We start from the raw sequence: 42,052 nt of genomic DNA on the forward strand, positions 1-42,052 counted from the left end.
CTAACATTTACGTCGCTGGGATGGATATAAAGACTAATTCACAGTTTTGGCTAAATTAAAGCCGTCCTATAAGGACGCGGCTTTAGACCCAGTTTTTCGGTAACAAACCACATTATATCTGTGCTGACACGAGATCTGTGGGGACATGGCAATGCCCTGTCCTTAGCCACTCGGAACCAGCTTGCCCAAATCTCCAATCCGTCCCCCCAATCCCCCACACCGTTGAGGCGCGCTACAATCAAAAATCGATCAACTTAGCACTCAGACTCAGAGAGTGCTAAATTTGCTAATGTAAGCGATTGGAGACAAACATGACCAAAATAGTTGCATTTAGCGACAAATCTCGCCGGGCACTAGAACGCGGCGTCAATCAACTCGCCGATGCTGTCCGCATCACCTTGGGCCCGAAAGGCCGGAATGTCCTATTGGAAAAGAAATACGGCGCTCCACAAATCGTTAACGACGGTATCACCGTTGCTAGGGAGATCGAACTCGAAGACCCCCTGGAAAATGCCGGCGCTCGCTTAATTCAAGAAGTCGCCTCCAAAACTAAAGATATCGCAGGCGACGGTACTACAACCGCAACGGTTCTAGCTCAATCCCTCATTCGCGAAGGTTTGAAGAATGTAGCCGCGGGCGCGAACCCAGTCGCGCTGCGCCGGGGTATTGAAAAAACGATCGCCCACTTGGTGCTGGAAATCGAGAAATTGGCGAAACCCGTGGAAGGGGCTGCAATTGCTCAAGTCGCCACTGTCTCCGCCGGTAACGACGAAGAAGTCGGCGCCATGATTGCCCAAGCAATGGAAAAAGTCACCAAAGACGGCGTAATTACTGTAGAAGAGTCGAAATCTCTGACAACAGAATTGGAAGTTGTCGAAGGGATGCAGTACGATCGCGGATATCTTTCTCCGTATTTCGTCACCAACACCGATCGCATGGAAGTTGAGTACGAAAACGCTCGCATCCTGATTACCGACAAAAAAATTAGCTCGATTCAAGAACTAATTCCAGTTCTCGAAAAAATCGCCCGCACAGGTCAACCGCTGCTAATTATCGCCGAAGATATTGAAGGCGAAGCTTTGGCAACTCTGGTAGTCAACAAAGCCCGCGGCGTATTGAACATCGCAGCAACGAAATCTCCTGGTTTTGGCGAGCGGCGCAAAGCTATGCTTCAAGATATCGCCGTGCTTACTGGCGGTCAACTGATTTCTGAAGAAGTCGGACTCAGCATCGATACCGCAACCCTAGAAATGCTCGGTACCGCCCGCAAAATTACGATCGACAAAGAAAACACCATCATTGTCGCTGGCGAAGAACACAAAGCTGACGTGCAAAAACGGATCGAGCAAATCCGCAAGCAGCTAGAAGCGACCGATTCCGACTACGACCAGGAAAAGCTAACCGAACGCATCGCCAAACTCGCCGGCGGCATCGCTGTAATTAAAGTCGGCGCAGCTACCGAAACCGAGCTCAAAGACCGTAAACTGCGTATTGAAGACGCTTTGAACGCTACTAAAGCTGCTGTGGAAGAAGGTATCGTTGCCGGAGGTGGCACGACGCTAATTCACCTGATTACAAAAATAGATGCGATCGCACATACTTTAGACGCCGAAGAACAAGTAGGCGCTGACTTGGTGAAGAAAGCTTTGGAAGCACCATTGCGTCAAATCGCAGATAATGCCGGTGTTGAAGGTTCCATCGTCATCGAGCGAGTGCGGGCGAGCGAGTTCAACATTGGCTACAACGCACTCACCGACGTGTACGAAGATATGATTGCCGCCGGGATTATTGACCCGGCTAAGGTGGTGCGATCGGCTTTGCAAAATGCCGGTTCCATTGCTGGTATGGTTTTGACCACTGAAGCTGTGATTGTCGAAAAACCCGAGAAGAAAAAAGCCGGCGGCGGCGACATGGGCGACATGGGCGGCATGGGCGGCATGGGCGGCATGGGCGGCATGGGTGGCATGGGCGGCATGGGCGGCATGGGCGGCATGGGCATGATGTAGTCTTCAGCCATTAGTCAGCAGTCATGAGTCTGTAGTCTGTAGGGTGCGCCATAATCACCATTGGTGTCAACAAGCGCATCTTCTGTAGTACCCGTCTGTTTGACGATTAGCGCAGCTTATCCCCCCGGCGCCCCCCTGATAGTCCGGGGGGACTTGAAGCTATCAAAGTCCCCCTTCTTAAGGGAGATGCAATGGGGATCGGGACTAAGCTAGAAGCGAGAGTTCTCATGGATTTTAAGCTTAAGTTGACACCTATGCAGTGGGCGCCTTACCCGATCGATAAACTAAGATTCTTCCAGGAAACCGCCTCTGGCCCCTCTCCCGTTCTCTTTTAAGACGAGGGAGTTACATTGTTGCTGTGCAAGTCTTGAGGAGATTGAAAAAGAGTTTCGAGATAAACTCTCGCAGCCTGGCGATAGCTGCGCGAAAGTTCAGGCGTACCGCTATCGGCATTCTGCAACAAAAACAGCGACAGCGCTGCGGAAAATACTCGGTCTAGATCCCATTCAGGATGGGTTTCCAGGTAAGTTTTGAGTGAATCGTGCAGCGTTTCGGGAATTTCGGCAAAAATACTGACTGTTGGGTTCATCATTTTTTTTAGTCTCGCTAATAAATTGAAAACAGAACCCCCCTTCGGCCGGATACAGGTGCAGGCACAGCCGAAATCAGAGCGCTTTTTTTTAGGTCGGTCGCATCATTGTGCGCTATCAGGGGGTGGGTTTGTCAATGTTGCGAAATATTACAAACTCCTTTATATAAAAAAAAGGTTTACCAAATAATAAGCTTTTCAGGACATTTTTTGTTACATATCTTTATATTTTGGGAGCTTTATGAAAGATTGGGCAGCAAGTTAACGAAATCCCCAATTCCGCAGCAAGATGCTACCGTGCCGTTAATTTCTGTGGAAAACTTTGTCTAATCTGTGGAAAAGCTCAGACTTGCCTGTGGAAACGCTGTGGAATGTTTAGGGAAAAGTCAGGGAAAAAATAAGAATTGCAAAGGGTATGGGGCATGGGGTATGGGGCATGGGGCATGGGGCATGGGGCATTGTTGACTGTTGACTGTTGAAGGTTGATTAATGTTATTGGTTATTTGTTATTAGCCACTGCAAAGGATTAACAACTGACAACTGACAACAGTCAACAGTCAACTGACTAAGTGCCACTCTGCTGCTTTTTGGCGGATGGTTGCCAATTCTTCCGGTGGCATTTTGTCGAGATTGGCTAAGATAAAGCTCATGCGACCGATCGACTGAAGTTTGTCCCGGTGGCGCGCGAGGAAATCCCAGTAGAAGAAGTTGAACGGACAGGCATTTTCGCCCGATCGCACTGTGCGATCGAATTTGCACCCCCGACAATAATCGCTCATTTTATTGATGTAATTGGCAGAAGCAGCATAGGGCTTCGACGCCAACACACCGCCGTCAGCAAACAAACCCATGCCCAGCACATTAGTCTGCATTACCCAGTCGTAGGCATCAATAAACGCACTGTGGAACCACTTTTCTAGCTGCTGGGGCGAGATTCCCGCAATTAGACCAAAATTGCTCACAATCATTAAGCGCTGGATATGGTGCGCGTAACCGCTGACTTCGACTTGAGTTAAAACTTGGCGCAAACAGTTCATATCTGTTTTGCTAGCGTCCCAAAAAAACTCCGGCAGCGGCTGAGTGTGGTTGAACCAATTCTTCTCAAAATAATCAGCATCCACGTAAAAATACATACCGCGAATGTATTCTCGCCAGCCCAGAATTTGGCGGATAAAACCTTCGACGCCGTTTAAATTTAAGTTTTTTTCTAAGTAGGCTGTTTCGGCCGCTTGAATAACTTCTAAAGGATGCAGCAAGCCAATATTGAGATACGGAGAAATTAGGGAATGCCACATTGTTTCCTCCCCCGTTACCATCGCATCTTGATAAGGGCCAAAAGCAGGGAGACACTGTTCGATGAAATGCTCTAATACTTGCAGTGCTTGCTCTCGCGTAACTGCCCAGCGAAAAGGTTCAATCTTTCCGTAAGTTGGGAAAGATAGAGATTTAACTTGTGCAATAACTTCTTGAGTTATGCCGTCCGGTTCAAACCATAGAGGTTTCGGTGTATCCAGTTTTCCTTTGGGTGGCTGACGATTTTCTTTGTCAAAATTCCACTGCCCTCCGACAGGCTTATTGCCATCCATTAAAACTTGGAAACGCTGGCGGCTGGCTCGATAGAAGTCTTCCATTAACAAACGTTTGCGGCTTGACGCCCAATCTTTGAATTCTGTTTCTGTCCAGAAAAAGTGATTGTTGGGAATTAGGGTAATTTTGCAGGGGAGTTGCAAGTTTTGAAGGATCTGTAAAAAAGGTCTCTCGTTCGGAGCCATCACCAGCACTTCGGTGATATTGTGAGCTTGTATCCAAGCTTTGAGAGGTGTTTCAAAGTCGCCCGATGTTTTGTAAGTGACTTGGCAGCCGCTGCCGCGCAATTCTTCAGCAAAGTGCCGCATTGCCGACCAAATTAATACTAATTTTTGTCGGTGGTAGCGACGCTGTTGAACGTGCTGCCAAGATTCAATTAAAATTACGGGTAGGGAAGATTTATCATCTGTGCGGTTGAGAGCAGCTTGGTTCTGCCAAAGTTGATCGCCTAATATCCAAACGCCAACAGTCATTTTACTTGTTTTACCCTAAAAGTTCTATTTTACTTTTTATGAGCGCTGGTTGTCTATTCACAAAAATTAATTGGGTGAAAAATCACCACCCAAAACTCATAATTTATCCGCTTGTGGCGAGAACGTACTAGAGCATAACATTGATTTCCAAAGATAGGGCCAGCGACCAGCAAATTTAAATTTTATGTCGGTGTATCCTTCAGATGTTAATAACTTGGTCAGCGTCTCTACTGAAAAAAATTTAATGTGACCGTTATCCCAAAGGACGGTAAAATGTTTGTCTAGTTTACCAGAAACCGCTAAAGCCAGATTTTTTAAATACCCGTGATAGGGTGTGGAAATAATTAGTCTTCCTCCGGGATTGAGGCATCTTTTGGCAGTTTTTGCTAGTTCTTTAGGATAAAGCAAGTGTTCGATTACTTCAATAGCTAAAACAACATCAAATGAGTTCAGAATATCGGTATCTGGGAGGTCGTAAATATCTGCTTGGATAAACTGACACTCGGGGAAACTTTGACTGGAGATGGCAATTCCGGGCGCAGAAGTGTCAACGCCGACAACTTCGCAGCCCTGCTCTGCGATAACGTGACTGAGGCTGCCATTGCCGCAGCCGAGATCCAAAACTCGGAGTTTTGTCTTGCTGGTGTGCTGAAGTGTCGCCAGCATTTCTAAAAGGGGAGATATCAAATAAGCGTGATGATATCTCGGACGGTTGTTTGTGTAATAATACGTATAATTGCTAAAGTTTTTTTTCATCGATGAAGCTATGGAGATTATTGCCGAGACCGCGAATTTATGGAGCGTGGGTGCACTGTTTGGGCCAAGGTTCCCCACATTAGGGTTGTCAGAGTCGATCGGCAGCTCGATCGTCTCATTCTTTTTGTTTGACAGGTGAATTATTGTCACCGAATCAACCGGATGCCAAAAGAAATCTTTCACAGGGTGCAAAATCTTGCATCGCCCATCTCTGGCCCATCTCTCGAAGGCATTCGGAAAGAAAAAGTCCGATCAAGCAAGAATTCTCTCTGTACACTAGCCGGAAACCGAACTTTTTGCTTGTTAATTGGGGGCGAGTGCATCCATGCGATTCTAGCTTCAAGCAACTGCGGTATGTCCACCCGATGCTTTTTCCAGCCTGAAAAATTGGCTCCTGGGCGATGAGGTGCCAGTCCCTCCGAGAATTGAGAAGGGAAGTGTGACCGAAATCACAGGCAGTGGCGAAACAAATTGCTGAGCATCTTTGGGTCTACAGACTTAGAATCGAGATTACTACAGTGGCTTCTATAATTGTGTTTAAATGTTGTTCTGAAGCGGTGTTCTCCAGTCAGCAGAGTCCCCTAGACAGATTCATGCTTTCGGTCTGGTTTATTTCACTTTAATGGTCGCTGTTGGGTGTTGCACCTTAATTTAGATATTTCCTATGGTTAAGTTAGGTCAATCCTCCTTTCGCCGTATTTTACTGTCGCGGATTTTGTTGCTCAGCGTACCTGTTCTACTGGTGGGGGAGTATGTTACCTATCGCAAGGCACGCTCGACGCTTCTGGAAACTGCTCGTCAAAACTTGACAGAAAGTGCAGTCAGAAAAGCAGACACTATTGAACAGTGGGCGAAATCGCTGAAGTCGAATCTGATCGGCGCTTCGGAAAGCTCGATGTTGCAGTCGGTAGATCCGAAGGATTATCAAAAGTTTATCGCCCAATTAGGGCAGCGGTTGCCAGCGCAGGTTGATTGCTTGCAATTGACTAATTTAAAGACAAATCAAGTGATAGCAAGCACTTGCGGGCAGCAGCCGATTCAGTCGTTGCCGGCAAAATTTTGGCCACCCGTACAGCAGCAGCAAACGCTGCTGGACGACAAGAGCGTTTACATCAGTCTGTCCTTACCTAAGCAACGACAGGGGACAGCAAACGATCAGAAGGTGGCTTTGGGGGCTGAGGATTTTCCTGGTGCGGGTAAAGAAGGCTCCGATAGCCAAGCGAGTTTGGTGTTGAGCGCTCCTGTTTACATTCGTCGGGGCAATACCCTGCAGTTGAGTTATGCTTTGAGTTTGCAGTCGGCTTTGCCTGTCCAAACCAGCGCTCCCAAGGGTTCTTTGGCCGGCTATACGGTGGCTATCGACCAAGATGGGACGATTTTGGCCCACCCGAATATCAACCGCGTCGGCCGCAATATCGCCCAAGAGGCAGATGCCGATCGACTAAAAAGTATTGTCAAAAGGGCGATCGCAGGCGGAACAGCTTTTCTCCACCTATTTTCCTTTGAAAGAAATGGTGTAGAGTTGCTAGCAGGATACGCTGCTATCCCGAGTCCTTCAACTAAACAGGAGAACAGCAAGTGGATTATTTTAGCTGTTTCTCGTTTAGATTACGCTCTGTCAGGTTTGGAAGAAATTCAGCAAGTTTTATTTAATTTAATTGTAGGTTTGGTTGCTGCTAGTATCATCGCGACTTTATATCTGTCTCGGGACTTGGCGCGTCCTGTGGAAAAACTCAGAGACTACGCGATGAAAGTAGATACGGAAGCGTCGCAGAAAGTCCCCCAAGATTTCCAAATTAGGGAATTCAATCAACTATCAGAAGCACTAAACAGCATGGTGCAGGGCCTCAGATCCCGGGCAAAAGCATTGGAAGTCGCAACCGAGGAAGCGCAAGTTGCCAATCAATTAAAAAATGAATTTTTGGGAAATATTTCTCACGAATTGAGAACGCCGCTCAACGGGATTATTGGTTTTATTCAAATTGTGCGGGACGGCTACTGCGATGACCGAGATGAAGAAATGGAATTTTTACAGCGGGCCCACGACTCGTCCATGCAATTGCTCAATATTATTAATGATATTTTGGACATTGCTAAAATAGAATCCGGCACCTTCTCCATGATGTTAGAAGTAGTTGATATTATTCAGGTACTTGAAGATGCGATTGATTTGCAAGCGACTCCAATCGAGGAAAAAGGCTTGAAGTTACGGTTGCCAGATCCTCATGATCCGATTATTGTTCATGCCGATCCAGAGAAGCTAAAACAGGTGTTTTTAAATGTTTTGAGCAATGCCGTTAAGTTTACAGAGTCGGGCAGCATTAATATATCTGTGCGGCTAGAGTCGAGGACTAATTCTGGTAGTTTTAACGGCAGTGGGGAAACTACGACTGGCACCAGCGGTCAAAGCGATTGGGTGGTGGTGACAATTAAAGATACGGGAATTGGTATTGAGCCCGAGAACCAGCAGAAATTGTTTCAACCTTTTGTGATGGCTGATGGTTCTACAACTCGCAGGTTTGGCGGTAACGGTTTGGGCTTGGCTATCTCGCGAAGGATAATGGAATCTATGATCGGAAGCATTACCCTGCACAGCGCGGGCGTGAATCAAGGTACTACGGTGATGATTTCTTTGCCTGTTAATCAGCAGTCAAGTTTTTATTTTCACAGCCCGGACTTAGTAACGGAAAAGGGAAATTTCAAAAGTTGAGGAGTGATTTTCTCAATCTAAAATCTAAAATCTAAAATCTAAAATCTAAAATCTAAAATCTAAAATCTAAAATGGTATTAGTGGCTGTCCGCCGAGTTCGAGGGATTTGCTCAAAGTGCTGAGAATGCGGATTAATTCAACGGAGGCGGAGCCGGAAGAGGTAGGACAGGAGGTATTAGTGTAGACGCAGTTGAGGAAGCGATCGCACACTCTCCTCAGCGGTTCTACTTGTTCTAAACTCAACACTTCGCGGTGTTTAAGGCTTGTTGGCTGCGGTGCGAGCGCACTTTCAAAAGAGTTATTCTCTTCGCCTCCCCAATCTGGATTGCCACGCTGCACAATCAGGGGAGTTTCTGGCGACATTTCGTCAAAAATCAAGGTTCCCAAACTGCCAACAACTGTTAAGCGCCGTTGTTTGTCGGGATTTAGCCAGCACAGGTGAATAAATGCTTGAAATCCGTCGGGATAGGTAAGCGTTACCCAAACTAAATCTGCTAGTCCTTCAGCAGGATTAGTAGTCAGCAGTGAAGGAGCCAATTGATTTTCAATTTCTGCTGTTTCTTGATTTATTCCTTTTTCCTTGTTCCCTTTTCGTGATTCCTTCGGAAAAACAGTGCCGATTGCCCTTACTTCAATTGGCGTTTGTTCCAACCAAGTATTGAAAATCGCGATATCGTGAATAGCTAAGTCCCAAAGGGCATCAACGTCATGGCGAACAGGTTCAAAATGGGTGCGCTGGGCGTAACCGTAGCGCAATTTTCCCAGTTGATGCTGTTTAATAATTCTTTGGCCTCGATCAACTGCTGGATGAAACAGATAAGTGTGGTCAACGAAGAGTTGCCGCTGCTGTTTTTCGGCTAATTGGCAGAGTTCTATGGCTTCCGTGAGGTTGAGGGCGAGAGGTTTTTCTGCTAAGACGTGGTAGCCTTGTTTCAGCGCTGCTGCTGCGAGGGTGTAGTGTGTGGAAGCTGGAGTGGCGATCGCCACAGCTTCCAGTCCCGGCAAGGCTTGCACTTGAGACCAATCGGTAGCTAGAATCACCGAGGCATCCAGATTAAACTGTTTTTGAACGGCCGCCAATGAATCTCGATTCGGGTCTACCACCGCTAAAACTTGGCTATTGGGATGTTCGAGAAAGTTGCGAATTAGGTTAACTCCCCAGCGACCTGCACCCCATACAGCTATTCCGATTTTCATTAATTATAATTTCAAAAATAGCACCGGAATTCTAGCATATTTTGTTATTATCTATGTTTTAATTAAAAAAAATCACGGTTGACTCTTGACTGTTGGGAGTAGTTATTGGTTATTGGTAGCAGCTAACAAATAACAAATCACTGCTAACACCAGTCAACTGTCAACTGACTAATGACTACCAACTAATTTATTGAAAGCTACCTGAGCCGCTGCTTGTTCGGCCGCTTTGATCGATCGACCTTTTCCCTCTGCTACCAACTTTCCCTGAATGAGAACTTCTGCTGTAAAACGATCTTCCCCGCCCTGCACTGTCCCGGTTTCTTGCACGCTATATTTGGGCAAAGTTTTGTATTTGCCTTGAGTCAACTCTTGGAGAGCAGCTTTGTAGTTTTGGCGGGCAGGATCGCTGCGGATTTCTGTCGCTAAGCGTTGAAAGTGAGAATCTAGCCAAGGGCGAATTAATTCTAAGCTCTGGGTACTCAAATAAAGCGCAGCCAGTACCGCTTCCAAAGCGTCGGCCAGTCGGGGTTCAGCGCCTGTTTTGTCCGAGGCGGCGCTGCTGGAAACAATTAAATAGCGATCGAACCCATAACTTTCAGCGATTTTAGCAAGAATGCGATCGCTCACCAAGATCGATCGAATAGCCGCAAATTCCCCCACTGTACAGTCGGGATAAATCTCAAACAACAATTCCGACGCAGCCAGTCGCACAACTGCATCCCCGACAAACTCTAGTTGCTCGTAATTTGCCTTAGCTGACGCGCTCGCATGAGTCAAAGCTAAATCGAGGAGATGCCATTTTATCGCATCATTTTTTTGCAGTCCCAATTTTTGAATTAATGTTTCAAGTTGCTTTTGGCGACCCGGATAAATCATACCATTTTAGATTTTAGATTTTAGATTTTAGATTTTATAATTGCGAATCACGGATGACTATCCTGGCTTGGAGCTTGTCTAAAGTTGCATTATTTTTTGAAAATGGTATCAGATTCATCTCGCCAAAAAGCTTTTCATTAAAAAACGAAATAGTCCTCCTGGTGCTTATGGTGAACCTTACCCAAAAGCAGTGCACACCTTTGCCAACATAAAACAGGTCGAAAGGATTTGTTGACCTTATTCCCAAGCGGTAATTTTAATTAAATGGGGGGGGAAAAAGTCGGACATAAGCCGGGTTCTGTTCTCTCAACTGCAAGCAGTTTTCGAGGGCAGTTATCTATCTGGGACGCCTGTTACCAGACGCCTCAAGCGGTACCAAAAAACGGAACTGGTAAAAAACCAACCATAGTTCCTCCGACCTTGCTCCCAACTGGGGTTTACCGAGCCAGCACCTCTCGATGCTGCTGGTGCGCTCTTACCGCACCTTTGCACCCTTACCCCCTCACACTTTGCGATGTTCGATGCTTGATTTTTGATTCAATCTCAAATCTCAAATCTTAAATCTCAAATCGGGGGGCGGTATCTTTCTGTGGCACTATCCTCACGATCGCTCGCACTGGGCGTTACCCAGCAAGTTTGGTTTTTCGGGAGCCCGGACTTTCCTCAGACAAGCTTTCGCTAATCCGCAACCGCCTGCGCCTACTTTTTCCCCAGATTTATTGTACGCGATCGTTCGTCAATCAATTTAAGATTTGAGATTGAAGATTTTAACTTGTCGCCCACTTAATTTAGGGATTTGTGTTTATTCAAACTCTTGTACGGTAGGCCCGAAAGCCCGCCCAACAATTGAATTTCCCTGCAACTCCCCTTAAATTCACTCACGGATGAATCAGGGGGCACAAAAGTTGGCAATTATCATACAAGGATTTAGGACACGGATTCAACTAGGGGCAGGAAACCTTTTTACCTAACAGGATTTAGAATTCTTCAATCTTGAATCCTAAATCTAAAATCTTCACTTCGGTTACTTTCTTGAGTCATCTTTCACAGTAGAAAAGTTTTCAAACCAGCCGCGCCGCCAAAAGAAGTAAACTAAAGCAGAGGCTATCGCTAGCATCAGCGTCCAACAAAGCGGATAGCCAAAATACCAATTCAGTTCTGGCATATTCAAGGGCGATTTCTCTGTATTGAAATTCATCCCGTATACTCCCGCCACAAAAGTCAGAGGAATAAAGATACTAGAAATCACTGTCAGCAGTTTCATAATTTCATTCATTTTATTGCCAACCGAGGACAGATAAACATCCATTAAACCCGAAGACAACTCTCGATAGGTTTCCACCATATCCATTACCTGCACCGTGTGATCGTAACAGTCGCGCAGGTAAATTCGGACCTCGGGACTAATCAAATCACTGCTATCTCGAATCAAAACATTAATTGCATCCCGCTGCGGCCAAATGGCACGGCGCAGAGTCAGCAATTCTCGCCGGATTTTATAGATTTTTTCCAGGGTTTTGCGGGTGGGGTTCACCACCACTTCATCCTCTAATTCTTCAATGCGCTCTCCGTAAATTTCTAATACTGGGAAAAATCCATCTATAATCGAATCTAACAAAGTATAAGCCAAATAATCTGCTCCGTGTTTGCGAATAATTCCTTGTCCTTTACGAATGCGATCGCGCACAGGTTCAAAGCAATCATAGTCCGGTTCTTCCTGAACAGTTAACAGGTAGTGCTTGCCCAAAATGAAACTTACTTGTTCTTTATGAAAAGTATCTAATTCGGGATGGAGCATCACCATCCAAGCAATGATTAAAATGTGTTCTTCATAGTCTACTACTTTCGGTCGCTGGGGAACATTAACTACATCTTCCTGAGCCATTAGGTGTAAATTAAACACTTCGCCCATTTGTCGCCAAGTTTCTTGGTTTCCCAATCCCAACATATCAACCCAAGAAACAGATTCTGTATCTAAATAAGGAGCAGCTATTCGAGGATTTGCCAATTTAGCGCGAGTTGCGGATGTTTCGCAATAGTCAATTAATACAATCTCCGGAGGCGGCGCATCTGGTTCTAAGTCGAGAGTTCCCGGCGGAGCCCCCGGATCATCATAAAAATAGTCAACATAGGAATCATCATCATCATCATCTTCTTCTTTAATTTGTTTGGCAACGGCACTAGAAGTATGTATGCTTTTGTATACCATGCTAATATTCCTGACTTTTAGAACCTTTAATTAGATTATCATTTTTCTGGTGCAACTACCAATTACCAATGAGTCATTACCTCTGCCGAATTGGAATCTCGATCGCGAATTCAGTTCCCTCTCCCGGCGCGGAAATGCACCGCAGCGTTCCCCCGTGTCTTTCCACCACAATCTGATAGGATATAGACAATCCCAAACCTGTACCTTTACCTACGGGTTTAGTAGTAAAAAACGGGTCAAATACCCGAGATTTAACAGACTCTGCCATTCCCGACCCATTATCTGAAATTGCGATCGCAACCCGATTGTTCTCCAACACCTCCGTGCGAATCCGAATCCAAGGCAATGCGTCGCAACTTAAAGGTAAAGTCGGAAAATCTTGCCCTCCCTCTTCCGAATAAGTCGCCAAGTCCAACTTCCTATGCCTGACATCCGCTAAAGCATCAATAGCATTATTTAAAATATTCATAAAAACTTGATTTAACTGTCCAACGTAGCACTGTATCGGCGGCAATTTTCCATATTTTTTAACTATTTCAATCGGGCGATTTCTGCCATTTTCTTTAATTTTGTGTTGCAAAATTAACAGAGCGCTGTCTATGCCTTCGTGGATATCAACACGCTTGATATCTGATTCTTCCAGGCGGGAAAAGTTGCGTAAAGACAGAACAATTTGCCGAATGCGCTCTGCTCCCGTTTTAATTGAATTCAGGAGGTGCGGGAAATCCTCTTTCATAAATCCCAAGTCTATTTCTTCAGCCAACTCTGCTATAATAGCAACAGGTTCCGGGTAATGTGTTTGGTACAAACTGCACAGTTCCAGCAAGTTTTTGGCATACTCACTAGCGTACATAATATTACCGTAAATAAAACTGACAGGATTATTAATTTCGTGAGCAATTCCCGCCACTAGCTGGCCCAAACCCGACATTTTTTCCGCTTGAATTAGTTGAGCTTGAGTCCTGCCTAATTGTTTCAATGTTTGCTCAAGTTGGCGATTTTTATGTTGTAATTGAGATTCGGCTTGTTTGCGTTTGGTGATATTGCGCGCGATCGCGATCGCTTGATTCGAGTTAAAAGGCAGCAATCTCGCTTCATAAGTTTCTTCTCCTGCGGGCATAGCTAGCGAATACTCTATATTAATTGGAGTTCGTTTTTCGGAAACTTCAAGCATTGCCATCTCGAATTCGCGGGCGGCGGTTGCGGGCAATATATCGGTCATTCGTTTGCCCAGAAAATACTCGGGGCTGAGGTAAAAATCCGAGGAATTTCCTGACAAGTAGTCCAAAATAAGGCCGTCAGCATTGAGCCGGAAATACAAATCTGGCAAGGCCAGGAAAACTGCTTCCAACTCGGAAGTTTTTTGGCGCAATGCTTCTTGAGCGCAGTAGCGATCGCTAATATCAAAAATCACCCCGTCCAAACAGCAAACGTTTCCATCTGCGTCGAACACAGGAGAACCTTTATCCCACACCCATTTAACCGTGCCGTCTGCTGCTAGCAAGCGGTATTCCAAATTATAAGACTGTTTGTTTTCTATTGCTTGCCGAATAGTGACTTCTACTTTTGCCAAATCTTCCGGGTAAATAATGCTAGCAAAAGTCCTACCTCCCCTGTCCAAAGACAAAATAAAATTCGCAGCAGGGTAGCCCGTTAGTAAGTAAACGGCATTGCTAATAAAACTTGTTGAAAAATCGCATTGCCAGCGATAAACTACTCCGGGAATATTCGCTACCAAAGACCTAAATCTAGTTTCGCTCCGGCGCAAAGCTGCTTCCGATTCATGGCGTTCTGTAATATCGTGAGCGAAAGCTAGCACTGCAAATATATTGCCCTCAGCGTCGCGCAGGGGCAGTTTTTGGGTGTCAAAAATATGTACAGAACCGTCTGCAACCGTGGCCACATCGCAGGGATTATGGACGATTTCACCTGCCAGTACAGCAGAGTCGTCAGTGCGAAAGCCTCGGATATTTTTTGCTGAGTTTCCAAATACTATATCTTCGGAAAATCCTAACTCTACATCTAATTTTCCAATAATTTCTTCGACTGTTTTACCGAGCGCTTGAGCGAAACTTTTGTTTGCCAAAATACAGCGAAAATTGTTGTCCTTGGCAAAAATCCAATCGCTGGTTTTGTCTATTACTGTACGCAGGAGTTGTTCGGAACGTTCGGTTTTTTCCAAAGAGGCTTGCAGTTGTAATTCCAGGCACTTGCGAGCAGTAATGTTTTCAAAAGCAACACCGACGCAGTTATTCGGTAATGGAAAAGCTTTAATAGAAAAAGCGCGAGTTATTCTGCCCGCTTCATCGCAGTCAATATCTTCAAGTTCTACGGCTTTCTGGCTGCGAATTACCGAAGCAAATGCTTGGGGAATGTTTTTCGATCGCAGGTGGGGAAAAATCTCGTCGATTGTCATTCCCAAAACATCCGCCATTTCTAATCCGGTAAACAGGGTAGCAGCGGGATTCGAGGCGATCGCCCTGAGGGTGCTGTCATCGTCTATGTTTTCTAAATGGTAGACGTATAAACCAATTTGCATATTCTCGACAATTTGGTCGTAGAGGCGCACGCTTTCGTCTACCTGTCTGCGTTCGGTGATATCTTCAGTAATACCTAAAACGTACTGAGGGCGGCCTGCAGCGTCGAGAATTGGCACTTTGCGGGTGTGCAGTATTCTCATACCTTTGTGGCGAGTTTGGATCGGCTCTTCGGCTATGTCTTTAACAGTAGATTGGTTATGATCGCCGGTCAATATTTCCCTGTCTTGAGCAGTGAAAACATCAGCTTGTTCTTTGGGGTAAATATCGTAGTCATTTTTGCCGATCGCCTCTTGAGAGGTAACACCTGCGATCGTTTCTCCCGCTTTATTCCACAGCACAAATTTCAGCGAAGAAGCATCTTTAGCAAAAACTCCCACCGGCAGGTTTTCTACTACGGAATTTAGAAACCCTCTAGCTGATTTTAATTCAGCTTCTGCACGCTTGCGTTCGATGCCTAAAGCGATGACATCTGCCACCGACGCTAAAGTTTCCTGAAAAGGTGCTGTCAGCGGCTGGCGGCTGATAATTACCATGACTCCCACCAGCCGTTCTTCGACTATCAAAGGGTAGCCTGCGAAGGTGAGAATTAGCTTGGGAATTGGGCAATTTGTCGGCTTTTGATTGGTGTTGATAATTGCTACTTCGGAACTTTGCGCCTCAGTTGCTTTCGCGGATTCTTCCTCTGCGAGTCCAAAATTATTCAGTTCAAATCCGCAGTCAAATTCTGGTTTTTGCTGTTTAGCGATCGAGTTAACCTTACTTTCAATAAAGCTAGCCCGATCGTCTGTGCGGCTGTATATTCCCGAGGCTGCTTCCAATTCCCAAACATTATGTTGAGAGTTGAAAGTCCAAATTTCGGCCGAAGCGACATCGAGATTCCGCACCATTGCCTCGCAGCAGGGAAGCAGGATATCTTGAGGGTGTTTCGTGAGGGCAATACCCACATCGGCTACCATTGCTGTGAGGCGAGAAGCTTGGGCTTTTTCTGCTTCCAACCGTTTGCGATCGGTGATATCTTCCACCAAAGAAAGCACGGTAAAAGTGTCGCCACTACGAATAATTGAATTGAACCAGCGACACCAAATTACCTGTCCGCTTTTAGTATAGTTGCGGTTAATTGAAGTATTGCCGTTGCCCGTGGCTAGTTCAAGCTCGATCGCGCTTACAGCCTCTCTATCTTCCTCGCAAACCAAAGCCAAATCGCCGAACTGCTTGCCCATCATATCATCGGATGTCCAGCCAAAGATTTCCTCGGCGCGTTTCGACCACTGAACGATCCGAAAATCTTCATCCCAGCCCACCATTGCCAAGGGACTGTTAGCTGCATTCAACCACAATAAATGGTTCGATCGGCGTAACTGTTGAGTTTTCTGCTGCTGCCAGCGGTAGTGCCTGGTGATATCTCTACCGACGCCCAAAACCCGCATCTGGTTGCTAGAAGCATCCACCACTGGCGTGTAAGCAGTTTCGTAAATTTTAATCCCGCCGTCTGCCGCCGTCACCTCATGAATAGCCAGCCGTTTTTCCCCGGTTATAAATACTTGTTGCAGGCAAGAATCAATCTGCGAGATTATATTTTTTATCCAGAAATTATTTGGGTATAATTTCAATAATTCCTGATTAGTTTTATTGACTATTTCAGCAGGCTCCAATCCCATCCAAGCAGCAGCAATAGGATTGATCGATAGGTAATTTTGCTGTCGATCGCACTCTAGGAAAGCATCAACAGAGTTAGAGAAAAAAGACTGAAACGAGTTGATAACTTCCTGCATGGGTATTTTTTCATGAGAAAAGCTTAGTATTATGGAAACCTCGTGTCTTTAGACTCATATATTGCACCATTTTCAATAAGCTTTTATGGGCCGGCAAGATGCCCACCCCACAAGAAATTAACTCTTTGTGGAACAGGCCGGAAAGCCTGTTCTTGAGAATTGTGCAAGATGTGAGTAGAGTGATCGAGGTAGCACGCATCAGGCAGTTTTCACCGCCTTGAATATTGATTATTGCTACACAGGGCTACTTGGTCGCTTGGTACTTTTGTGATCTACTTTCAACGGAACAATTACCGTTTCAAACATTTCACCCGCGATCGCATAGCAGCTTGGGCTTACACCCATATTTTTGATAACGTAATCAGTTAAGACGATAGCTGGTCAACTCTCTCTTTTGATTAGGACATAAAGCCCCATCTCTTCCGAGGGGGGTGCTGACTTGGTTAAGCTGTAAAATTTTCCTAAAGTTAGTTTAACCCACTCAAATCTTTTTGGGCACTGTACTGCTGCGTTTCCCGGTGCAATTTTCGGCGCTGTTGCCTAGAGTACAAAAATTTTCAAGAAATAGTATTTTGGGCAATAGAGCTTAATTACAGCAGATGCTCTTTTTTTAAACCAGACCCAGCGGATACAAAAGTGCGATCGAGAGACGGGGAGACGGGGAGGTGCGGAAAGGTTAATCCACAACCTGCAAGAAAAATACTTCAGAAATGCCGGACAGCTTACCGATTCCCAATTCCCAATTCCCGATTCCCAATTCCCAATTCGGTAATCTGAAAGCGGTTTGGCAGTACGCGAAGCAAAGAACGCAACCCGTGCAAAGCCATGTAACATAAAGATTGCGATATTTTTAATATGTAATATGGAACTATTAGATACCTTGATTGTGGGTGCGGGTATTAGCGGTTTGAGTTTGGCGCACGCACTTCACAAGGAAGCAACGAGTGCATCGCCGCTGAAGATTTTAGTCGCTGAGAGTCAGGGACGTGTGGGCGGGAACATCACCACTGTGACAGGAGAGGGCTTTCTCTGGGAGGAGGGCCCCAACAGTTTTTCGCCGACGCCGGAATTGATGAAGTTGGCTGTGGATGTCGGATTGAAGCAGGAGTTGATTTTTGCCGATCGCAAATTGCCTCGTTATGTTTATTGGCAAAAAAAGCTGCAACCGGTGCCGATGACTCCACCGGCGATGATTCAGTCTCAGTTGCTGAGTTTTCCGGGGAAACTGCGGGCGTTGTTCGGCGCTTTGGGGTTTGTCGCGCCGGCAATGGGCGCTGGACTTTCGCAGCAGCGTGACGAGGAAACTGTTTCTCAATTTTTCCGCCGTCATCTGGGGACGGAAGTGATGCAGCGGTTGGTGGAACCTTTTGTTTCTGGGGTTTATGCCGGCGATCCGCAACAACTTAGCGCGGCGGCGGCTTTTGGCCGGGTAGCCAAGATGGCTGATATGGGTGGCGGGCTGGTGGCGGGGGCGCTGCTTTCTGCTAAAAACAGACCGAAGAAAATCTCTGCAGACCCGAATGTTCCTAAAACTAGGCCGGGGGAGTTGGGTTCGTTCAAACAGGGGTTGAAGGCTCTGCCAGAGGCGATCGCTGCTCAATTGGGCGATCGAGTCAAACTCAACTGGCACTTGACTCGCCTTGAACGTACAGAACGCGAAACTTACATTGCTGTATTCTCGACGCCCGACGGACAGCAGGAAGTTGAGGCGCGCACCGTGGTTTTGACAACGCCCGCTTACGTTACAGCGGATTTGTTGCAGCCTCTGCAACCGAAAGTTAGCAGTGCTTTACAAGCTTTTACTTATCCTACGGTTGCCTGTGTTGTCTTAGCATATCCGCAGTCGGATGTCAAGGGAAAATTAGTAGGTTTTGGAAATTTAATTCCGAGGGGGCAGGGAATTCGCACTTTGGGGACGATTTGGACATCGAGTTTATTTGCCGATCGCGCGCCTGCAGGGTGGCAGACTCTCAGCAGTTACATCGGCGGGGCTACTGATTCGGAAATTGGCAATCTCGACTCAGAACAAATCGTTCGGGAGGTGCACCGAGATTTGTCTCGGATTTTGCTGAAACCAGATGTGCCACAGCCCAAAGTTTTAGCGGTGAATGTGTGGAAGCGGGCGATTCCTCAGTACAATTTGGGTCATTTCGATCGCCTGCAACAAATCGATGAGGGTTTAAAATCTTTGCCTGGGGTGTTTTTGTGCAGCAACTACGTTGGCGGCGTGGCTTTGGGAGATTGCGTGCGAAGGGGTTTTGATCGTGCACGAGAAGTGGGCGAGTATTTGCAGAACAAACAATCAGATACTCGATCGATCTGAATGATTGTGTGGGGAGGGCGGGTTTACAAATATCGAGTATGTTAATCCGAGATATTGGTGAACCCGCACCTACAGCCTTCTGCCTTCATATCCGCTGCCCAATGTTACTAGGTTGTGGGTTCAAACTTGTAACCCACGCCTCGGACGGTTTGAATCATCGGCATTTGATTGGGATCTAGTTCAATTTTGCGGCGAATTTGACCTATATGGACATCCACCACGCGATCGGCTCCTACATACTCGTAGTCCCACACTTCATGCAGCAATTCCGATCGCCTCCACACGCGACCTGGTTTGCTGGCCAAACAGTACAGCAGGTCGAATTCTAAAGCAGTCAAAGCAACTATCTGACTGCCGAGAATTACCTCGCGGCGAACCGGATCTATTAGTAGCTCTCCAAAAGTAAGAGTTTGTTGTTCGGCGGGAGTAACAATGCGTTTGCGCTTCAAAATTGCTGCAACGCGAGCTCCAATCTCTACAAGACTAAAAGGTTTAGTAATGTAGTCGTCAGCACCTTCGGCAAACCCTTTCATTTTGTCAGCTTCATCGGTTCGGGCAGTCAGCATCAACACAAACACGCCCGTGCGTCTTTGCATTTCTTGACACAGTTTGTAGCCAGTTGTATCAGGTAAATTTACATCTAGAACTACTAAGTCAGGATTGAGTTGCTCAAATAATTCCAGACCAGTCTGACCGTCCTCGCCAGACTCAACTTGATAACCTTGCTGGCTCAAAAAACGGTGAATTAAATTTCGGATTGCCGGGTCGTCATCAACCACAAGGATTTTTACAGGGGCCATGACCACAAGTTTGCTTGAAGAATTAGGCAAGAATATTCAGCCATAATAATAGAAAACTGGATACAAATCTCGAAAAAATTGAGCTTTTAATAGTTATAGCCATATTTATAACCTACGCAAAATTTCAGGCAATAAATCTCCGGGAATTTTGGATAAGGCTAAATTTTGGCCTGGCAGCCCACATTCACTATAGAAAGCTCTAATCGTTTTGACAATATAGCTCAATGCTGTTTGCCGGGAATCAGCAGCTTGGGAGTTTGCCGCGGCTTGCAGGTTGAGTTTATCCCCATATGTTAACCCTTTGTCATTGAGATATTGCCCCCATTCGGCACACACTTGCAACTGGTGGTGCAGTGCTGCTTCTAGATGGCTTGTCTGTGCGACTTTGTTAGCGGCGAAATTTGGGTCGGTGGCTAGTTGATAGTGGGCTAGTCCGAGATTGTTGCGGGCGGCCAAGGCGTCAAAGGTGAGTTGGGTTCGATCGAGCTTTCCGGCGATATCCAAGGCGGCTTCGTAGGCGGTAATCGCCTGCTGCAATGATTCCGTCCGCGCCTGTTTCTGCTGAAACTGGTTCGCCAAATGCCAATAAGCGGTACCGAGATTATTGTAGGTGGCGGCGGCTGCTGCAGGTACTAATTCTCGGGTACGGTATTTCAATGCCTCGCGGTAGGCGGAAATCGCCCTGACTAGCAGGGGTTCTGAGGGTTCGTGCTGGGCGAGGTTCCAGCAGGCTGTACCGAGGTTGTTTTGTACTCCGGCATAGTTGAGAGGTTCTCGTTCGGGACTGTAACAGGAGAGGGCTTGGGTGTAAGCTGCGATCGCGCTTTTGAGATATACGATCGGCTCACCATCTTGGGCTAAATTCCAGTATGCTGTCGCCAAATTATTCTGAGCAGCAGCGTACTGCTGAGGCTCCACGGCGGGGTCTAGATCCAGCAGCGCTTGTTGGTAAGCTGCAACTGCGTGCTGCAAGTTCTCTGTCTTGTCTCGATAGCGGGCTAAATCGGCCGAGGCGATTCCCAAATTTTTGTTTAATCTAACGCGGGTTTGGGGTACGGTTTCGGTATCTGTTCGGTTCAAACCTTCAAGGTAGAGGGCGATGCTGCGTTCAAGGCAGGATACCGGATCGGAGGCGTTATGCTGCGTGCGATCGCGCGATAGCATCCAATAGAGAGTGCCGAGATCGTTAAGCAGATCGGAAATTGGCGGTAGGCTGTTGGACTCCTGGGCGTACTGAGTTAAATTTTGTGTCAATTGGGCAATCAGCCGCGCGCATTCTTCAGTTAGTGGTTGATTTTGCTGCGAGTTGCTGTCAACGTCGAGATACGCAATCACTTGTTCGATCGCGCGAATGGCGATTGTCAGGTTTTGCTCTGAAACGTCTCCGCCCAGAATGCGATCGCGGTAGTAATTTCCCAAACTGTGGTAAGCCAAAGCCAATGCTTCGGAACAACACTGATGTTCTTGCAGCAGTTCGATGTATTGCAGAGTTTGCAGCGGCAGAAAATTCTCCTCTGATGAGGCATTATTTTCGGCGGCCACATCCTCAGAAGCGGCTGCTAGCACCAAATCTGCCAGTTCGACGGATTTAGAATCTGGCGCTGGGGACGGGGGAGGGGAAATTCGTGGGGATTGTTCGTCCTCTGTCAGTTGGACGGATTTAGAATCTGGCGCTGGGGACGGGGGATAGGAAATTGGGGATTGTTCGTCGGGAATTGGGGATTGTCCAGACAAAGAAGGTATTAAAAGTTGGTTGCCAAAGTCTCCGTTGTCCCGTAAGTTTCGCAAGTCTCCGGAGTGCCCGAAGTCCTCAAAGTGCCCGAAGTCTCCCTTAGCTGGAGTTGGTTCGCCTTCAAACTCAAATACTCCGGTTCGCCAGTGCCAAAATTCCGGGGCCGATTGTTCGATCGAACTTAGCCAGGGCCGCGACACCCACAGCAACAGAGTAGATTCGCACATTTCCAGGTTTGCTTCGATGTCTCTCAAATAGCTCAGGAACGACCACTGCACGGATGCTGACTGCCTGGTCAGGTGTTCTGCCCCGAGAATTTGAAATCCCGGCAAAGGGCTGTAGCTGCCCCTGTTTTGTGACGGTGGGTGTTGGGTCAGCCACGCGGCGATCGAACCCCAAGGATTTGGATCGCTCAAGTCGAGTTCCAAACTGACAAATCGGGGGTAGTCGATCACGGAGCGAGGATCTGAGCCTGCGCTCTCTGCAGCTAATTCTGTCTGCAAGCGGGCTGCCAGACAGTCCCGCAAGCACAAGTCGTCGCAGGCGGCAATAAAAATTTGACGGCGTAAATTGAGGTCGATCGCCTGTTTCAAGCGTTGGTATATCAGCTTGTTCGAGCTAGAAACTGTTTGGGAAGGAATAGACATCACGGTCAGCCGATGTTAGATTTTAGATTTTAGATTTTAGGTTTTAGATTGTAGATTGTAGATTTTAGAGTTGAGAGTTAAAATCTCGATCGCTCATAACTCACAACTAAGCCCCGAAGGCAGTCAATCGCACCCGTGATGACTAAAGGATTGTAGATTTTCAATTGGCAATTTTATGTGGGTGGCGAACCAGTGTGATTAATTGCAACCCAAGTCCCTGAACCCAACAGCCGAGAGGAAAAAACCCAATTTCTGCTTGTCTTATTTAGCTTTCCAGCTCGCTCGGCACGCTTCAGGATTGTCGCAACTACCTGCTTTGTATTGAAACACAAAAACCATGTTTCCATTGGTTGGAAAACATGGTTTGCTGAAGGATTATTTAAAATTGCGATTTGAAGCAGCTTTGAGTCTCAGCCCAGCTTTTAGACGGAAGCAGCCACAAATACCAAACCAGCGACCAACATGGCTGCTGCAATTCCCATAATGATATAGTTCCGTTGCTGGTTCTTGTTGGGAGGTTCGGCGCCGTACACCTTCGGCTCTTTAGCAAAGTTGTTCAGGCGTCCATCGTCATCTTTGATGTAAGGCATCAGTCACAATCCTTAATATTTTTGATGTTTACAACTGTACCAAAAAAGCGCCCAGGAAAATTCGGCCATTTATTTGGAGGTGACAGTGCCTGTTTGGGGAGAAGAGGCGATCGCGTAATCTTTGACCGGCATTCTTCCTGCTAAGTACGCCATCCGCCCCGCTTCTGCTGCCATTCCCATTGCTTTGGCCATTGCGGGGGAATTTTGGGCATTGGCGATCGCGGAATTAATCAACAGTGCATCGGCTCCCATTTCCATTGCTCGGGCTGCTTCGCTGGGCGTTCCGATCCCCGCATCGACTACCACCGGAACATTTACCGTGTCAATAATTATTTGAATGTTGGCCGCATTATTGATCCCTTGCCCGGAACCGATGGGCGAACCTAAAGGCATGACTGTCGCACAACCGACTTCTTCTAGGCGTTTTGCCAGCAAGGGATCGGCATTGATGTAGGGCAAAACGGCAAAACCTTCTTTAACTAATTGTTCTGCTGCTTCCAAAGTGCCGATCGGATCTGGCAGCAAATATTTAGCATCGGGAATCACTTCTAACTTGACAAAATTATTGTCTTCTTGCCCTAAAAGTTTCGCCATTTCCCGGCCCAAACGAGCTACTCTAATTGCCTCATCCGCAGTTTGACAGCCGGCAGTATTTGGCAGCATCCAAATTTTAGTCCAATCGAGAGCCTCTGCCAATCCTTCATGGCCGGGAGCATTTGTTTGCACTCGCCGCACAGCTACAGTCACAATTTCGCACCTGCTAGCGTTGACACTTTGCTGCATTTCTGCAATGCTGCGATATTTTCCCGTCCCCGTCATCAAGCGAGAATGAAAAGTTTTGCCGGCAATAATTAGAGGTTTGTCTAAAGGGGGCGTTGCTGTATCTACTGGATAGCCAAAAATGCTGTACTCAAGTGCCTCTTCCCACTGTGTTCTGCCACCCATCATCTCTTCAAGCTTCCAACCTTCTTCTATTGTGAGATCGTCGTGGCTAACAGCATATAAAATTTGCCCTACAGTAATTAATTTAGCATCTCGCGGCATATTGTTCTGCAATCCCCGCACTACAATCTCTTTAAATTCGCTGAAATGATCTTCCATTGTTCCACTCTTCCCTTGTGATGATTTGAATTTGTTCACTGTTAACAACAAAAAATATTTTTTGAATTTGCTTTTCGGTATCCCAAAACAGAGCTTGTTTGATGCCAGCGTTGATTTTCCCGACATCATAATTTTCTCGATTGATGTGAAAAACAACGGCTGATGCACCTTGCTTTTTGGATCTACTGATGCCTTCTTGCACTCTGTCTCTGATGTTTTGAGTCTGTTCAGTCAACTCCTTAAATTCGCAAATCTCACCGTCAATCTCAGCGTCTGGCGTTCTCACACCTTCTGCTGCTTGCTCGCTCAACATTCTAACTCTCTTCCCTATTTTAGCCAAAACTTCCGCAAGAAATATTTCCGAATTATTAAGATTATGTTGTTGGTGAATTAGCACAAATCCGCCAGCTATCTCATCAAAATAATATCGCCGATATTCTGGTTCGGCATTTTCGTAGATGGCTCTGCTTGTTTCGATATATTCTGAATTCACCGTTATTATACTGTCAATAGACTCCGAGCGGGTAGAGTTAAATGTATGAAAGCAACTGTTGAGCAACTGGCTAAAATTGGAATATTTGCCAGCTTAAACCAAACTGAATTAGAGCGATTGCAAGAACACACAGTAATTCGGACTTACCGACAGGGAGAAGTTGTGATGTATGAGGGCGATCGCATCCCCGAAAAATTATACACTCTTTTGAGCGGTTCTCTGCGAGTTGCAAAAACAGCGGCGGCGGGCAAAGAAACAATTCTCCGCACTTTATTTCAGGGAGATATTTTTGCCGCACCTGCTTTGCTAGGCAATGGCATTGCCCCCGCAACGGTGACGGCAGAAACTGATGTGGAAGTTCTTACCACAGAACGGGAAGTTTTGCTAGCAGCAATTCGGGAAAATCCCGAGATTGCTTTGCGAATATTGGCGGTTTTCAACCAGCGGTTGCAGCAACTGCACGAGACTGTGCACGGGTTGGTGTCGGAAAGGGCGATCGTGCGGCTGGCCCGATTTATTCATTACTTTGGGATCGAGCAAGGTACGAAGATTGCGGATAATAGTGTATGTTTAGAAAAACGTTTTCCCTACTATCAAATTGCTCGCAGTATTGGAATTACCTACGAAGAATGCGTGCGGTTGTTTAAGAAACTCAAGCCGTTTGTATCCTACAGTCGAGGCGGTAAAATTATTGTATTGGACTGGAAAAAATTGGAGGATATCGCCTCTGGAGATGAAATAGATTAAATGTTAAAATCTCCATTCTTGTAAGGGCGGGTTTCACAAACAATATTTGACTGCCACTCACTATCTATATAAACCCGCCCCCCACAACCCGTGAATTGGGGCGGGTTTATCAGATTATTGATTTTCGGCAATTAGGGTTGGTAAAACCTGTGCCTACAGAATAATGAGGGCATTAATGAGGCTCAGAAAGTGTCAAGATAAATGCCAAATTTGACTCGGCTTTCAAAGCGTGGAGAGCGCGGGCGGGCAGAAAAACAAACACCCCCGGTTCCAAGACAATATCTTTGCCTTCCAGTGTCAAAATTCCCTTTCCTTCGATTACATTAACTGTAGCATTGCGCGGCGAAAAGTGTTCTGCAACTTCGCTACCCGCAGCCAGACAAAGTAAATTGTACTGACAATTATTGTCTTTGATTAAAACTTTGCTCGACACTCCGGCGGCGGGATATTCAATTGTGTCTCGGAGTTGGATAGCTGAGGATTGTAGCGGTAAAAGAGTAGTAGTCATAGTTTTTGACAATTAATTAATTTGGTCACAAGGCCCCGGATTTATCAGAGGCTTCACTTTCTTCAATCGAAAATCGATTGACTTTGTTAAGATGGTTTTTTTGCAGAGATAACGATGTAGCCTAGATCCTGTTGGTAATGCTGGAAAACTCGACGCATTGCTAAAATACGATCGCGAATTTGCGATCGACTTAAAATATTCCACACAATCCGCACAGTACCCACAAATCCTTCATCTTGCAGCATTCGCGACAAGTTGAGGAGCCCCATCGCCCCGCTTTGACACTTTTCTACTTGCAAACCCGCATTTAGGCAAACAGCAATCCAGCCAGACTCAGACAAAGGCGTTGAATTGACGCGAATCACTTCTGATAAAGCTTTGTGAATTTCTGACTCTCGGTTTCGGGCTAAAAGTTCGTGAGAGAGAAACTTACCATTGGGTTTTAGCCGATCGCAAATTCCCGATACAATTTTAGCTTTCCCTGACGGCGACTGCATTGTCAGGATAGCTTCAGCCAACACCCAATCAAACTGTTGGGAAATCCGATCCAAGTGAAAAATATCTCCTTCCACAATTTCTACTCGATCGCTCAAACCCGCTGCTGCAACATTAGCACGAGCGCGGGCCACACTCTCGGGATTCTTCTCCACTCCCACTACTTTTACGCCAAAACGTTCAGCAAGGGCGATCGAACTATATCCAAAACTAGCAGCCAACTCCAAAACAGTCTCGCCCGGTTGAAAATCCGCCCATTCAAATAACTGTTCCGTAGCAAATTTACCCCCCGGCCTCAGCATTTTCTTGCCAGCCGCCGCCAGAACTTCATGTCCGGGTGCAGTTTTAAAATTGAGAGCAGTATTGGTCATTAAATTGACCTCCTATTTAACCTTACTCTCAGTTTGCCAAATTCTCCCAAATCTTTCTATGATCTAGCTCATATTCAAATTATCGTATGGTATGTCAGCCTCCTCAATTTTTACAGTTTTAGATTTTAAATTTACTCTACAAATTTTATATCTTAGATTTTAGATTTTAGATTTACTCCACAGATGAATCTGGGAGGTTGAATAAGAGTCTAAAATTTGGGCTACTCACGAAAAGAGTCGGGGGCTTGTATCCGTAGGCAGGTGCGTTCAAAAACAATCAAAATCCCAGCCAGCAAGTTTTCGAGGCTCTCTCGGAACTCTAAAGCAATTCTCGCGCCACTAATACCCAGCAGTTGAATCAAATCCCCGGCCTGGAATGACGGGATAGCGATGAATAACGCGATCGGCAATAATTGATTTATAATCAAGATATCTACTCCACCCCAATCATACCGAATCATGCTCGCAGAAGCAAACGCGACACTTTGGCCTAGTCTAATTACTGTTTCAGCATTAATTCTCTACTTCGTTGTTACTATCAACGTCGGCAGAGCTAGATTCAAATACAAAGTTTCTCCCCCGCAGATGACAGGAAACCCAGACTTTGAGCGAGTGGTGCGAGTTCAGCAAAATACCTTAGAGCAAATGATTCTATTTTTGCCCTCGCTGTGGCTGTTCTCGCAATTTATCAGCCCAATTTGGGGCGCTGGTATCGGCGCAATTTGGATAGTTGGACGCATTTTGTTTGCTTGGGGTTACTATCAAGCTGCCGAAAAAAGAGCGGCAGGATTTGGCATTAGTACCTTAGCTACTTTAGCTTTGCTTGGTGGTTCATTAACAGGCATAATTATTTCGCTGCTGAAGATTTGATCGTAGCTTCTGATCGACATAATTGTTTTTCTACTCGTTTCCAGGCTCTGCCTGGGGACCAGTTAAATGTAATAAATGTTAGGAGTCAATATGTCAGAAACCAACACACCCGTATTTGAAATTAAGCCGAAACTTTTTCAGCAGCTTGTCGAGTGGCAAGAAAAACTTGAACGAGAAGATGAATTAGCAAGCGAGTCAGAAAACGAAAAACGAACTGAGGTAAAAACTCCTCCCGACAGTGATGAACAGCATCCTCAAACAGATAATTTATAGCTGGTGGCTAGCAGCATCTTTGGGATTTCCGGCTGCTGTCTCGGCTCAATCGCTGACACCTAGCCAAATTCAGCAAGTCAATAGCGGTTTGTTTCGTTCTAACTCTCAAGATTTCTTTCAGCAAGGCTATCGCCAACTGGAAAGAGAAATCGCAACTTTGTTGCAAAAAAATGTCGCTTCCGAAGACCGGATTCTGGAGATTGATGAAAAATTGCGCTCTCAGCTTTGTAGGCAAGAATTTAAAATATCCTCGTCGCATTCTGATACAATAAGTGCTGCTCAGATTGCTGATTTGCAGACCAAATTAAAAGGCATTTGCAGATATAATTAAAATGAAAATGAGGTCACTATTCAAAGTTTAGTGCTAATGGATAAAGAGGACATGGCAAAGTTAAAAACAGCCATGCTGGAAGCGGCAACCGCTGCTCATTTGGCTGCAATCATTCTTGATTATACTCATCAGGAAATAATGATAGTTTTTCAGGAGCTAGAAGCGGAACAACAGAATAGAATTAAGACTGTTTGGAAGACTGTTAGTTAAAGTAGATTGGTGGAAATCCGAGGTTTTAATTTTTAACCGCAGATGTAAGCCGATAGACGCGGATGAACGCAGATTGAATTTTGTTAGTGTTCGCTGTGTATAACAATCTTAATTTGTACACAGCGAACAATGAAATATCTAAACTAGCGATTCGAGGCATAATTGGCGGAAATGATCGCCCCGTTGCTCGAAGTTTTGGTATTGATCGAAGCTAGCACAGGCTGGAGAAAGCAGCACTACTTTAGCGTTTTTCTGTTTGCCTAATTCTGCCGATCGCGGGATTGCTCGTTCCATTGTTTCGACTATTTCCCAAGCGTTGTAATTTGCTTGTTTGAGCCGATCGGCAAAAAGACTCGCTGCATCTCCAATTAACAGCACCGCAGCAGCTTTCGCCTTGATTGTATCAATCCAAGCGCGATCGTCACCTTCTTTGGCGTCACCACCCGCAATTAAAATCGCTGGTGCGCTTACAGAAGCCAACCCGACTTGGGCGGCGTCATAATTAGTAGCTTTGCTGTCGTTGATGAAATCTATTCCTTCCCAAGTGCAGATGTGTTCGAGGCGGTGCGAAACTCCGGGGAATTTAGCGATCGCCCGGGCGATGGCACTTTTATCTATCCCCGCCAAATTAGCCGCAGCCACCGCCATTAACAAATTCTGCAAATTGTGTTCTCCCACCATCCGCAAAGAATCAGCAGGCAAAATTTTCTCGCTTTGAGCTATTACCCAACCGTTTTCGATATAAGCTCCAAAAGTGCGATCGCCCAACAAATCTTTTTCACCTTTGACACTTGTCCAACACGCATCCGGCCAAACGTCAACTCCTTGCTGCCGCAAACAAGGATCGTCGCCGTTGATTACTTGCAATTCAGACTTTTTCAGCAAATGCGCTTTAATGTTGTAGTAATTTTCCAAAGTTTTGTGGCGGCTGAGGTGATCCGGCGTCAAAGTCGTCAAAACTCCGATTCGCGGCGCTACAAAGGGCGAGGATTCTATCTGATAGCTGCTAATTTCTGCGATTACCCAATCCGGCTGTTTTTCGGCTAAAGCTAATTCACACGCAGCATAGCCAATATTGCCGCAAGCGGGAGCGTAAAGCCCGGCTTCGGCAAAAATAGCAGCAATTAAAGCAGTAGTAGTAGTTTTGCCGTTAGTGCCGGTAATTCCCACCCAAGGAGATTTGAGGTAACGCCACGCCAGAGCCATTTCTCCGATTGTTTCAATGCCTAACTCTCTGGCGCGCACTAATGCTGGACTGTCCCAGGGAACGCCCGGACTTACTACTATTAATTCTATAGATTCGACTGGTTCAAAAGATTTACCTAACTCAACTTTAATTCCTTCGTTAGCGAATTCCTGTTGCTGTTCGAGCAAGTTTGGGGAAGATGAGCGATCGCTCAGCGTTACTTCCCATCCTTCGCGTTTGAGCAGTCGGGCGGCGGCAATTCCTGATTTTCCTAGTCCAATGATATGAGCGATCGGCATAAGTTGTGTGTGTGATGGAGCGAACTTCCCTGCTTTTATAAGTTTATATCTTAACCTTGAATTGGTTGTTGACTATTGGCCATTTAGCTTATTTTTTAAGAGAGCGATCGAACTCTGCTGAGACTCGCGCGGTTTCGCAAAAATTACAATAGATTTACTCGTTTTATTGGTAAGCTTTAATGTTATTTTGAGCTAGAGTTTTAAGAAGTACGTTTCTCAAGTTGTTTTGCCTGCGGACCCGCTCGTTTTCCACAAGCCCGCCAGGGGTTGAAAACCCCTGTCTAAAAGCTAAAGTCAGTTAAAACTGACTGAAAATTCTGGTATATATGCGTTTCAGTCCTCATAGCGAGGACTTTCGCTTTAAGACGGGAGTTGAAACGAACGGCGGACTCAAACGGAGATTTTAAACCTGGCGGACTAACTTTTCACGATCGCCCCAAAGTCAGCCAACACCCGCGCGTGATTCCGCAGCAAACCCAGTAAATTCAACCGATTTTGCTTAATTTCCGGGTCGGCATCCATCACCAAAACGCTTTCTGGCCCGTCGAAAAAGTTGCTGACAGTCGGAGCAATTTCCGTCAAACTATCTACCAACTGCTGGTAATTCCGAGTTTGTTTGGATAGCAGAGTTTGCGGCACTAACTGGACGACTGCATCGTAAAAAGCTTGTTCTGACGACTTTTGAAATAACTCCGGTTTCACCGCCGTTTTCGGTTCCAATTCTCTTTTATCCAAATCACCTTGAGCCGCCAAACGAGTTGAACGGTTGACTGTTTCGTAAATTAGATCCAAAGTCTGGTTATTGCGGATTTGTTGTAGGAAAAGCGCTCTTTCCAGTGCGTCTAACAAATCTCTCAATGCTCGTTCAGTATATTCTGGGTCGTTTTCTCCCAAAACTGCATTCACCAAATCGTAATCTACGTTTTTTTCTTCTTGCAACAAAGTCCGAATTCTTTGCAGGAAAAACTCGTATAACTGCGATAGCAACTCCGCAGGTGTTTCTGGGCGGGCTGCGGTAAATTCGGCAACCACTTCTGCGAGTAAGTTGTGCAAATTGACTGGCAACTGAGCCGCCCAAATAATATTAGTGATTGCATTGGCTGCGCGACGCAAAGCGAACGGATCGGATGAACCAGTCGGCAACATTCCCAAACCGAAGATGCTGACTAATGTATCTAATTTGTCGGCTATTCCGACAACTTGACCTGTGAGAGTTTGCGGCAAATTGTCGCCTGCGCCTCTGGGCAAATAATGTTCAAAAATTGCTGTGGCTACTTGTTCTGATTCGCCACTTGCTAAGGCGTATTTCTGCCCCATGATTCCTTGCATTTCGGGCAGTTCGTAAACCATTTGGGTTACGAGGTCGGCTTTGCAAAGTAAGGCGGCTCTTGCTACATCAGCTTGCTCTTCCTCTGTGATTTGCAGTTGATTGGCAATTAAACTGGCAATCTTGCACAGCCGATCGACTTTTGCGCGTACAGTCCCCAAATCTTCCTGGAAAGTAACTGTTGCCAACTTGGGCAAATAATCCTCTAGAGGCTTTACCAAGTCTGCTTTGTAGAAAAACTGACCGTCTGCCAACCTCGCCCGCACTACTCGCTCGTTACCTGCTGCAATAATCGCGGCTTTAGCCGGGTCGCCGTTGGAAATTGTAATGAAATAGGGCAGAAGTTCGGGATAATCTGGGCTTTTGAGGATGGGAAAATACCGCTGGTTTGTGACAATAATTGTGGTGATTACTTCCGGCGGCAATATCAAAAATTCGTCGTCAAATTTCCCGACAACTGCGTTCGGCCATTCTACTAAGTCTGTGACTTCTTCTAACAAGTCTTCCGTAATGTCGGCGTAACCGCTTTGTTTTGTTGCTGCGGCTTCTACTTGTGCTTTAATTTGATTTTTGCGATGCGATCGATCGACCTCCACGCAAGCAGCCCGCAGACACTCGACATAATCCTCGGCTTGCGGAATCGAAACCCCTCCCAGGGGTGTAGGGGGGGTGTATAACACCCGGTGTCCTTGGGAAATTCGATCGCTCTTGACCGTATCCGAACCGCTCACCAATGTAATTGGCAGTACAGTATCATCTAACAGCGCCACCATCGATCGAATCGGGCGCGGAAACTTCAAATCTCCGTCTGCCCACCGCATAAATCTTTTGCCTTCTAACTTGTTAATCCACTGCGGCACAAGTTCGGCCAAAATATCCGCTGTCATCCGCCCCGGAATCTTTTTGAGTACAAAAACAAAATCGCCTTTATCCGTAGCGCGAACTTCCAAAGCATCAATTTCTACGCCCTGCTTTTTCGCAAAACCTTCCGCTGCTTTCGTCGGTTTGCCATCTTTAAAAGCCGAACTCGCGGGTGGCCCTTTTACCTCTTCTTCTCTATCTAATTGCTGAACTGGCAGTCCTTTCACGAGAACGGCCAAACGCCTCGGAGTAGCGTACACATTAATAGAGTCATTTGTCAAGGATTCTTCTGCCAGAGTGGCAGGTACAAGTCGCTGCCACTGCTGGGCGCTGCCTGAGACAAAAGATGCGGGCAATTCTTCTGTACCGAGTTCTAATAAAAAGTTAGGCATATCGCACCGTAATGGAATTTTGTTTAGGGTAATTTAAGGTAATTTATCCGATCGCGTGATCGTATATCTGAAAAATACTCAAAAATCCAGGATACCACGTAAAATCGGGGGTGAAAGACAATATTCTCGACAGCCCATGACCTTGGCGGAAAGACTAGGACAAGATTGGAAGTCTCGACTCGAACAAGATTGCCCGCAGGAGAGTTCTAGCACTCGCGAGAGTGTTGTCCGCTGGCTGTTGGGAGACAAGCCCGAAAGATTTGACACTCTTAGCCCAACTCAATTGTCTGTCGCCTCTGGGGCGATCGACTTTTTATATCGAATTTTGATTTCTCGGTATTTGGGAGTACCCCCAGAAAAAGCTTACCGCAACTTGATCGGGCGGCTCGGCGGTTTGGTTGTGCTCCGGCAAAAAATCCAAGCCTGGGTTTCCCTGAGTCGCGACAGACAGCGGAGTGCGGTGGAGGTACTGCAAGAAGTGATTCAGGAAATGCTCAATTCCGATCGCTACCTGCAGCAGCAAGTCGCTTGGATTGCCGAATGCACCTCAGACAGACGCCTGCGAAATGCTTTGCTGCTAGCGAGCACAGAAGAATACTGCTTGCGGCCGATCCGCAACCAGCCGCTGCTGGTGTACCGTTTTGTCAACTACCTGCGGCGTGCCCAGCGGGGCGGGTTGACGCAAGTGCCTGCGGGAGACTGGGTGCGGCTGGTGTCGGAACAGGTTCTACCGGACGATACGGACGAACCGCTCAGCCTGCTAGACGAACAGGCAATGTCCGAGTATCGAGAAAATCAAGCTTGGGAAGAGCAGCAAACTCAGCGGCAGATTGTCCAACAAGAATTTGAGAATTACTTGGCCGCTGAAGTCGATCCGCTGGCTTCCCGGTGGCTGCAGCTTTACCTCCAAGGTCGTTCCCAAGAGGCAATTGCCGAGGATTTGAAGGTTCCGATCAAGCAAATTTACCGCTTGCGAGAAAAAGTCAGTTACCACGCGATTCGGGTTTTTGCGGTCAAACAAGCACCGGAATTAGTCGCCAACTGGCTGGAAACTTCGCTCAAAGAACACAGTTTGGGCTTGACTCCGGCTCAGTGGCAGCAATATTTACAAAACCTCACGCCGGTGCAGCGGCAGTTGGTAGAATCGTTGAAAGCAGGGAAAAGTGTAGAGACGATCGCATCTGAATTAAAGTTGAAAACCAATCAAGTCATCGGCGAGTGGAGCAAACTCTATTTAGCAGCTCAATCTCTCCGCAACGAGTAGATTGGTAATGGGTGGCGGGCAATTGCTAATTGTTAATTGGCGGTAGCATTTTTTAGAATCCGCGCTACAAATCAATTCCCTCACAGCCACAGATTACTGCGAGTTTCCCCGTGGAAAACCGCGCGATGCCCCTTGTATCAAATCAGGTTAGATTTCGGGATGTTGTAGCGCTGCCGTGACGATCGCGCTTTGAGACGATCACAGTCAACTCTCTGGGCTAAGATACTAGCAGCACGATCGACTTTTCAGGATTTTTTAACCAATCCTAAATTCAGCGGTTGCCCATAAATCATCCGTTGTGGTGCATCTCTAATACTTGTGCATTAAAGACATAATTCTATTGTTGCCAGCCACGGGCATCAATCTCGCGCGATCGATGATAGTGGGTCTAGACTGCGCTAGTCATCATCTAGTTCTCAATCTTTTGGTAGAATTTAAGGCTGCAATACACAAGGGAGAAAATTCTGGGACTAAGGATTTTTCTTTAATAAAAGCTTCCGGTTGTTAGGCCAATTCCTCCGTCAGGGAAGTTGCAGCGTTTAATTTTATCGCATCAGGTTGGTGCGTCGCGCTCGATCGCGCTTCCAACTACAAAGCAGCTAATGGTACATACATCTTCAACACACTCGGCAGCTACAATGGACTCCGATCGAATATTTCACCTAATCGACACAGTTGTCCCCTTTGAAGCTTGCCTTTACTATCAAGTTTTGCCTTTATCTCTAGAAGGTAATCTGTTTAAATTGGGCGTAGTCGATGCCCAAGATGACTCCGCCTTGGACTACGTGCAGCGGATTTTAGCTTACATGAATTGCTCAGTCACAACAGAGCAAATTGCCTCGGAAACTCAGCGCTCGATGCTCTCAGCTTACTTGCTGCACGGGAGCCAGCTCCGAGAACCTAGCCAGACAACCCCCGAAGCAGCCCCAACACCCAAAAATCCCGCATCAGCAACTCCAGGCCCCAATGCAGAAACGCTGCTGTCTCTGCCAGAACCCTCGATGCCCGATCCTGAGCCGTTTAAACCGGCTGGCGCTGAGGTTCCCCCGACACCGACACAGCTATCGGTTTTGAATGTCGAGGCCTTGCACTTGTCAAGCCAAGTGGAAGTTTTGGCAACTTTGCCCGCGCCCCAACTGCTGCAAGAATTGCTCGGTAGAGTGCTGCGAGAGGGTATCGGTCGCCTGTTTTTTGAGCGTCACCAGTCCCAAGGTCGCATTCTTTGGAGTCAAGACGGCGTTTTGAAATCGATGCTCGAAGGTATCGATATCGTCCTTTTCCAAGAGGTGATCGACGAGTTGAAGCGGCTGACAGATATGCCTGTTTGCCCGGTGGAACAGCCCAAACAAGTCGAAGTTGAGCGCATATATCAAAACACTCATTTGCTGTTGCGCTTGCGGGTAATGACGGTGGGTGGCAAGGAAGAAGCCACCCTGCAAGTTTTGCGGGGGGCAGCTTTAAGGTTTTACCAGCAGCAGCAGTTGTCTACTTTGAGTCGGGACGCACTGCGGCTGGCCGAAGAATTGCAGCGGAAAGTGAATCAAATTCGCGATCGAACTCGGCTTTCTCCTGGGCATTTAGAGGGGTTGCCCGCTTTGGAACAGGTGATTAGAAATGTTGACGACCAAATTGAAGCTTTGCTGCACGGACACAATCCCGATCAGCCTTAATCAGCCATAGATGACTGTTTTGAATTTTTTTTAACTCACATCAAGTCCGGTCAAATAATAATAATTACGTTTGTAGTGAGGACTAAAGTCCAAGCGAGTTTTATGATAACTCAAGTCTTCACTACAAACCAATTTGATGGCAGTTCTGCGAGGTGACAGAATATTATACCAGTTCCAAAAAAGAATGCAATTGTATCCCCGTTTTCTAAACCCTGGTAGTCATCAGTCATTCCCAATCTAAAATCTAAAATCTAAAATAGTATTAGCCGTGCTCAAAAACATCCTTGTACTGCAATAAATCCAAACTCACAAAAACGGGCAAACACTGAAAACATTGCTGTGCAATTTCCCAGCGTTCTTCTCGCTGCAACATAGCAGTCAACTTTTGTTTAGCGCTCAGCAAATAGCGGACATCGTTAGCAGCGTAGCTGAGTTGGTCGTCTGAAAGATGCTGGGAATTTCCCCAGTCAGAACTTTGAGAAGTTTTGTTGAGTTCTACGTTTTCCAATTCTTGGATTAAATCTTTAAGTCCGTGTTTGTTGGTGTAAGTTCTCGCAAGTTTGCTCGCTATTTTTGTGCAGAAAACAGGTGCAATGTCAATACTTAAATTGTAACGCATGGTTGCCAGATCGAAGCGCGCAAAGTGAAATACCTTCTCAATATTTTCGGCTTCCATTAACTTCTTTAAATTCGGTGCTGCTGTCTGGCCTTTGGCAATCCGCACCACTGCAACTTTACCTTGCGGATCGCACAACTGAACCAAACACAAGCGATCGCGCCACGGCATCAAACCCATTGTTTCCGTATCAACAGCGATCGCCGCAGCAGTCAAATAATAAGATAAGAGAGAATCGGGAATATCACCATCGCACACTTGAAAATCTGCAAATTCCATTATTAGTAATTTTTGACTGTTGACTGTTGACTGTTAACTGTTGACTGTTGACTGTTGACTGCCCTCTTCTCTCTTCCTGACATCCGTTACATCCGTTACAGAATCCGTTGCCGAACTTCTTTCTTCCTTCAAATTACCTGCTGCGAACAAAAAGCTGAGTAAAATAATACTCCCCTTTGGCATTTTTTGCAACCCCAATACCGGTCACATTAAACTGACCTTCCATATTTTTGCGGTGGCCCTCACTTTTAATCCAACCCTCAACAGCATTGCGTACCGGGTCGCTGTAGCCAAAATTATAAGCAACATTTTCAGCTACACTTTGATAAGGAATAGTAATTGCTTTCGCCCGCCCTTCAAATCCATCGTGGCTGAAACGTACTTTACCGTTAGCCATATTTTCGCTGTGAATTCTTGCTATCTGACTGATTCGCGGATCGATACTCAGCGGCGGCAACTTTTTAGATGCTCGGTATTGATTTATCTGTTGGTTAACCGCTTTTTCTAAGTCAGTAATAGCACTGGAAGCAACATTAGCATTCATGGATATTGGTGGCAGCGATCGCGCAGAAATGAATTGGGAACAATTTGGCAGGATTGTCAACAATCCCAAGCACATAAAAACCAAAGCTTTGGACATGAAATCAAACGAGAAATAAAGTTAATTGTTACCGATTCCTACAGGGCGATCGCCCCACATTCCGCTAACCTAGATATTCAGAACCTTCGCTACAGTGTTCACGTCTTTATCGCCGCGTCCGGAACAGTTAAGAACAATGCGCGGATTGCCTGTTAGCTGCGCGCACAGAGTCTCCAAATAGGCGATCGCATGAGAAGTTTCCAAAGCCGGAATAATCCCCTCCAACTGCGACAGCCGCTGAAATGCTTCCAGCGCTTCTGCATCCGTTACGCTATAATATTCAGCTCTGCCGGCATCTTTCAAATAACTGTGTTCCGGCCCCACACCCGGATAATCCAAACCCGCACTAATCGAATGTGGCTCGATTACTTGACCTTCATTATCTTGCAGCAAATAACTCATCGCCCCGTGCAGAACTCCCACACTTCCCTTAGTCAAAGTAGCAGCGTGTTTATCAGTTTCCACGCCTTCCCCCGCCGCTTCAATACCGATCAACCTGACAGTTTCTTCCCCGACAAACTCGTGGAAAAGACCCATTGCATTAGAACCGCCGCCGACGCAAGCTAGTAAAATATCCGGCAAACCCCCCCACTTTTCCTGACACTGAGCGCGGGTTTCTTGACCGATTATCGCATGGAAATCGCGTACCATCATCGGGTAAGGATGCGGACCCGCTACGGAACCGAGAATGTAATGAGTTGTTTCGACATTTGTCACCCAGTCGCGAATCGCTTCGGAAGTCGCATCTTTCAGCGTTCCCGTACCCGCCGCCACCGGCCGCACTTCGGCTCCCATCAGCCGCATTCTAAACACATTTAAAGCCTGTCTTTCCATGTCATGAACGCCCATGTAGACAACGCATTCTATCCCGAAACGAGCGCAAACTGTAGCAGTAGCAACGCCATGTTGACCCGCACCAGTTTCAGCAATTACCCGCTTTTTGCCCATGCGTTTTGCTAACAATGCTTGAGCTAAAGCGTTGTTAATTTTGTGAGCTCCGGTGTGGTTTAAATCTTCGCGTTTGAGGTAAATTTGCGGGCCAGTTCCGTCTGCTTTAGCATAATGCTCGGTGAGGCGTTCGGCAAAATACAAAGGGCTGGGGCGGCCGACATAATCTTTGAGTAATTGTTGGAGTTGCTGTTGAAATTCCGGTTCGCTGCTGTATTTGTGGAAAGCGGCTTCTAGCTCGAATAAAGCCGGCATCAGGGTTTCGGGGACGTATTTACCGCCGAATTTGCCGAATCTGCCGAGGGAGTCGGGGCGCTGGGCGTTGGTTTCGGTGGTGAGAGGCAGGGGAGTGACAGTCATTTGATTTTAGATTTTAGATTTTAGATTTTTTAGATTCGCGGGTAAGCTATAGGCTTGGTGTCGATCGTACCAAATTGGTTGTGGACTTGAGGCGATCGAACAAATTTCATTATAATTCCTTGAACGCTTGACGGGCTAATACAATAAGTAGAAGATAGAGCGCATTCCGAGCGATCGCAACCATACGCCAATCCGCTCAAACTAGAAATACCACTAAAAAAGTTCAAGCATCTTAACCTATGGCCGCATCCAAACGCAAAGATTCTGACAGCAAAACAACCGAGGGCAAACGAATAGTTTACTCCGAATTTGGCAACGTTGACAACTCGGCAGCCCTCCAACGGGGAGTTGCCGAAGTTCCCCCCAATCAACAAAACCTCAAAATCGAAGCATCCCGAAAAGGACGCGGGGGCAAAACAGTTACAGTCATCAGCGGTTTTCAGGAAAAACCAGAAACATTAGCAACTTTAGCCAAGCAGCTAAAAGCCCAATGCGGTACTGGCGGCACAGTCAAAGATAATGAAATCGAAATTCAAGGCGAACACAAGCAAAAGCTGCTAGAAATTATCACAAAGTTAGGCTACAAAGCTAAAATTAGTGGAGGGTGAATTACTCAATAGTCCTTAGTGTATGGGCGGGACGGGTTTATGATATACTTAGTTTTAAACATAGATGGTTGGTAAAACCCGCCCCTACATCGCGCCAATTATACGATCGCGAATCAACCAGAAATGATATTACCAGTTACCGCCAATTTTTAATGTACACTCGACCTTTAGCTCGTTTAATCGAACAATTGCAGCGCTTGCCCGGAGTCGGTCCAAAAACAGCCCAGCGCCTCGCTTTACATATTTTGAAGCGACCGGAAGAAGAAGTGCAAGCCCTAGCTAAATCTTTGATTGATGCCAAACAGCAAGTAGGTTTCTGTCAAGTATGCTTTCACTTATCTGCTGACCCTGTTTGCGAAATTTGCCGCAATACCAACCGCGACACTCATACCATTTGTGTCGTGTCAGAATCCCGCGACGTAATCGCTTTAGAAAAAACGCGGGAATATATGGGTAAATATCACGTTGTTGGTGGCGTTATCTCGCCGATGGATGGAATTGGCCCGGAACAATTGAACATTCAACCATTAGTCCGGCGCGTCAGCCAGCAAAAGATTAAGGAAGTAATTATTGCTATTAGTCCCAGCGTGGAAGGCGAAACTACTACTCTTTATATCGGTCACTTATTAAAACCTTTTACCCTAGTGACGCGCATAGCTTTTGGTTTGCCGATGGGGGGAGATTTGGAATATGCCGATGAGGTTACATTGGCTCGCGCTTTGGAAGGAAGGAGAGAGTTGGATTAGTTGAAAACGGGTGGTGATACCTGATTTAAAAATAAGAGAAACGAACCGCGAAGACGCGAAGGACACGTTCGGCGAAGCCGTTCCCGAAGGGTAGGAAGAGAAGAGAAGAGTAAGGGTTCACAATTGATACGACGAGTGCTATATCCCAAGCTTCTGCGATTGCTTCGCTGAGGCTGGTAATGACAAATTAGTAAGATATGAAACCCGCGTCGGCGGGTTTTGTCTGTGTAGCGACAGGTTTCAACCTGTCGGGTATTTGGTACTTGGTATTTGGTGTTGAGTGTCGTTGTTCCCTGTCGTCACGACCGCGAAAGGGTAAACTGGACAAAGTTACCCAGAGTACAAAATCATGCCTAAATTCGATCGACCTTTAAGCTACCCCACAACCCGCAAAATCGACCAAACAGACGACTACCACGGCGTCAAAGTACCCGATCCCTACAGGTGGCTGGAAAATCCTGACTCAGAGGAAACCCAAGCGTGGGTGGAAGCCCAAAATGCCGTCACCTTCGGCTACCTCAACGAAATTCCGGCGCGGGAAAAAATCAAACAGCGCTTGACTCAACTTTGGGATTACGAGAAATACGGCATACCTTTCAAAGAAGGCGATCGCTATTTCTACTACAAGAATGACGGTCTGCAAAATCAATCCGTACTCTACACACTAACATCCCTCGATGGCGAACCCAAAGTATTAATTGACCCCAACACTCTCTCAGAAGACGGAACCGTTGCTTTGGGCGGCGTAGCTATCAGCGAAGACGGCAAACATATGGCTTACGGTTTATCAACCTCCGGCTCGGATTGGCAAGAATGGAAAGTCCGCGATATCGAAACAGGTGCAGATTTATCCGATCATTTAAAGTGGGTTAAATTCTCAGGCGCATCTTGGACTCACGACGGTAAAGGCTTTTTTTATAGTCGCTACGACGAACCCAACGAAAAAAGCAAGCACGAAGACGTTAACTATTACCAAAAACTGTTTTACCACCAAATCGGCACGCCCCAATCTGAAGATGTATTAATTTACGATCGCCAAGACCAAAAAGAATGGGGATTTAGCGGCGGCGTCACTGAAGATGGCAAATATCTAATTATATCAGTTTGGCAGGGAACTGAAACAAAAAACCTGATTTTCTATAAAGACTTAACTGCCCCTGAATCGCCTGTTGTAGAACTCATTAACGAATTCGAGGCAGAGTACAGCTTCATCGACAATGAAGGCCCTCTCTTCTGGTTTCAAACAGACTTAAATGCACCCTGCGGCCGCGTAATTGCGATCGACACCAACAACCCCCCTCCTTTATCTTTGGGCGTAGGAGAAACCCCTCCATCGCCCCAGGAGAAATTTACAGAAATTATCCCCGAAGCAGCCGAAACCCTCCAAGGTATTGGCATCCTCAACAATCAATTTGTGGCTTCTTACCTGAAAGATGCCTACACCAAAATTAAAATCTTCAACTTAGACGGCTGTTTCGCGCGAGAAATAGCTTTGCCGGGAATCGGTTCGGCGGGAGGATTTGGTGGCAAGCGGCAGGATACCGAAACTTTTTATGCTTACACGAGTTTCACTACACCAAACACTATTTACCGCTACAACCTGGTGACAGGTGAAAGCACAATTTACCGCCAGCCGAATGTAGATTTTCACCCCGACGATTACGAGACAAAGCAAGTATTTTATCCCAGCAAAGACGGCACGCAAGTACCGATGTTCATCACCCACAAAAAAGGCTTGCAGCTTGATGGCAATAATCCCACTTATCTTTACGGCTACGGTGGTTTTGGTATCTCGCTAACTCCAAGTTTTTCAATTAGCAATGTGGTGTGGCTGGATCTGGGGGGAGTTTATGCGATCGCCTGTTTGCGGGGCGGCGGGGAGTACGGCGAAGCATGGCACCAAGCAGGGACAAAGTTGAACAAACAAAATGTGTTTGACGACTTTATAGCGGGCGCTGAATGGCTGATCGAAAACAAGTACACCAAACCGGCTAAATTGGCGATCGCAGGCGGTAGCAACGGCGGTTTATTAGTAGGGGCTTGCATGACTCAGCGGCCGGAATTGTTCGGCGCAGCGCTGCCGGCAGTCGGCGTTATGGATATGCTGCGCTTCCACAAATTTACCATTGGTTGGGCCTGGACTTCGGAATACGGTTCTCCCGATAATGCCGAGGAATTTCCGACAATTTACGGCTATTCTCCTCTGCACAACCTCAAACCGGGAACGGCTTATCCGGCGACAATGATTACAACTGCCGATCACGACGATCGCGTGGTTCCGGCCCACAGTTTCAAGTTTGCTTCTGCCTTGCAAGAAACCCACGCGGGAGAAAAACCCGTGTTAATTCGCATTGAAACTAAAGCGGGACACGGTGCCGGTAAACCCACTGCGAAAATCATTGAAGAATTGGCAGATGAATGGGCTTTTTTAGTGCGCGAACTCGATATTAACTAACGTTTAAAAAGCGCGGAATTGGGGGTTGCCGACTCCGAGAAAGTGCGATCGCGCCACCCTCAATTTTTGCGCCAATCTCGCGTTCAATTCTCAAATCCTGCGATCGATTCACTAGACATCTTGCGAAAGTGCGCTCGTTCTAGGTAAAATAAAAGAAAAAATTAGATTAATAATATGAATTACGAACAATTACAA

At 46.4% G+C, this 42,052-nt stretch carries 32 protein-coding genes and 1 other RNA gene; 13 read left to right on the forward strand and 20 right to left on the reverse strand.

The features are described from left to right. Window positions 1-311 precede the first annotated feature (311 nt). A complete protein-coding gene (gene groL / locus QT994_RS21585; protein WP_333046885.1) occupies window positions 312-2,006 on the forward strand; it encodes a chaperonin GroEL in 1,695 nt (564 codons plus the stop codon). Between the two features lie 331 nt (window positions 2,007-2,337). Here the strand turns inward: groL and QT994_RS21590 are convergent, their stop codons facing one another. From QT994_RS21590 to QT994_RS21600, 3 genes are all read right to left on the reverse strand, one after another. Then, the gene (locus tag QT994_RS21590) at window positions 2,338-2,595 is read right to left on the reverse strand and encodes a DUF2811 domain-containing protein (protein ID WP_333046924.1); all 258 of its coding nucleotides are present in this window, start codon (window positions 2,593-2,595) and stop codon (window positions 2,338-2,340) included. A gap of 557 nt (window positions 2,596-3,152) precedes the next feature. Continuing rightward, window positions 3,153-4,655, reverse strand: coding sequence for a cryptochrome/photolyase family protein (locus QT994_RS21595; RefSeq protein WP_333177993.1), 1,503 nt, complete (start codon window positions 4,653-4,655; stop codon window positions 3,153-3,155). A 96-nt stretch (window positions 4,656-4,751) separates the two neighbouring features. Then, window positions 4,752-5,411 carry a class I SAM-dependent methyltransferase gene (locus QT994_RS21600; RefSeq protein ID WP_333046883.1) on the reverse strand — a complete coding sequence of 220 codons (660 nt, stop codon included), beginning with the start codon at window positions 5,409-5,411 and terminating at the stop codon, window positions 4,752-4,754. A 664-nt stretch (window positions 5,412-6,075) separates the two neighbouring features. Between QT994_RS21600 and QT994_RS21605 the strand changes: the two genes are divergently transcribed. Then, on the forward strand, window positions 6,076-8,121 hold the full coding sequence (locus QT994_RS21605) for an ATP-binding protein (RefSeq protein ID WP_333177996.1): 2,046 nt from the start codon (window positions 6,076-6,078) through the stop codon (window positions 8,119-8,121). A 66-nt stretch (window positions 8,122-8,187) separates the two neighbouring features. Here the strand turns inward: QT994_RS21605 and QT994_RS21610 are convergent, their stop codons facing one another. The 5 genes from QT994_RS21610 to QT994_RS21630 form a co-directional block, all read right to left on the reverse strand. Then, window positions 8,188-9,318, reverse strand: coding sequence for a Gfo/Idh/MocA family oxidoreductase (locus QT994_RS21610; RefSeq protein ID WP_333177999.1), 1,131 nt, complete (start codon window positions 9,316-9,318; stop codon window positions 8,188-8,190). Between the two features lie 168 nt (window positions 9,319-9,486). Further along, complete coding sequence (rnc, locus tag QT994_RS21615) at window positions 9,487-10,194, reverse strand: ribonuclease III (protein ID WP_333046880.1); 708 nt, start codon at window positions 10,192-10,194, stop codon at window positions 9,487-9,489. A 272-nt stretch (window positions 10,195-10,466) separates the two neighbouring features. Beyond that, an RNA gene (gene rnpB, locus QT994_RS21620) (RNase P RNA component class A) lies at window positions 10,467-10,900 on the reverse strand. A 318-nt stretch (window positions 10,901-11,218) separates the two neighbouring features. Continuing rightward, on the reverse strand, window positions 11,219-12,403 hold the full coding sequence (gene corA / locus QT994_RS21625; protein ID WP_333178002.1) for a magnesium/cobalt transporter CorA: 1,185 nt from the start codon (window positions 12,401-12,403) through the stop codon (window positions 11,219-11,221). Window positions 12,404-12,479: 76 nt separating this feature from the next. Further along, window positions 12,480-16,715 (reverse strand): PAS domain-containing protein, encoded by a 4,236-nt coding sequence (locus QT994_RS21630; RefSeq protein WP_333178005.1) that lies wholly within the window; start codon window positions 16,713-16,715, stop codon window positions 12,480-12,482. Window positions 16,716-17,577: 862 nt separating this feature from the next. On the opposite strand from QT994_RS21630, the gene hemG reads away from it, so the two are divergent. Next, a complete protein-coding gene (hemG, locus tag QT994_RS21635; RefSeq protein WP_333178008.1) occupies window positions 17,578-19,038 on the forward strand; it encodes a protoporphyrinogen oxidase in 1,461 nt (486 codons plus the stop codon). Window positions 19,039-19,145: 107 nt separating this feature from the next. On the opposite strand, the gene QT994_RS21640 is transcribed toward hemG, so the two are convergent. The 5 genes from QT994_RS21640 to QT994_RS21660 all read right to left on the reverse strand — a co-directional run bounded on the left by QT994_RS21640 (window position 19,146) and on the right by QT994_RS21660 (window position 24,401). Further along, window positions 19,146-19,838, reverse strand: a complete 693-nt coding sequence (locus QT994_RS21640; protein WP_333059446.1) for a response regulator transcription factor — start codon at window positions 19,836-19,838, stop codon at window positions 19,146-19,148. A gap of 105 nt (window positions 19,839-19,943) precedes the next feature. Further along, window positions 19,944-22,217 (reverse strand): hypothetical protein, encoded by a 2,274-nt coding sequence (locus tag QT994_RS21645; RefSeq protein WP_333178011.1) that lies wholly within the window; start codon window positions 22,215-22,217, stop codon window positions 19,944-19,946. Window positions 22,218-22,639: 422 nt separating this feature from the next. Further along, complete coding sequence (gene psb34, locus QT994_RS21650; RefSeq protein WP_333046874.1) at window positions 22,640-22,807, reverse strand: photosystem II assembly protein Psb34; 168 nt, start codon at window positions 22,805-22,807, stop codon at window positions 22,640-22,642. A 69-nt stretch (window positions 22,808-22,876) separates the two neighbouring features. Next, window positions 22,877-23,908: a thiazole synthase gene (locus tag QT994_RS21655; RefSeq protein WP_333178014.1), complete on the reverse strand. Its 1,032-nt coding sequence runs from the start codon at window positions 23,906-23,908 to the stop codon at window positions 22,877-22,879. Next, window positions 23,883-24,401: a CdiA C-terminal domain-containing protein gene (locus QT994_RS21660; RefSeq protein WP_333046872.1), complete on the reverse strand. Its 519-nt coding sequence runs from the start codon at window positions 24,399-24,401 to the stop codon at window positions 23,883-23,885. The genes QT994_RS21655 and QT994_RS21660 overlap by 26 nt, the downstream gene beginning before the upstream one ends. A 45-nt stretch (window positions 24,402-24,446) precedes the next feature. On the opposite strand from QT994_RS21660, the gene QT994_RS21665 reads away from it, so the two are divergent. Then, a complete protein-coding gene (locus tag QT994_RS21665) occupies window positions 24,447-25,148 on the forward strand; it encodes a Crp/Fnr family transcriptional regulator (RefSeq protein WP_333178017.1) in 702 nt (233 codons plus the stop codon). Window positions 25,149-25,320: 172 nt separating this feature from the next. On the opposite strand, the gene QT994_RS21670 is transcribed toward QT994_RS21665, so the two are convergent. Next, window positions 25,321-25,656 carry a cupin domain-containing protein gene (locus QT994_RS21670; RefSeq protein ID WP_333178021.1) on the reverse strand — a complete coding sequence of 112 codons (336 nt, stop codon included), beginning with the start codon at window positions 25,654-25,656 and terminating at the stop codon, window positions 25,321-25,323. Window positions 25,657-25,742: 86 nt separating this feature from the next. Further along, on the reverse strand, window positions 25,743-26,522 hold the full coding sequence (locus tag QT994_RS21675; RefSeq protein WP_333178024.1) for a class I SAM-dependent methyltransferase: 780 nt from the start codon (window positions 26,520-26,522) through the stop codon (window positions 25,743-25,745). 459 nt (window positions 26,523-26,981) lie between these two features. On the opposite strand from QT994_RS21675, the gene QT994_RS21680 reads away from it, so the two are divergent. The 4 genes from QT994_RS21680 to QT994_RS21695 all read left to right on the forward strand — a co-directional run bounded on the left by QT994_RS21680 (window position 26,982) and on the right by QT994_RS21695 (window position 28,206). Further along, window positions 26,982-27,392 (forward strand): MAPEG family protein, encoded by a 411-nt coding sequence (locus QT994_RS21680; RefSeq protein WP_333178025.1) that lies wholly within the window; start codon window positions 26,982-26,984, stop codon window positions 27,390-27,392. A 90-nt stretch (window positions 27,393-27,482) separates the two neighbouring features. After that, a complete protein-coding gene (locus tag QT994_RS21685; RefSeq protein ID WP_333178027.1) occupies window positions 27,483-27,665 on the forward strand; it encodes a hypothetical protein in 183 nt (60 codons plus the stop codon). Next, a complete protein-coding gene (locus QT994_RS21690; RefSeq protein ID WP_333178029.1) occupies window positions 27,634-27,996 on the forward strand; it encodes a hypothetical protein in 363 nt (120 codons plus the stop codon). Before QT994_RS21685 ends, QT994_RS21690 begins: the two co-directional genes overlap by 32 nt. A 36-nt stretch (window positions 27,997-28,032) precedes the next feature. After that, window positions 28,033-28,206: a hypothetical protein gene (locus tag QT994_RS21695; protein WP_333178031.1), complete on the forward strand. Its 174-nt coding sequence runs from the start codon at window positions 28,033-28,035 to the stop codon at window positions 28,204-28,206. Window positions 28,207-28,344: 138 nt separating this feature from the next. Here QT994_RS21695 and murD read toward each other — a convergent pair whose 3' ends face one another. Further along, window positions 28,345-29,691, reverse strand: coding sequence for a UDP-N-acetylmuramoyl-L-alanine--D-glutamate ligase (murD, locus tag QT994_RS21700; RefSeq protein ID WP_333178034.1), 1,347 nt, complete (start codon window positions 29,689-29,691; stop codon window positions 28,345-28,347). Between the two features lie 417 nt (window positions 29,692-30,108). Next, window positions 30,109-32,271 carry a glycine--tRNA ligase subunit beta gene (gene glyS, locus QT994_RS21705; protein ID WP_333178037.1) on the reverse strand — a complete coding sequence of 721 codons (2,163 nt, stop codon included), beginning with the start codon at window positions 32,269-32,271 and terminating at the stop codon, window positions 30,109-30,111. Window positions 32,272-32,407: 136 nt separating this feature from the next. On the opposite strand from glyS, the gene QT994_RS21710 reads away from it, so the two are divergent. Both QT994_RS21710 and QT994_RS21715 read left to right on the forward strand, forming a co-directional pair. Beyond that, window positions 32,408-33,535: a HetZ-related protein 2 gene (locus QT994_RS21710; protein WP_333178040.1), complete on the forward strand. Its 1,128-nt coding sequence runs from the start codon at window positions 32,408-32,410 to the stop codon at window positions 33,533-33,535. 602 nt (window positions 33,536-34,137) lie between these two features. Continuing rightward, window positions 34,138-35,205, forward strand: a complete 1,068-nt coding sequence (locus tag QT994_RS21715) for a hypothetical protein (RefSeq protein WP_333178042.1) — start codon at window positions 34,138-34,140, stop codon at window positions 35,203-35,205. A 262-nt stretch (window positions 35,206-35,467) separates the two neighbouring features. Here the strand turns inward: QT994_RS21715 and QT994_RS21720 are convergent, their stop codons facing one another. The 3 genes from QT994_RS21720 to trpB form a co-directional block, all read right to left on the reverse strand. After that, window positions 35,468-36,100, reverse strand: coding sequence for a ribonuclease H-like domain-containing protein (locus tag QT994_RS21720; RefSeq protein ID WP_333178044.1), 633 nt, complete (start codon window positions 36,098-36,100; stop codon window positions 35,468-35,470). Between the two features lie 133 nt (window positions 36,101-36,233). Beyond that, window positions 36,234-36,740, reverse strand: a complete 507-nt coding sequence (locus tag QT994_RS21725; protein ID WP_333178048.1) for a CAP domain-containing protein — start codon at window positions 36,738-36,740, stop codon at window positions 36,234-36,236. A gap of 69 nt (window positions 36,741-36,809) precedes the next feature. Continuing rightward, on the reverse strand, window positions 36,810-38,048 hold the full coding sequence (gene trpB, locus QT994_RS21730; protein WP_333178051.1) for a tryptophan synthase subunit beta: 1,239 nt from the start codon (window positions 38,046-38,048) through the stop codon (window positions 36,810-36,812). A gap of 239 nt (window positions 38,049-38,287) precedes the next feature. Here trpB and QT994_RS21735 point away from each other — a divergent pair, with 239 nt between their 5' ends. The 3 genes from QT994_RS21735 (at window position 38,288) to QT994_RS21745 (ending at window position 41,857) form a co-directional block, all read left to right on the forward strand. Next, window positions 38,288-38,656, forward strand: a complete 369-nt coding sequence (locus tag QT994_RS21735; protein WP_190737631.1) for a translation initiation factor — start codon at window positions 38,288-38,290, stop codon at window positions 38,654-38,656. Between the two features lie 152 nt (window positions 38,657-38,808). Beyond that, window positions 38,809-39,402 carry a recombination mediator RecR gene (gene recR, locus QT994_RS21740; RefSeq protein WP_333046856.1) on the forward strand — a complete coding sequence of 198 codons (594 nt, stop codon included), beginning with the start codon at window positions 38,809-38,811 and terminating at the stop codon, window positions 39,400-39,402. A 349-nt stretch (window positions 39,403-39,751) separates the two neighbouring features. Continuing rightward, window positions 39,752-41,857 (forward strand): prolyl oligopeptidase family serine peptidase, encoded by a 2,106-nt coding sequence (locus QT994_RS21745; RefSeq protein WP_333178054.1) that lies wholly within the window; start codon window positions 39,752-39,754, stop codon window positions 41,855-41,857. The last annotated feature ends 195 nt before the right edge of the window (window positions 41,858-42,052 follow it).

The organism is Microcoleus sp. S13_B4, from assembly GCF_036700885.1.
GTDB lineage: Bacteria > Cyanobacteriota > Cyanobacteriia > Cyanobacteriales > Microcoleaceae > Microcoleus.

Bases quoted from the DNA above. Each gene is read 5' to 3' on its own strand.
- groL (WP_333046885.1), top strand. From the start codon at position 312: ATGACCAAAATAGTTGCATTTAGCGACAAATCTCGCCGGGCACTAGAA.
- QT994_RS21590 (WP_333046924.1), bottom strand. From the start codon at position 2,595: ATGAACCCAACAGTCAGTATTTTTGCCGAAATTCCCGAAACGCTGCAC.
- QT994_RS21595 (WP_333177993.1), bottom strand. From the start codon at position 4,655: ATGACTGTTGGCGTTTGGATATTAGGCGATCAACTTTGGCAGAACCAA.
- QT994_RS21600 (WP_333046883.1), bottom strand. From the start codon at position 5,411: ATGAAAAAAAACTTTAGCAATTATACGTATTATTACACAAACAACCGT.
- QT994_RS21605 (WP_333177996.1), top strand. From the start codon at position 6,076: ATGGTTAAGTTAGGTCAATCCTCCTTTCGCCGTATTTTACTGTCGCGG.
- QT994_RS21610 (WP_333177999.1), bottom strand. From the start codon at position 9,318: ATGAAAATCGGAATAGCTGTATGGGGTGCAGGTCGCTGGGGAGTTAAC.
- rnc (WP_333046880.1), bottom strand. From the start codon at position 10,194: ATGATTTATCCGGGTCGCCAAAAGCAACTTGAAACATTAATTCAAAAA.
- corA (WP_333178002.1), bottom strand. From the start codon at position 12,403: ATGGTATACAAAAGCATACATACTTCTAGTGCCGTTGCCAAACAAATT.
- QT994_RS21630 (WP_333178005.1), bottom strand. From the start codon at position 16,715: ATGCAGGAAGTTATCAACTCGTTTCAGTCTTTTTTCTCTAACTCTGTT.
- hemG (WP_333178008.1), top strand. From the start codon at position 17,578: ATGGAACTATTAGATACCTTGATTGTGGGTGCGGGTATTAGCGGTTTG.
- QT994_RS21640 (WP_333059446.1), bottom strand. From the start codon at position 19,838: ATGGCCCCTGTAAAAATCCTTGTGGTTGATGACGACCCGGCAATCCGA.
- QT994_RS21645 (WP_333178011.1), bottom strand. From the start codon at position 22,217: ATGTCTATTCCTTCCCAAACAGTTTCTAGCTCGAACAAGCTGATATAC.
- psb34 (WP_333046874.1), bottom strand. From the start codon at position 22,807: ATGCCTTACATCAAAGATGACGATGGACGCCTGAACAACTTTGCTAAA.
- QT994_RS21655 (WP_333178014.1), bottom strand. From the start codon at position 23,908: ATGGAAGATCATTTCAGCGAATTTAAAGAGATTGTAGTGCGGGGATTG.
- QT994_RS21665 (WP_333178017.1), top strand. From the start codon at position 24,447: ATGAAAGCAACTGTTGAGCAACTGGCTAAAATTGGAATATTTGCCAGC.
- QT994_RS21670 (WP_333178021.1), bottom strand. From the start codon at position 25,656: ATGACTACTACTCTTTTACCGCTACAATCCTCAGCTATCCAACTCCGA.
- QT994_RS21675 (WP_333178024.1), bottom strand. From the start codon at position 26,522: ATGACCAATACTGCTCTCAATTTTAAAACTGCACCCGGACATGAAGTT.
- QT994_RS21680 (WP_333178025.1), top strand. From the start codon at position 26,982: ATGCTCGCAGAAGCAAACGCGACACTTTGGCCTAGTCTAATTACTGTT.
- QT994_RS21685 (WP_333178027.1), top strand. From the start codon at position 27,483: ATGTCAGAAACCAACACACCCGTATTTGAAATTAAGCCGAAACTTTTT.
- QT994_RS21690 (WP_333178029.1), top strand. From the start codon at position 27,634: ATGAACAGCATCCTCAAACAGATAATTTATAGCTGGTGGCTAGCAGCA.
- QT994_RS21695 (WP_333178031.1), top strand. From the start codon at position 28,033: ATGGATAAAGAGGACATGGCAAAGTTAAAAACAGCCATGCTGGAAGCG.
- murD (WP_333178034.1), bottom strand. From the start codon at position 29,691: ATGCCGATCGCTCATATCATTGGACTAGGAAAATCAGGAATTGCCGCC.
- glyS (WP_333178037.1), bottom strand. From the start codon at position 32,271: ATGCCTAACTTTTTATTAGAACTCGGTACAGAAGAATTGCCCGCATCT.
- QT994_RS21710 (WP_333178040.1), top strand. From the start codon at position 32,408: ATGACCTTGGCGGAAAGACTAGGACAAGATTGGAAGTCTCGACTCGAA.
- QT994_RS21715 (WP_333178042.1), top strand. From the start codon at position 34,138: ATGGTACATACATCTTCAACACACTCGGCAGCTACAATGGACTCCGAT.
- QT994_RS21720 (WP_333178044.1), bottom strand. From the start codon at position 36,100: ATGGAATTTGCAGATTTTCAAGTGTGCGATGGTGATATTCCCGATTCT.
- QT994_RS21725 (WP_333178048.1), bottom strand. From the start codon at position 36,740: ATGTCCAAAGCTTTGGTTTTTATGTGCTTGGGATTGTTGACAATCCTG.
- trpB (WP_333178051.1), bottom strand. From the start codon at position 38,048: ATGACTGTCACTCCCCTGCCTCTCACCACCGAAACCAACGCCCAGCGC.
- QT994_RS21735 (WP_190737631.1), top strand. From the start codon at position 38,288: ATGGCCGCATCCAAACGCAAAGATTCTGACAGCAAAACAACCGAGGGC.
- recR (WP_333046856.1), top strand. From the start codon at position 38,809: ATGTACACTCGACCTTTAGCTCGTTTAATCGAACAATTGCAGCGCTTG.
- QT994_RS21745 (WP_333178054.1), top strand. From the start codon at position 39,752: ATGCCTAAATTCGATCGACCTTTAAGCTACCCCACAACCCGCAAAATC.